General features: G+C 62.7%; 42 protein-coding genes and 5 pseudogenes. 22 read left to right on the forward strand and 25 right to left on the reverse strand.

What is annotated here, in order from left to right; genetic code table 11:
• Positions 1-434 precede the first annotated feature (434 nt).
• From HWY30_RS42740 to HWY30_RS27825, 4 genes are read left to right on the forward strand one after another with little or no spacing between them, the layout of a single operon-like run.
• A complete protein-coding gene (locus HWY30_RS42740; protein WP_176078959.1) occupies positions 435-1,106 on the forward strand; it encodes a hypothetical protein in 672 nt (223 codons plus the stop codon).
• A 19-nt stretch (positions 1,107-1,125) separates the two neighbouring features.
• Positions 1,126-1,668 (forward strand): (2Fe-2S)-binding protein, encoded by a 543-nt coding sequence (locus HWY30_RS27815; RefSeq protein ID WP_090807433.1) that lies wholly within the window; start codon positions 1,126-1,128, stop codon positions 1,666-1,668.
• Positions 1,665-2,675, forward strand: coding sequence for an FAD binding domain-containing protein (locus HWY30_RS27820; RefSeq protein ID WP_090807430.1), 1,011 nt, complete (start codon positions 1,665-1,667; stop codon positions 2,673-2,675). Before HWY30_RS27815 ends, HWY30_RS27820 begins: the two co-directional genes overlap by 4 nt.
• Positions 2,672-4,813, forward strand: a complete 2,142-nt coding sequence (locus HWY30_RS27825) for a xanthine dehydrogenase family protein molybdopterin-binding subunit (RefSeq protein ID WP_090807428.1) — start codon at positions 2,672-2,674, stop codon at positions 4,811-4,813. The genes HWY30_RS27820 and HWY30_RS27825 overlap by 4 nt, the downstream gene beginning before the upstream one ends.
• Positions 4,814-5,079: 266 nt before the next feature.
• Here HWY30_RS27825 and HWY30_RS41890 read toward each other — a convergent pair whose 3' ends face one another.
• Complete coding sequence (locus tag HWY30_RS41890; protein ID WP_244145036.1) at positions 5,080-5,829, reverse strand: amidohydrolase family protein; 750 nt, start codon at positions 5,827-5,829, stop codon at positions 5,080-5,082.
• Between the two features lie 191 nt (positions 5,830-6,020).
• On the opposite strand from HWY30_RS41890, the gene HWY30_RS27835 reads away from it, so the two are divergent.
• From HWY30_RS27835 to HWY30_RS27855, 5 genes are all read left to right on the forward strand, one after another.
• Positions 6,021-6,917 (forward strand): LysR substrate-binding domain-containing protein, encoded by an 897-nt coding sequence (locus HWY30_RS27835; RefSeq protein WP_090807426.1) that lies wholly within the window; start codon positions 6,021-6,023, stop codon positions 6,915-6,917.
• Positions 6,918-7,124: 207 nt separating this feature from the next.
• A complete protein-coding gene (locus HWY30_RS27840; protein ID WP_090807424.1) occupies positions 7,125-7,874 on the forward strand; it encodes an SDR family NAD(P)-dependent oxidoreductase in 750 nt (249 codons plus the stop codon).
• 78 nt (positions 7,875-7,952) lie between these two features.
• A complete protein-coding gene (locus HWY30_RS27845; protein WP_090807423.1) occupies positions 7,953-9,281 on the forward strand; it encodes an MFS transporter in 1,329 nt (442 codons plus the stop codon).
• 38 nt (positions 9,282-9,319) lie between these two features.
• The gene (locus HWY30_RS27850; RefSeq protein WP_090807421.1) at positions 9,320-10,165 is read left to right on the forward strand and encodes a transketolase; all 846 of its coding nucleotides are present in this window, start codon (positions 9,320-9,322) and stop codon (positions 10,163-10,165) included.
• Complete coding sequence (locus HWY30_RS27855; RefSeq protein ID WP_090807419.1) at positions 10,162-11,163, forward strand: transketolase family protein; 1,002 nt, start codon at positions 10,162-10,164, stop codon at positions 11,161-11,163. Before HWY30_RS27850 ends, HWY30_RS27855 begins: the two co-directional genes overlap by 4 nt.
• 35 nt (positions 11,164-11,198) lie before the next feature.
• Here the strand turns inward: HWY30_RS27855 and HWY30_RS27860 are convergent, their stop codons facing one another.
• Entirely contained in the window at positions 11,199-11,561 is a 363-nt protein-coding gene (locus tag HWY30_RS27860) for a hypothetical protein (protein ID WP_176078960.1), read from the reverse strand.
• Positions 11,562-11,892: 331 nt separating this feature from the next.
• Here HWY30_RS27860 and HWY30_RS27865 point away from each other — a divergent pair, with 331 nt between their 5' ends.
• Positions 11,893-12,801 (forward strand): LysR family transcriptional regulator, encoded by a 909-nt coding sequence (locus HWY30_RS27865; protein WP_090807413.1) that lies wholly within the window; start codon positions 11,893-11,895, stop codon positions 12,799-12,801.
• A 7-nt stretch (positions 12,802-12,808) separates the two neighbouring features.
• Here HWY30_RS27865 and HWY30_RS41895 read toward each other — a convergent pair whose 3' ends face one another.
• The 10 genes from HWY30_RS41895 to HWY30_RS27915 form a co-directional block, all read right to left on the reverse strand.
• On the reverse strand, positions 12,809-13,051 hold the full coding sequence (locus tag HWY30_RS41895; protein WP_244145037.1) for a sterol desaturase family protein: 243 nt from the start codon (positions 13,049-13,051) through the stop codon (positions 12,809-12,811).
• A 234-nt stretch (positions 13,052-13,285) separates the two neighbouring features.
• Entirely contained in the window at positions 13,286-14,662 is a 1,377-nt protein-coding gene (locus HWY30_RS27875) for an MFS transporter (protein ID WP_090810238.1), read from the reverse strand.
• A gap of 97 nt (positions 14,663-14,759) precedes the next feature.
• Complete coding sequence (locus HWY30_RS27880) at positions 14,760-16,508, reverse strand: GMC family oxidoreductase (RefSeq protein ID WP_090807410.1); 1,749 nt, start codon at positions 16,506-16,508, stop codon at positions 14,760-14,762.
• Positions 16,509-16,541: 33 nt separating this feature from the next.
• Positions 16,542-17,348 carry an enoyl-CoA hydratase/isomerase family protein gene (locus tag HWY30_RS27885; protein ID WP_090807408.1) on the reverse strand — a complete coding sequence of 269 codons (807 nt, stop codon included), beginning with the start codon at positions 17,346-17,348 and terminating at the stop codon, positions 16,542-16,544.
• Positions 17,349-17,354: 6 nt separating this feature from the next.
• Positions 17,355-18,911 (reverse strand): AMP-binding protein, encoded by a 1,557-nt coding sequence (locus tag HWY30_RS27890; RefSeq protein WP_090807406.1) that lies wholly within the window; start codon positions 18,909-18,911, stop codon positions 17,355-17,357.
• Positions 18,904-19,419, reverse strand: a complete 516-nt coding sequence (locus HWY30_RS27895) for a (2Fe-2S)-binding protein (protein WP_244145040.1) — start codon at positions 19,417-19,419, stop codon at positions 18,904-18,906. The genes HWY30_RS27890 and HWY30_RS27895 overlap by 8 nt, the downstream gene beginning before the upstream one ends.
• 23 nt (positions 19,420-19,442) lie before the next feature.
• Positions 19,443-20,264: an FAD binding domain-containing protein gene (locus tag HWY30_RS27900; RefSeq protein ID WP_090807402.1), complete on the reverse strand. Its 822-nt coding sequence runs from the start codon at positions 20,262-20,264 to the stop codon at positions 19,443-19,445.
• A complete protein-coding gene (locus tag HWY30_RS27905; RefSeq protein ID WP_090807400.1) occupies positions 20,261-23,290 on the reverse strand; it encodes a xanthine dehydrogenase family protein molybdopterin-binding subunit in 3,030 nt (1,009 codons plus the stop codon). Before HWY30_RS27905 ends, HWY30_RS27900 begins: the two co-directional genes overlap by 4 nt.
• Positions 23,287-23,910: a UbiX family flavin prenyltransferase gene (locus HWY30_RS27910; RefSeq protein WP_090807398.1), complete on the reverse strand. Its 624-nt coding sequence runs from the start codon at positions 23,908-23,910 to the stop codon at positions 23,287-23,289. The genes HWY30_RS27905 and HWY30_RS27910 overlap by 4 nt, the downstream gene beginning before the upstream one ends.
• On the reverse strand, positions 23,903-25,396 hold the full coding sequence (locus HWY30_RS27915; protein WP_090810236.1) for a UbiD family decarboxylase: 1,494 nt from the start codon (positions 25,394-25,396) through the stop codon (positions 23,903-23,905). The genes HWY30_RS27910 and HWY30_RS27915 overlap by 8 nt, the downstream gene beginning before the upstream one ends.
• A 290-nt stretch (positions 25,397-25,686) precedes the next feature.
• Between HWY30_RS27915 and HWY30_RS27920 the strand changes: the two genes are divergently transcribed.
• Entirely contained in the window at positions 25,687-26,628 is a 942-nt protein-coding gene (locus HWY30_RS27920; RefSeq protein ID WP_090807396.1) for a LysR family transcriptional regulator, read from the forward strand.
• Positions 26,625-27,083: an aldehyde dehydrogenase family protein gene (locus HWY30_RS27925; RefSeq protein WP_244145038.1), complete on the forward strand. Its 459-nt coding sequence runs from the start codon at positions 26,625-26,627 to the stop codon at positions 27,081-27,083. Before HWY30_RS27920 ends, HWY30_RS27925 begins: the two co-directional genes overlap by 4 nt.
• A 161-nt stretch (positions 27,084-27,244) precedes the next feature.
• On the opposite strand, the pseudogene HWY30_RS27930 reads toward HWY30_RS27925, so the two are convergent.
• A pseudogene (locus HWY30_RS27930) lies at positions 27,245-27,412 on the reverse strand (DAK2 domain-containing protein); the annotation flags it as partial.
• A 454-nt stretch (positions 27,413-27,866) separates the two neighbouring features.
• On the opposite strand from HWY30_RS27930, the gene HWY30_RS27935 reads away from it, so the two are divergent.
• The 4 genes and pseudogenes from HWY30_RS27935 (at position 27,867) to HWY30_RS27950 (ending at position 31,089) form a co-directional block, all read left to right on the forward strand.
• Positions 27,867-29,222: an MFS transporter gene (locus HWY30_RS27935; protein WP_090807392.1), complete on the forward strand. Its 1,356-nt coding sequence runs from the start codon at positions 27,867-27,869 to the stop codon at positions 29,220-29,222.
• A 30-nt stretch (positions 29,223-29,252) separates the two neighbouring features.
• Positions 29,253-29,420: pseudogene (glyA, locus tag HWY30_RS27940) on the forward strand (serine hydroxymethyltransferase); the annotation flags it as partial.
• A 70-nt stretch (positions 29,421-29,490) separates the two neighbouring features.
• Positions 29,491-30,462, forward strand: a complete 972-nt coding sequence (locus tag HWY30_RS27945; protein WP_090807390.1) for a dipeptidase — start codon at positions 29,491-29,493, stop codon at positions 30,460-30,462.
• Positions 30,463-30,555: 93 nt separating this feature from the next.
• Positions 30,556-31,089: a DUF5943 domain-containing protein gene (locus HWY30_RS27950; protein ID WP_090807388.1), complete on the forward strand. Its 534-nt coding sequence runs from the start codon at positions 30,556-30,558 to the stop codon at positions 31,087-31,089.
• A gap of 851 nt (positions 31,090-31,940) precedes the next feature.
• Here the strand turns inward: HWY30_RS27950 and HWY30_RS27955 are convergent.
• Genes HWY30_RS27955 through HWY30_RS27965 form a run of 3 tightly spaced genes read right to left on the reverse strand, consistent with a single transcriptional unit; the run spans position 31,941 to position 33,190 of the window.
• Positions 31,941-32,456: a DUF2867 domain-containing protein gene (locus HWY30_RS27955; protein ID WP_090807386.1), complete on the reverse strand. Its 516-nt coding sequence runs from the start codon at positions 32,454-32,456 to the stop codon at positions 31,941-31,943.
• A 36-nt stretch (positions 32,457-32,492) separates the two neighbouring features.
• Positions 32,493-32,624, reverse strand: a complete 132-nt coding sequence (locus HWY30_RS41105; protein ID WP_090807384.1) for an SDR family oxidoreductase — start codon at positions 32,622-32,624, stop codon at positions 32,493-32,495.
• A 41-nt stretch (positions 32,625-32,665) separates the two neighbouring features.
• The gene (locus HWY30_RS27965) at positions 32,666-33,190 is read right to left on the reverse strand and encodes a TetR/AcrR family transcriptional regulator (RefSeq protein WP_244145041.1); all 525 of its coding nucleotides are present in this window, start codon (positions 33,188-33,190) and stop codon (positions 32,666-32,668) included.
• Here HWY30_RS27965 and HWY30_RS27970 point away from each other — a divergent pair.
• The 4 genes and pseudogenes from HWY30_RS27970 to HWY30_RS42745 all read left to right on the forward strand — a co-directional run.
• Positions 33,149-33,361 (forward strand): annotated as a pseudogene (locus HWY30_RS27970) (glutathione binding-like protein); the annotation flags it as partial. The gene HWY30_RS27965 and the pseudogene HWY30_RS27970 overlap by 42 nt on opposite strands.
• 1,178 nt (positions 33,362-34,539) lie before the next feature.
• Positions 34,540-36,945 (forward strand): beta strand repeat-containing protein, encoded by a 2,406-nt coding sequence (locus tag HWY30_RS27975; protein WP_090807380.1) that lies wholly within the window; start codon positions 34,540-34,542, stop codon positions 36,943-36,945.
• A gap of 220 nt (positions 36,946-37,165) precedes the next feature.
• Positions 37,166-37,555, forward strand: a complete 390-nt coding sequence (locus tag HWY30_RS27980; protein WP_090810234.1) for a VOC family protein — start codon at positions 37,166-37,168, stop codon at positions 37,553-37,555.
• A 319-nt stretch (positions 37,556-37,874) separates the two neighbouring features.
• Positions 37,875-37,961 (forward strand): annotated as a pseudogene (locus HWY30_RS42745) (nuclear transport factor 2 family protein); the annotation flags it as partial.
• A gap of 468 nt (positions 37,962-38,429) precedes the next feature.
• Here the strand turns inward: HWY30_RS42745 and HWY30_RS27990 are convergent.
• The 6 genes from HWY30_RS27990 to HWY30_RS28015 are packed head-to-tail and all read right to left on the reverse strand — an operon-like array spanning position 38,430 to position 44,629.
• Positions 38,430-39,935 carry an amidase gene (locus HWY30_RS27990; RefSeq protein ID WP_090807378.1) on the reverse strand — a complete coding sequence of 502 codons (1,506 nt, stop codon included), beginning with the start codon at positions 39,933-39,935 and terminating at the stop codon, positions 38,430-38,432.
• Between the two features lie 28 nt (positions 39,936-39,963).
• The gene (locus tag HWY30_RS27995; protein WP_090807376.1) at positions 39,964-40,629 is read right to left on the reverse strand and encodes a GntR family transcriptional regulator; all 666 of its coding nucleotides are present in this window, start codon (positions 40,627-40,629) and stop codon (positions 39,964-39,966) included.
• Between the two features lie 47 nt (positions 40,630-40,676).
• A complete protein-coding gene (locus tag HWY30_RS28000) occupies positions 40,677-41,987 on the reverse strand; it encodes an amidase (RefSeq protein ID WP_090807374.1) in 1,311 nt (436 codons plus the stop codon).
• 2 nt (positions 41,988-41,989) lie between these two features.
• Positions 41,990-42,967 carry an ABC transporter substrate-binding protein gene (locus HWY30_RS28005; protein WP_090807372.1) on the reverse strand — a complete coding sequence of 326 codons (978 nt, stop codon included), beginning with the start codon at positions 42,965-42,967 and terminating at the stop codon, positions 41,990-41,992.
• Positions 42,964-43,776, reverse strand: coding sequence for an ABC transporter permease (locus tag HWY30_RS28010; protein WP_090807370.1), 813 nt, complete (start codon positions 43,774-43,776; stop codon positions 42,964-42,966). The genes HWY30_RS28005 and HWY30_RS28010 overlap by 4 nt, the downstream gene beginning before the upstream one ends.
• Positions 43,769-44,629, reverse strand: a complete 861-nt coding sequence (locus HWY30_RS28015) for an ABC transporter ATP-binding protein (protein ID WP_090807368.1) — start codon at positions 44,627-44,629, stop codon at positions 43,769-43,771. The genes HWY30_RS28010 and HWY30_RS28015 overlap by 8 nt, the downstream gene beginning before the upstream one ends.
• Before the next feature lie 619 nt (positions 44,630-45,248).
• Here HWY30_RS28015 and HWY30_RS43075 point away from each other — a divergent pair.
• A pseudogene (locus HWY30_RS43075) lies at positions 45,249-45,293 on the forward strand (hypothetical protein); the annotation flags it as partial.
• Positions 45,294-45,485: 192 nt separating this feature from the next.
• Here HWY30_RS43075 and HWY30_RS41905 read toward each other — a convergent pair.
• Both HWY30_RS41905 and HWY30_RS28025 read right to left on the reverse strand, forming a co-directional pair.
• Positions 45,486-46,034, reverse strand: a complete 549-nt coding sequence (locus HWY30_RS41905; RefSeq protein WP_090807366.1) for a response regulator — start codon at positions 46,032-46,034, stop codon at positions 45,486-45,488.
• A 123-nt stretch (positions 46,035-46,157) separates the two neighbouring features.
• Complete coding sequence (locus HWY30_RS28025; protein ID WP_090807364.1) at positions 46,158-46,424, reverse strand: hypothetical protein; 267 nt, start codon at positions 46,422-46,424, stop codon at positions 46,158-46,160.
• A 424-nt stretch (positions 46,425-46,848) separates the two neighbouring features.
• Here HWY30_RS28025 and HWY30_RS28030 point away from each other — a divergent pair, with 424 nt between their 5' ends.
• Positions 46,849-48,852 (forward strand): hybrid sensor histidine kinase/response regulator, encoded by a 2,004-nt coding sequence (locus HWY30_RS28030; RefSeq protein ID WP_143037217.1) that lies wholly within the window; start codon positions 46,849-46,851, stop codon positions 48,850-48,852.
• Here the strand turns inward: HWY30_RS28030 and HWY30_RS28035 are convergent.
• Positions 48,794-49,543: a response regulator gene (locus HWY30_RS28035; RefSeq protein ID WP_090807360.1), complete on the reverse strand. Its 750-nt coding sequence runs from the start codon at positions 49,541-49,543 to the stop codon at positions 48,794-48,796. The genes HWY30_RS28030 and HWY30_RS28035 overlap by 59 nt on opposite strands.
• Positions 49,544-50,204: the final 661 nt, after the last annotated feature.

Consider the following 50,204-nt stretch of genomic DNA (forward strand, 5'->3'; position numbering starts at 1 on the left):
CAACACGACCGTGCCCAGGCATATCCGGAGGAGCGCCTGCTCCTTCTCAGGTTGTCCGCGAAAGACACCTAGAAACGTTTGCTCATGCCAACGCTGCGCGCCCGGCCGCTCCATGCCGTGTACCCCGTCAATATTGTCTTTTGCAGAGCGGGCATTCTATCGCTTTTGCCGGCGACCAATGCTTCTTGCCGCTCTCTCCGTCCGCTTCCGAGGGTTGAACGGCCATTCCTGCCGCCGCGGCGACCGACACACATCCACGCTTGAAGCGGTACCAGCAAGCACCGGGTGCATGCCCAAATACCGGTTGGTCTTTTGAAACGCGCTGCTGCCATTAGGCTGTGTTGTGCGGTATGGCGGCTTTCGCGCCTTGCCTGGTCGCAACAATCTGCGTTCCGCGACGACGACTTTCCACGAACCACGTTTCGGGAGGGATCATGTCGCGTCATTCATCCAGACTGGCGATCCAGTCGCCCCCAATCCCGCGCAATGGGCTGTCCTTTTCGCTGGCTTATGCCGGCGCGGCACTCATCGCGCCTCGGTCGCGGCCTTCCGCGTGGAACCGTGTTCTGCGCCCGCTGACGCTTGCACTATGGGTGCCGCTCGCGCTCGCCGCGTGGTGCGTGCCGATGGCCCACGCGGCCGGACCACTGCCGCAGGGCGGCGCCTTCGTCCGGGGCCAGGGCGCGATGACGAGCGGCACCACTTCGCTAACGATCGACCAGTCCTCGTCCCGCGGCGTGATCGACTGGCACAGCTTCTCGATCGGCAACGGCAACACCGTCGCCTTCAACAACGGGTCGGGCGCGACGCTGAACCCTGCGCCGACACTTTTTATCTGGATCGTGCGGACCGCCATCACCTACATCGACTGCATTTCGCTGGCGCCTGGCGCCTGGGGCCTGGGACCTGGGGCCTCAATCAGCATCAGGTCGAAATCGGCTCACTTAATCCTGGCCCGCTTGCAAGTGTCGAGCGGGTGCATGCGAGCAGCTCGCCCTTGCAGTTCGAGCCGGATCGATTCTTTGGGAGACGGTGCGGAAGCAGGAGGGATATCGTCCCTTGATATCAACTCCATATGGTCTATATACAAGCAGAGTGATTGTTGAAACCGGCAAGGAATTGGGAATGGACGACGCTACTTTCGGGGAGCAATTAGCTCCAAATGGAGACGCCGGGCTGCATTGGTCAAGCCGCGTCACGGTGACGATGCGTGTGAACGGCCAGCCGCGGGCCGCTACGGTGAACCCGCGCGTCACGCTGCTCGACTGGTTGCGCGAAGACTCGGGTCTCAGCGGCGCCAAGAAGGGCTGTAATGAAGGCGCATGCGGCACCTGCACCGTGCTGGTCGACGGCAAGCGGATGAACAGCTGTCTGACGCTCGTCGTGCAATGTGACGGCTGCGAGGTCACGACTGTCGAAGGTCTGGCCGCGTCCGACGGGACGCTGCATCCGGTACAGCAGGCATTTATCGAGCACGATGCCTTTCAGTGCGGCTATTGCACGCCCGGGCAAATCGTCTCCGCGGTCGCCTGCATCGCTGAAGGGCACGCGACCGATGAGGCGAGCGTTCGCGAATGGATGAGCGGCAATCTGTGCCGCTGCTCTTGCTATCCGCAGATCGCGGCGGCCGTGCTCGATGCCGCCGGCGCGGCCGGGTACGAACGATGAAAAACTTCGAATACGCGCGTGGCGCGACCGCGCAACAGGTAGTCGCGTCGTTGGCGGCGGGCAACGTGGCGATCATCGCGGGCGGTACGGAGCTGCTCAACTGGATGCGGCTCGGCATCGCAGCGCCCGATCGCGTCATCGATGTCGGTGGACTCACAGGTCTCGTTCGTATTGTGCGCGAGCGTGACGATCTGGTGATCGGCGCGCTGACGGACCTGAACGTGATCGGTGAAGACGCGCTCGTCGGCGCCCACGCGAGCGCGCTGGCTCAAGCCTGTCTGCTCGCCGCCTCGGCGCAGGTGCGCAACCGCGCGACGCTCGGCGGCAATGTGATGCAAAAGACGCGATGCGCTTATTTTCGTTCGGAAGCGCCGTTGCCATGGGGCTGCAACAAGCGCAATCCCGGGTCGGGCTGCCCGGCGCGCAATGGCATCAACGAACGGCATGCAATTTTTGGCTGGACCGATGCATGCGTCGCGGTTCAACCGTCCGATCCGGCTGTGGCACTGGCTTGTCTGGATGCGACAGCTGAGGTCATCGGGCCGAACGGCGGTCGAATGATCAAGATGACGGAGTTCCACCTGACGCAGCAGGAAGCGGCCGGCATGGGCGGCGATGCCGCCCGGCTCGAGACGAGACTGGCTGCCGACGAAGTGATCGTCTCCTTTCACATACCCATCCGCGCGGACGCACGATCGGCCTACGTAAAAGTCCGCGAGCGCGCCAGCTACGAATATGCGCTGGTCTCGGCAGCCGCATCCGTGGAGCTCGATCGGGATCGCATTGTGTCGGCGCGCATTGCACTTGGCTCGGTGGCGCAACGTCCGTGGCGCCTTCCAGCCGCGGAGGCGTCGCTGGCCGGGCAGGCGCCGACCAAGGAAGTGGTCACGCCGATTGTCGACGCGGCAATGAGCGACGCCCGGCCGCTCGCTCACAATGGCTACAAGGTGACGATGGCGCGCAATGCCGCGGTGCGTGCGTTACTGACGGCAGCAGGGCGATCATGAGCATCGGCACGGCGGTCTCCCGCGTGGAAGGCCAGGCGAAGGTCACGGGACAGGCGAAATTCGCGGCTGACAACACGCCGCCCGGCACGCTTCATGCGGCGTTGGTCGGCGCGCCCGTCGCGTCGGGCCGGCTGATCGACGTGGATGCCACCGCGGCACTTACCTTACCGGGTGTGGTGCGGGTGCTTACCGCGCACGATATGCCGCGATTCGGTGCGGTTCAGCCGCCAGCGGCGGTGCTCGCACTGCCGTTGCAAAACGACGCGATTCGGTACGAAGGCGAGCCGGTCGCAATCGTGCTTGCGGAATCCATCGAGGCGGCGGAAGCCGGCCGCGATGCCGTGCTTGTCCGTTGCGAGCGCGACGACCCCATCCTTCCCGGCGCCGCGACGCGCGAGCCGCCGCCCGAGCCACGCATGCTCGGCGACGATCTGGAGATGGGCGACGTCGATGCGATTTTCGGAACCGCACAGGCAAGCGTGGCGGCGACGTATATTCAAGCCGCGCGTCACCACAATGCGATGGAGACATCGGGCACCGTTGCGCGATTCGAGCACGGCAAGCTCACGCTGTGGGATGCGGTTCAGGCGAGCGAGAATGTGCCGCTTGTCGTAGCCGCGGCACTCGGCATGAGGCCGGACGACATTCACGTGATCGCACCGCACACGGGCGGCGGGTTCGGCTCGAAGGGATATGTGTGGCCGCACCAGATTCTTGCCGCCGCCGCGGCACGCGTCGCGGGGCGGCCCGTGAAGCTTCATCTGCGGCGTCACGATCAGTTCGTCTGCGTCGGCTATCAGCCGTGGATGAAACAGGACATCAAGCTTGCGGCAACGGCGGACGGCCGGCTCAGCGCCATCGATCACGAAATCGTCAATTCGAGCGCGATTGCGGACACGCATCTGGAGCCCGCAAGCGAAGCAAGCAAGACGCTTTATGCGTCGCCCGCCATTCGCACCAGGCAGTGGCTGGAGCGGCGCAACATCAACGTGCCCACGCCAATGCGCGCGCCGGTGGAAGGTCCGGGGCTATGGGCGCTCGAAAGCGCGATGGACGAACTCGCCGTGGCGCTGAAGATCGACCCGCTCGATCTACGACTGGCGAACTACGCCGAGGTCGATCCGCATACGAACAAGCCTTGGTCGTCAAAAAAGCTTCGCGAGGCGTATGAGGAGGGCGCGCGGCTTTATGGCTGGCGCACGCGCGGCGAGACGCCACGACGAGACGGAGCGTGGCGCATCGGACATGGGATGGCGACGAGCTCAATGGGCAATTTCCGCTTTCCCGGCGGGGCGCGCGTGCGCCTGAGGTCCGACGGCACGGCGTTGATCGAGGCGAACACGCACGATATCGGCACCGGCACGCAGACGGTCTTTTGCCAGATCGCGGCCGAAGAGCTGGGCTTGCCGATCGAGAACGTGTCGATTGTGTGGGGCGATACCGACCTTCACCCGGCGAGTCCCGTCTATGGATCGAGCGCCACGGGCAGCACGGGAAGCGCGATCGCACTGGCTTGCCGGGAAATCAACGCGAAGCTCGATGCGCTCGGCGGGAAAGACGTTCGCGCGAGCCTGCGGCGGGCTAATCTACCGGAGATGGTCGCGGACGGTGCGTTCACGCTTCCGGGTGGCGCCAGCTTCAGCGCGGACGGCGACGGTACGCCATACGCGATGCGGACGTGGGGTGCGATCTTTGTCGAAGTAGGCGTCGATCCCGAGCTTGGCCTCGTGCGCTTGCGCCGGGCGGTGGGTGCCTATTCCGCGGGCCGGATCATCAATCCGAAAACGGCGCGAAGCCAGATGACGGGCGCGATCATCTGGGGTTGGGGCAAGGCGACGATGGAAGAGAGCGTGCAGGAGCCCAATACCGGTGGCTGGCTCGCGAAGAATCTGTCGAACGTGGCGGTCCCGGTGAATGCGGACATTCCGCTCGATATCAAGATCCACTTCGTCAGTGAGTATGATCCGCATGCAAGTGCGATCGGTACCCGCGGCATCGGAGAACTCGGCGCGACCGGCGTGGATGCCGCAGTGGCCGCAGCCGTCTACGACGCCATTGGCTTGCGTGTGCGCGACCTGCCCATTTTGCCGGGCAAGATACTGGCAGGCCTTTCGAGTCAGCACGCCGCTGCGGGATAGCACCAACTGTGCCTTGTATGACAACGCTCGCTGACATATTGCACCCGCACACCGGGAGTTACAGGTTTATTTCAGCGAGCGGATGTTCCCGCTGACCGGCGACCGGGAAGTGTTCCCACGGTTTTTCGCGATCCTGTACAGACTGTCGCGAGGCGCCTGCGAACGGCAGTTCACGAGCCAAATTGCGGCACATCGGCAAGTCGGGCATGTCCCGAAGTGCCCCCTCGGCAGATTGCTTTTCGCAGCAAGCCGGAAAAACGCTCAGTTCAGAGCCTATACACCCGCTCCGCATTGTCGTGAAATAGCGCGCGCCGCTCGTCGGACGAAAATTCTTGCGTAATTTCCTTGAATGCGTTGAATACGGCGTCATAGCTGCTAAACAGTTTGTCGACCGGGAAATTGCTCGCGAACATACAGCGGTTTGCCCCGAACGCTTCAATCGCGTGCAGCACGAACGGCCGGATGCTATCCACCGTCCATTTCCAGTCTCCCATGCCCAGTCCGGATATCTTGCAGAAAACGTTGGGAGCCGATGCGAGCGATTTCATGCCCTGCTTCCAGCCTTCGATTTCTTCCGGCATCCGGTCGACTGGCATGCCGGTGTGGTTGAGCAAGTGAGGATCGGTCAGTGAGAGCGCTTCGATGGCGATGGCCATCGAAGCCCGTTCGCTGTAGCGGGCGCACCCGCGCTGTAAGCGCGGCATGGCGATGTTTTCGGCGACGGATAGATGCGGCAGCAGCGCCAGTTCCTGATTGACCACGGCAATGGTGCCCGCGGCGACATGGCCGCCCACGGATGTGCCGATGTCCTGTCCGTCGAATTCGAGCGAGCCGCCGTCGCGGTCGAACTGGCCAGAGATGATTTTGATGAGCGTCGATTTGCCTGCGCCGTTGCCGCCCAGAAACGCGTGCACTTCGCCTGCGGCGATTGAAATATCAAAACCCTTCAATACGCTCGTGGGTCCGAAGCTTTTGACGATCGAACGCGCCGTCAGCAGAAAGGACGGATAATTCATCGCTGTCTCCTGCTCAGCTGTTGCGCTGCGCAATATATGTCTATGGTTTACCGCGGTGCTGCCGGTGCATTGACGCTGTCAGCATCAGGAAACTTCACAGCCCTGGTTACGCGGCTTGCCCACAGAATGGCAGTGCGGATGGCGTGCTAACAAGGCGGTTTCATTCAACTGCGACTGAAATAAATTTCACTATGCGCATCCCACCCGTGAAAGCCATCGTCGCTTTCGAGAGCGTGGCCCGAACCAGGAGCGTCAGCCGCGCATCCGAGGAACTTGGTCTGACCGCTTCGGCGGTGAGCCATCAGATCAGCAACCTCGAATCGATCATCGGCCAACCACTTTTCTATCGATCGGGCCGGGGTCTCGTCCTGACACCGACAGGCGAGCGCTATCTGTCGGACGTGACGGGCTCTCTTGCTGATCTGAGCCGCGCGACCGAGCGCGCATCGAGCCGCGCCGACGTCGATATCCTGCGTGTGCATTCCAGCCCCAGCTTCGGGCTCATGTGGCTGTTGCCCAGGCTCGAGTCGTTTCAGGAAGCCAATGGCGATATCCAGTTGAATCTGGCCTGCTCGTATGAAGATGTATCGTTTACCAGTGGCTACTACGACATCGACTTGCGGCATGGCTATGCGAACTGGCGCGATCTCGAGGTCAGGACACTGCGCAATGAATTCATCGCGCCGCTCGCCTCGCCGAGATATCTGGAAAGCCATCCGGTCAGAACGCCGGAAGACCTTCTGGAGCATCGTCTGATCTATTCGGAGACGCCGCTCGTCCAGTGGAAGCAGTGGTTCGGACGCACCGGCGTGTCCGCTGCGCACAAGACTTTCGATTTCTCGTTTGACCGCTCGTACATGTCCCTCGAGACGGCCGCACTTGGCCTGGGCATTGCGTTAGAAAGCCTGATGCTCGCGTCGGTACGAATCAAGGAAGGTGCGCTCGTGCCGGTATTCGCTGATTCGCACTCTGTCGAAGTGGGCGCGCATCATCTGGTCTATCCGCCCCAGAACGCGGAGCTCCCACGCGTTGCGCGGTTCATCGCCTGGATCGAGCGGGAAATCGGTCACAGGGACCGTACGGCGTAATGACTGCGCCGAATCGGCATCAGGGTATTCCGGTACGTGCATGAGCATGCGGGTTGTTTCGGCGCGTCGACACAGCGACCCGGCATGCCTCGCGGGCTGGCAGCCGGTTACCTGAAAATTTCTCAAGCATAGTTGAGCGCCACGGTGTTGATGCGAGTGACCGCGTGCCGGACACTGCGTCATCAGATCAACACCCAGGAGACAATCATGCTGCTCGACAACAAGGTCGTTATCGTCACGGGCGCGGCTTCACCGCGCGGAATCGGCAAAGCCACCGCCAAAGCACTGGCCGAGCAAGGCGCGCGAATCGTGATCCTCGACTTGCGCGAAGAAGACGCGAAACAGGCCGCTGCCGATCTCGGCGAAGCCCATCTCGGGCTCGCCTGCGACGTCACCGACAAAGACGCTTGCGTGAAGGCCGCAAAGGCGACGCTCGAACGATACGGCCGCATCGACGGCCTCATCAATAACGCCGGCATCACGCAGCCGGTGCGCACACTAGACATCACCGCCGAGGGCTTCGACGCAATCGTCGACGTCAATCTGCGCGGCACGCTCTATATGTCGCAAGCCGTATTGCCGGCGATGAAAGAGCAGAAAGGTGGCAGCATCGTATGCATGTCGTCGGTGTCGGCGCAACGAGGCGGTGGTATTTTCGGCGGCCCCCATTACAGCGCCGCGAAGGCCGGCGTACTCGGTCTCGCCCGTGCGATGGCGCGAGAGTTCGGTCCCGACAGCATTCGCATCAACTCGATCACGCCCGGTCTGATCCAGACCGACATTACCGGCGACAAACTCACCGCGGAGATGCGCGTGGACATCATCAAAGGCATTCCGCTTGGCCGGCTTGGCGATGCTGCCGATGTCGCAAACGCGTGCCTCTTTCTGGTGAGCGATCTGTCAACGTATCTCACCGGCGTCACGCTCGACGTGAACGGCGGCATGCTTATTCATTGACTGACACCGTGCGCCCGAGAGAGGGCGCTGAATTCCAGGTACCCGGGCCAACCCGGGGCCAGTGGATGGGGACAAAACATGAAATCCAAGAGTGCCGCTTCGCCCATCGAAGGCGGCGTGTTGCCCCTTGCCGACTCGCCCAGCTTCGAATCGAAGACCTACGCGAAAGTAAGCCGCCGGCTCATCCCATTCCTCATGCTGTGCTACCTTGGCGCATATCTCGATCGGGTCAACGTCGGCTTCGCGAAGCTGCAGATGCTCAACGATCTGCGCTTTAGCGAGACCGTCTACGGCATGGGCGCAGGCATCTTCTTTCTCGGCTATTTTCTGTTCGAAGTGCCGAGCAACCTCGTCCTTCACCGTGTCGGCGCGCGCAAATGGCTCGCGCGAATCATGCTCACGTGGGCGGTGATTTCCGCTAGCTTCGTGTTTGTGAAATCACCGACGGCGTTCTACGCGTTGCGATTTCTGCTGGGCGTCGCTGAAGCGGGCTTCGCACCTGGCGTAATTCTCTATCTGACCTACTGGTTTCCGGCTGCTCGCCGAGCGAAGGCGCTCTCGCTGTTTTTTATGGCGATTCCGCTGGCCGGCATAATCGGTGGCCCGTTGTCGGGCTGGATTTTGCACTCGCTGCATGGCACGCTGGATATGGCCGGCTGGAAATGGCTGTTCCTGCTCGAAGCGCTGCCCTCGCTCGTGCTCGGTATAGCGATCCTGCTGTATCTCGATGACAGCATTGTCAAGGCAAAGTGGCTCACCGAATCGGAAAAGACCCTGCTCGCACGCAATGTCGCGAGCGATAACGCGCATAAGATCGCCCACATCTCGGTCAGATCGTTCATCGGGGACCGTCGCTTGTGGCTGATGGCCGCGATCTACTTCTGCGTCGTGCTCGGGCAGTACGGTCTGACGTTCTGGCTGCCGACGATCATCCGCAAGTCCGGCGTTGCCGATCCGCTGTGGGTGGGACTGTTCACTGCGATCCCGTATCTGTGCGCCATCATCGCGCTGCCCTTGATCGGCATGAGCGCTGACCGTCGCCGCGAGCGCCGGCTGCACCTGGCGATTCCCATGCTGGTCGCCGCCGCGGGCTTCGCCGTATTGCCCACGCTCGGCAGCATCCCCGCCTCGATCGTCTGTTTGAGTATCGCGGCAGCAGGCATCCTCGCCTCGTCGTCGCAGTTCTGGTCGTTGCCGACAGCCTTGCTAGGCGGCATGTCCGCCGCAGCCGGAATTGCTGCCGTGAACTGCGTCGCCAATCTCGCCGGCTTCTTTTCTCCAGCGATCGTGGGCTGGCTGAACGACCTGACAGGTAAGTCAACAGCGGGGCTGATCTTCATCTCGACCGCTATCACGCTCGGTGCCTGCCTTGTCTTCCTGGTGCCCGCTAAAACCGTGAACCGCTGAACCTCCTTCACCCATTCCGACTGATCACAGGAGACGACATGAACAGTCCATCCAATGCCTCGACGGCATCGCTTGCCGAGCACGCTTACCGTATCCGCAGAAACGCCCTGTTGATGGGCGAAGTCCAGGGACAAGGCTACATCGGGCAGGCGCTCGACATCGCCGATGTGCTGGCCGTTGCTTACTTTGGCGCGATGCGCTATCGCCCCGAAGACCCTGAGTGGGAAGAGCGCGACCGCTTCCTGTTGTCCAACGGACATTACGCAATCGCGCTGTATGCGGCGCTGCTCGAAGCAGGCATTCTGCCGGCCGAAGAGCTAGAAACCTACGGCAGCGACGATAGCCGCTTGCCAATGTCCGGCATGGCCAGCTATACGCCTGGCATGGAGATGTCCGGTGGTTCGCTCGGCCACGGCCTGACCATCGCGGTCGGACGGTGCCTCGGACTCAAGCGCAAGCATTCTGCTTCGTTCGTGTACACGCTGTTCTCTGACGGCGAACTGGATGAAGGCGCGATCTGGGAAGGCATCATGTCGGCAAGCCACTGGAAGCTCGACAACCTGATCGCGGTGGTCGACGTGAACAACCAGCAGGCCGACGGCCCGTCCACGCAGATCATGCCGTTCGAGCCGCTCGTCGAAAAACTGGAGGCGTTCGGCTGGTTCACGCAACGCGTCGACGGCAACGATATTGCCGCCGTGGCCGCTGCGTTCGACGCGGCCCGCGCGCATCCCATTGCGCAACCGCGCATGATCATCGCTGATACACGCATGGGTTGCGGCGTGCCGTTTCTCGAAGAACGCGAGAAGAACCACTTTATCCGCGTCGATGCCCACGAATGGCAATTGGCGCTGCAGGCACTCGAAGCAGGGAGACAAGCATGAGCAACGCAACGACAAGCAAGCCGCGCCTGAAGACCTCGGCCATGATCGCCTCGATCGCCGGCGAAGGACAGATCACGCGTTCGGCGCCTTTCGGCCACGCACTGGTGGAATTGGCACGGCAGAACACGAACGTCGTCGGCATGACGGCCGACCTCGGCAAGTACACCGACCTGCACATTTTCGCCAGGGAGTTTCCCGAGCGCTACTACCAGATGGGCATGGCGGAGCAATTGCTGATGGGCGCCGCGGCCGGCCTTGCGCACGAGGGCGCGCAACCGTTCGTCACGACCTATGCGGTATTCGCTACGCGCCGCGCCTATGACTTCATGCATCAGGCCATCGCCGAGGACAACCTCGACGTCAAGATCGTCTGCGCATTGCCGGGTCTGACTACTGGCTATGGTCCGAGCCACCAGGCGGCTGAAGATATCGCGTTGATGCGCGCGATGCCGAACATGACGGTGATCGACCCGTGCGATGCGCTCGATATCGAACAGATGGTGCCGGCGATTTCCGCACATAAAGGACCGGTGTACGCGCGCCTGCTACGCGGCAACGTACCTGCTGTGCTCGACGAATACGACTACACCTTCGAACTCGGCAAAGCGAAGATGCTGCGCGACGGCGCCGACGTGCTGATCATCTCCTCCGGCATCATGACGATGCGCGCACTTGAAGCGGCGAAGGCGTTTGAAAAAGATCGGATCGACGTGGGCGTGCTGCACGTACCGACCGTCAAGCCGCTCGACACCGAGACGATTCTCCGCGAAGCGAAGCGCTCGGGTCGGCTCGTGGTGGTAGCGGAGAATCACACGGTAATTGGCGGTCTCGGCGAAGCGGTGGCGGCGGAACTGATGCGCGCGGGCGTGTCCTGTCCGTTCCGGCAGGTGGGACTGCCGGATGCGTTCCTTGCTGCCGGTGCGTTACCTACGCTCCATGACCGCTACGGAATTTCCACGTCGACGATGGTTGAGGCGATCAAGCGGTGGTTGGTCTGAGGCAAGGCACTCGCCGTCAGATGGGTGACTCGGAATCAGGGGAAATTCTCGGCTGCCGAGGTGCGAATGTCCGGTTCAGGCTCCGTCGTTGGCTCCGCACGCTCCGACACATCATTCCCCTTCGCGTGCATGCACTCCAGGTACGCGAGATCGTATCTTTGCTGCACGTTCAGTTGTGCCCGCGGCACGTGGGCGTCGCTCGCAGCGCGCGTGTCGACACCGCTCGCCAGCTGCTCCCTTGCATACTGTTTGCACTGCGCATCGTCCCGCAGAAAAACGGTGAATGGCTTGTCGCGCCCCGGCTTCACGGCTACCGCCGGCCCTATGGGCTGCGACACGCATCCGGCGGCAACCGAGCAGGCCGTCACGGCAATCTTGATTCGACAAAGAATACTCACGGCGTCCGTCCCTATCCGAGGCTATCAAGACTACGCCAAGCTCGATACGCCGAGGCTGTTGGCTTACGCACCGCTGCAATGCAAGGTTGCGACGCAAACATCCCCGTCGGCGGCTGCGAACTCGGGTGCGTTATCTGGCGACTACCGCTTTGGTGGCAGCTATGCGTCGCCGCAGTCGCCGTCGCCCGCATGATCCCCGGGTTATCCGCAGCAGAAAAACGACGGGTTAACGGCGAGCGGCCCGATGTCTTAAGGGCGACGCAAATCCCGCGCGGCGTTACGATATCTGCGTTCAACCGACAGCCGATTCCTTCCGCCCGACCACCGCCCCATGGAACTGAAGCAGATCCAGTATTTCATCGCTCTCTTCGAGGAGGGCACCGTGACCCGCGCGGCCAAGCGGCTGAACATCGCGCAGCCCGCGCTCAGCATGCAGATTTCGAAGCTCGAAGCCGAAGTGCGGCAGACACTTTTCGCGCGCGGCCCGCATGGCATGGCTCCGACCGAAGCGGCGCGGCTCATGTACCGCCTCTACACGCCGATCATGCGCGACATCAAACATGCCCGCGAGCATCTGAGCCGGCGCGATGTCATCGTGACGGGACGCGTGTCGCTCGGGATGGTGTCGTCGGAGGCGCAAAGCGTGCTGCCCGAATCGCTCGCACGGTTCGACGCCCTTTTTCCGCAAGTCGAAGTGTCCGTCGCGGACGGCTTCAGCGCGCAACTCATCGACGCCGTCGAAGCGGGCCGACTCGATGCCGCGATCATCAACAAGCCGCGCGGGCGGCTCACGCTCGACGTGGAGCCGCTGCTGGTGGAAGAAATGGTGCTGGTGACGAGCGCGGCGCACGGGCCGGATCTGCCGGAGACGATGCATCTGGTCACGCAGTCCGGTATCGAATTTGTGCTCCCCACGCGCCGCAACGGACTGCGCGGCGCGCTCGACGCCGCCTTGATGGCCGCCGACGTCGTCATTCAGCCGAAGTTCGAGATCGATCTGCTCAGCACCATCGTGCAGTTCGTCGAGCAGAGCAGCATCGCGACGATCCTGCCGCGCGTCGTGGTGCAGGCGAAGGTGGACGAAGGCCTGCTGCGGGCGCGCACGATCGATTCGCCGCCGATCGTGCGTCACATCATTCAGGTCACGCACCCGAAGCGGCCGATCGGGCCGGCCGCGCAGGCGCTCATTGCGATCATCACCGAGGAGATCCGGCGCGTGACCACTGGCGCGCGGGCTTAGTGAAAACTCAACCGCCGCTCGGGCTCATCGGCTCACGCGCGCTGCGCGACGCATCGCTGCGCGTGCCGAACAGCGTGTCGCAGATCGGGAACGTGAGGTTGAAGTTCTGCGTCGCCATAAGTTCGGGATCGTGATGCGTGACGTGCAGGCGCCGGACTGTGTTGATGAGCGGCACGCGGTCGAGAAACGGGCTGTCCGTCACATGCGAAAGCGTGTGCAGCCCTTCGTACATCAGATAGTACGCGGCCATGCAGCACATAGCGGTGCGCGGCCCATTCCGCCCAGTTGCCGAACAGAAAGAGCGGCACGACCGCGAGCCATTCCGCGAACGTCGGCGCATGAAGCTGCGCGGCGCAATAATTCGTCGCGAAACTTGTAGGATCGCGCGCGAATGTCGTCGTCATACTTCATGATGAGCGTCTCCTTTTTCTATCGGACGATGCGCGGGCGCGCTCTTCGGCGCGCCCGCCGATGCTTGCCTGCTTCAGGACGGATTGCGCGCCGCCCCGTTTTCGAGTTTGCCGAGCGTCTCGGGCACGACGAACGCGCCGATCAGGAAGATCACGCTGATCGCGCCGACGAAGATCGCGAGCGTCGACGGCAACTGGCTCGCATCCTTCGCGACGAGCGAGACGAAGGTCGGCATCATCCCGCCGATCGCGAAGCCGATATTCCATGAAAGACCCGTCCCGGTCGCGCGGATCGCAGTCGGAAAGCGCTCGTTCAGGAAGATCAGGATCGGCGCATAGCCCGCGCTGCCGAGCGCGGAGAGCAGCACCGCGTACACGCCGATCATCGTGATGTTCTGCGCGGTCGGCAGCAGCACGAAGAGCGCAGGCAGCGCGACCAGCCGGATGAGGCCGAGCCACACGAACGCGCTCTTGCGCCCGATGAACGTGCTCAGATGCCCCGCCGCAACGGAGGCGACGACCACCGCCACGCTGCAGATCATCAGGATCGCGGCGGCCGCGCCGTTCGGCACGTGGCTCACGACCTTGAGGAAGGTCGGCAGATAGCCCGACGTGAGGTAATAGCCGCTGCCGCCACCGATGGTCAGCAGCAGGTTCACGAACAGCACCTTGCGATAGTCCCGCGAGAACAGCGTGCGAACCGGCGAGCGCACCACTTCCACCTGCCCGCTCTTGACCTGCGCGGCGGCCTTGGCGGCCTTCTCGGCGGCGAGCTTCTTCCAGAGCGGCGATTCTTCCAGGCTATTGAATACGAAGAGGCCGAGCAGCGAACTCAGGATGCCGGTAAAGAACATGCAGCGCCAGCCCCAGACGTCGAAGAGATCGCCGGGAAAAAGCGACGACATCGCGAGATACGTGAGCGACGCGAGCAGTGCGCCAAGGCCCGCGCCACCGCCGCCGATCAGCCCCGAAACCGCGCCGTGATACTTCGGCGCGACGGATTCCGTGCCGATGGTATGCGTCGAAGCCACCACGCCGCCGACAAACACGCCCTGCACGAGGCGCAGCAGCATAAACAGGACCGGCGCGACGAGGCCCACCTGCGCGACCGTCGGCAGCATGCCGAAGGCCGCCGTCGAGAGGCCAACGCCAACGACCGCGACGATCATCGCCCCCTTGCGGCCATGACGGTCCGCGTAGGAGCCGAAAAGCGCGGAACCGAGCGGGCGCATCAGCAGCGTCACCGCGAACGACGCATAGACCGCCGCGAGCGAGAGCATCGCGTGCTCGGATGGGAAGAACAGACGCCCGACCACCGGCGCCACGTACAACAACACGAACAGGTCGAACAGATCGAGCGCCCAACCCATGCACGAGGCCACGACTGCGCCCATGACCTGGCGCTGATTGACGTGAAGCGCGGCGGCACCTTCTTGCGCTGCTACGGACATTTGCATCTCCTTGTATGTCACTGGGCCGTCTTTCGATCGCCCCCGTGTCGCAGGCACGTTTGTCTTTTGGCGTGCTCTTGTCGAGGTTAAAAAATCGTCAGTGCGCGGCGGCGAGCGGCGGCGCAGCGGAGTCGCTGGATGCGCCCGATGCCAAGCTCGCGCGTCGCTGCGCGACCATCGCGTGGGCGATCTTCTCGGCGATCATGATGGTCGGTATGTTGGTGTTGGCCGAAGGCAGTCTCGGCATCAGCGATGCATCGACCACGCGCAGTCCCTGCGCGCCGTGCACGCGCCCTTCGGTATCCGTGACGGCGTCGCGATCCTGCGCGCCGCCCATGCGGCATGTGCCGCTCGCATGCCACACGCCGAACACGTTCGCGCGGATGAAGTCGGCAAGCGCGCGGTCGTCGGCCAGGAGCGCGGCCATGTCCAGCCCGCGCGTGAAGAAGCGTTCGATCAGAAAACGACGCAGCGGCGCGGGCGTATCGAGCAGCGTGCCGAGCATCGAAGTCAAAAGCGCGTTGCGCTCGCCGACCTGGCTCAACGCCTTGACGCGCGGAGAAAACGCCGCTGGAAAGAAGTCGCGCGGATCGCGTCCGAGCCCCGACGCCTCGACCACGTTCGCGAGCATCCGCACGCCGGTAGCGAGCCGTTGCAGATCGCGTTCGTCGTCGAGCAGATTCAGGTCGACACGCGCAGCGGCGGCGGTATCGGCGGATACGAGCTGCACGCGGCCGCGCGAGTACGGCCGGTTGCACCACAGGAAGAAAAGGCCCAGCCGGTTGCCCAACTCGTGCCATGCCGCGCGTGTCGCGCTCGACAGATACAGGTCCGACTCGTCGCAGCCCGCGACGCCGGAGCTCATGCGCGCGGCCATCATGCTGGCGCGGCGTCGCGCGAGCGGCATGCGAAAGCGCGGTTCGAGAAAATGACAGAACGTGAGCGACGGATGATCCTGCAGATTGCGCCCGACGCCCGGCCGATCCACCGCACATGCGATGCCGAGCGCCGCGAGTTCGCGGGCATCGCCGATACCCGCGCGCATCAGCAGCGCAGGCGACTGAAGCGCGCCCGCGCTCAGCACGACTTCGCCCGCCTCGAAACGCACGCGCTCGCCGCTTTGCGCCAGCGCGATCACGCCGCGCGCCGCCGCGCCTTCCATCACGATGTGCTCGACGCGAAGGTTCGAATACACCGTGAGATTCGGGCGCTTGCGCGTGGCTTCGTCGAGATAGGCGATGGCCGTGGACACGCGCTTGTCGTCGATGTTCGAGAACGCGCCGGGGAAAAAGCCGTCGCCAAATTCGCCGTTCTGATCCTGCAATTGCGCGACGCCATTCGCGCGCAAGCCCTTGGCGAACGCATCGCAGAAGGGCGGCCAGTCTTTCGGCATGATGCGGCGAATCGGCACGGGGCCGTCGCTGCCGTGCAGTTCGCCGCCCGGAAAGTTGACGTCGCGTTCCAGCTTGCGAAAGTACGGCAGCACGTCACGCCACGCCCAGCCATCGGCGCCGTTCGCAGCCCACTCGTCGTAGTCGCGCGGCAGGCCGCGATTGGCCGATTGCACGTTGATGCTCGACCCGCCGCCCATCACGCGGCCCTGCTCGTAGACGCGCGGCGCGGCGTCCCTGGTGGCTTTCGCCTTCAGGTCCGGCCAGATGTAGGTCTCGCCACAGAAGACGGGCATCGGATAGCCGTCGAGGATGGCGGCGGGCACCGCGCCCGGCGGCGTATCGGCGCCTGCTTCGATCAGCGCGACGCGCAGCGACGGCACGGCCGACAGCCGATGCGCCAACACGCATCCCGCAGAGCCGCCGCCCACGATGACGTAATCGAAGCGTTCCATCCTCTGTCTCCTGTTCTTCTGTGACGCTGCTTATCAACTTCCGCGAAACACCGGCTTGCGCTTGCCATGGAACGCCTCGACGCCCTCGCGGAAATCGTCCGATGTGCGCAGCCGGCTATAGCAATGCCCTTCAAGTTCAATAGCAATGGAAAGCGGCGCATCTTCCGAATCGTTCAGCAGCTTCTTCGCGGTGCGCTGAGCGAGCGGTGAGAACGCGCGCAGTTCGTCGACGAGCGCATCGGTGGCGGTTTCCAGTTCCGTGTCGGCCACGCAGTCCACCGCAATGCCCCACTCGTAAGCCTGCTTCCCCGGAATGCGGCGCGAGCGCATCACGATGTCCTTCGTCCGGCCGATGCCGACCATCGCCTGAAGACGAGCCGAGCCGCCCGAGCCGGGAATCTGCCCGAGCTTTTGCTCCGGCAGCGCATAGAAGGTCGTTTCGGTGACGATGCGGAAATCGCAAGCCAGCGACAGCTCGAACCCCACGCCGAAGCAGAAGCCGCGATTGGCCGCGATCACCGGCTTCGAGCAACGGGCGGGCGCCGCGATATTCCACGCGAGCTTCGACACGTGCTCCGGCGACGCTTCCAGAAAGCCCTTGATGTCACCGCCGCTCGAAAAGTGCTCGCCCGTCGCGCGCACCACGATCACGCGCACGCGCTCGTCGTCGTCCAGCGCCTCGAAGACGAGGCGCAACTGGTCGCGCGCGCGCATCGAAATGACATTCAACGGCGGCCGATGCAGGATGATGTCGGCGCGCTCGCGTTCGGCGTCGATCTCGACCGAGAAGCCGTCGAGGTCTTGCAGCAGCGTCTGGCCGCGATGGTTCAAATCGCTCATATCGGATTACTCCTTTGTGGTCTGTGTAGGTTGAACGTTGCCGTCGGATGCGTATTCGCCCGCCGAGAGCTTGCGGCGCAGAATCTTGCCGACCGGCGACTTCGGAATATCGTCGACGAACACGTAGTCGCGCGGGCGCTTGAAGTTGACGAGGTCGGACTGGCGACACCAGGCGTCGAGCGCCTCGGCATCGACGTGTTCGCGGCGCTTGATGAACGCGACCACGCGCTGGCCCCAGCGCTCGTCCTTGACGCCCGCGACCGCGACTTCATCGACGGCCGGATGCAGCGAGAGCACCGATTCGATATCCACCGGCGAGATGTTTTCGCCGCCGCTGATGATCATGTCGTCGACGCGGCCGGTCACGTACAAATCGCCGTCGCGGTCGAAATAGCCGGTGTCGCCGGTGAAATACCAGCCCTCGCGCAGCGACTTCGCGTTCGCGTCCGGGCGGTTCCAGTAGCCTTCGAATGCTTCGTCGCCGAGCAGGTCCGCGATGATCTGGCCTTCCTCGCCGGCCTGTGCGATCTCATCGGGCGACACGGCGTCGAGCTTCACGACGCGCAGCCGCGTGTTCACGCCCGCGCGCCCGGCGCTGCCCGGCTTGCGCGTCGCGTCCTGATCGATGCTGACCGTGTAGACCTCGGACGAACCGTAGTGATTGACGAAGATCTCCGGCTCGAACGCAGCCGACAGGCGCTTGAGCAAACCATCGTTCATCGGCGCACCCGCGAAGCCTAGCTTTCTGACCGACGACGTATCGGTGCTGGCGAACGCGCTGTCCGCGAGCAGATCGTGATAAAGCGTCGGCACGAGATAGAGGCACGTGAGCGCGTACTTCGCGATGGATTCGAGCGCGAGCTTCGCGTTCCAGCGACGCAGGCAGACGAAGACGCCATCGACGAGCGCCATCGAAAGCAGCGAGCGCACGCCCATCGTGTGATAAAGCGGCATCACGCCGAGCGTGCGTTCGCCGCGCCGGTACAGGTTCTGCGCGACGTGCGCGAGCGCGCCCGCGCGTTCATGCCGATGACGGCGCGGGACACCCTTCGGCTTGCCGGTCGTGCCGGACGTGTAGAGGATCAGCGAGATATCGTCGGCGGTGGCGTGCGTCGTCTCGCCGGTGCGCGTGCGTTCCGCGAGCAGCGCGTCGAAGGCCATCGTGCGGCCGGGGGCGTCGTCCAGACCGATGCGCGGCACGTGCTGCGCGGCGGCGCTTTCCACGACGGCATCGGCGCAAACGGGTTCGTAGACGATCGCCTTCACGTCCGCATCCGTCACGCAGTACTCGACTTCCTCCGGCTTCGCGCGCCAGTTGAGCGGCACGATCACGATGCCCGAGAATTGCCCCGCCCAGTGCAGCGTCGCCATTTCCCAGCGGTTTTGCAGCACGACGAGCAACCGGTCGCCGCGTTGCAGCCCGAGTTCGCGCAGGGCATCGGCGACATTCAGAATTATGCGATGCCACTGCGCATAGGTCAGTTGCATGTCGCCATCGACGAGCGCGAGCGCGTTCGGGCTGCGCTCGACGCTTTGCAGAAACGTGCGGCCGAGATCAAGCATGTTCGGCCTCCTTCTCGCCGCGCGCCTCGACCTGACGACGCGCTGCCACATCGAGCACGGCCGCGACGATCGGCGTATAGCCGGTACAGCGGCAGATATGGCCCGAGAGCATGTCGCGCACCTGATCCTCGGTCGGATTCGGCACCCGCTGCAGATAGTCCGCACATGACATCAGAATGCCCGCCGTGCAGAAGCCACATTGCAGCGCGTGATGGCGCTGGAACGCCTGCTGCAAATCGCCGAGCGTCTGGTCGGGCGCAAGACCTTCGACTGTGTCGATGCGCCGCGCATCGGCCTGCACCGCGAGCATCAGGCACGAGCGCGCCGCGACGCCATCCACGTGCACCGTGCATGCGCCGCACACGCCATGCTCGCAGCCGACATGCGTGCCGGTCGCGCCCAGTTCGTGGCGGATGAAATCCGACAGCAGTTCGCGCGGCTCGCAATGGCCGCTGCGTTCGCGGCCATTGAGCGTCAGCGTGATGCGCCGCTGCTCCCCTTGCCGCATGATGTTGTCTGATGTGTTGCTGCTCACGTAGCCTCCTCGATCACGCGCCATCCCAGTTGCCGGACGAGATTGCGTCGATATTTCGCGCTGATGTGCGCGTCGTCCTGCGCGTTCAGTTTCCAGCTCAGGTCGTTCAATGCGCCGCGCAGGTCGTCGCCGGTCAGACGCGGCCAGCTTTCCGCCACCGGCCGGTCCGCGACGCCGCCGACCGCGATACGGATCGAATCGTCCGTCACCACCGCCGCGCACGCGACGATCGCGAAATCGCCGTGCCGCGCCGAGAACTCGGTGAACGCATAGCGTTCGCCGGGCTTCCTGAGCGGAAAGCGCACGGCTTCCACGAGTTCGTTTGGCTCGCGCGCGGTCATCAGCATTCCCTGAAAAAAGTCCTGCGCGGCGAGCGTGCGGCGCTTCTTTTTCGAGCGCAGCATCACGTCGCCGCCGAGCGCGGCCAGCACGAGCGGCAGTTCTGCGCTCGGGTCCGCATGCGCGACGGAGCCGCACACCGTCCCGCGATTGCGAATCTGAAAATGCGAGATATGCGGGAACGCCATCGCGAGCATCGGCACTTCGTCGCGCAGCGTGGGACGCCATTCGACGCTGCCTTGCGTCGCCGCCGCGCTCACGACGAGATGGCCTGCTTTGTCATCCACGCGCACGGCGTCGAGTTCGGCGGTGCGCGAGATATCGACCAGCACGCGCGGCTGCGCGAGCCGCATGTTGAGCACGGCCATCAGCGATTGACCGCCCGCCAGCACGCGCGCGTCGTCGCCGGTTTGCGCGAGGGCGTCGAGCGCGTCTTGCGTCGTCATGGCGCGCAGATAATCGAACGGCGCGGGCTTCATACGTGCCTCCTGAAGCGGGCCAAAATCCGCGCAATCCACGACTTGCGCTGCTCGACGGGCTGGCCCGCCGCCTGCCGTCCGAGCGATTCGAACAATTGCCTGAGCACGACCTTCGCCGCGCCTTCGAGCATGCGTGCGCCGACCGCCGCCACCTTGCCCGACACCTGCGCTTCATAGTCATAAGTGAGGCGCGTGCCGGTTCCCTGCGGCGTCAGTTCGACGAGACCGTTGCCGCGCGCGCTGCCGAGCGGCGAGATGCCCGCGCCCGCGAGCCGCAGCCGGTGCGGCGCGTCGATCTCCGACAAGCCGACGCGCGCCTCGAAGCGCGCCTTGATCATGCCGACGCCCACCGTCACGTCCGCGCGATACTGATTCGGCGCGGTCTCGTCGAGCGCATGGCAGCCGGGAATAACCTTCGCGAGCGCCTTCGGGTCGAGCAGCACGCCGAACACGGCTTCGGGCGTCGCGGGCAAATCGACCGTGCCGCGCGCCGTCAACGCCTTGCCGCCCGGCGTCGCGGGCTTCGCAGCCGGTGCTTCGCGCAGTTCGGGCCGCGACGGTTCGGGATCGTCGATGCCGATCAGCGCCATCACTTTGGGCGGCGTGAGCGGCAGGCGGATATCGTCGACGCCGAGGGCATCGGCCACCGCATTCGCGATGCACGGCGGCGTGCTCATGTTGTTGCCTTCGCCGAGCCCCTTCGCGCCGAGCGGCGTGAAGGGCGACGGCGTCTCCAGATGTACGATCAACGGGTCGGGCACTTCGCAGGTCGTCGGCATCAGATAGTCGGCGAGCGTGCCGGACTGGAAACTGCCGTCCGCGCCGTAGCGGAACTCTTCCATCAGCGCCGCGCCGACGCCTTGCGCGAACGCGCCGCGAATCTGGCCATCGGCGAGTGCGGGATTGAGTAGCGTGCCGGCGTCGTGCGTCGTCACATAACGGTCGATGCGCACGCGCCCCGTCACGCGGTCTACTTCCACGCCGCACATGTCGAACGCGAAGCCATACGCCGCCGACGTATTGATGCGATCCTGCTCGTCGGGCGCGTCCATGTGCGGCGGCGACCAGAAGACGCTCTCGCGCAGACCCGGCTCCTCACCTTCCGGTAACAGCGCGGGCGCCCAGTGCGGCGCATTGCTTGCGGCGCGCGCGAACGGCAACGCGCGCTCTTCGGCACCGTTCGGAAAGACGCGCGCGCCTTCGAAGCGCACGTCGCCGGGCGCGCAGCCGAACTGCTTCGCGAGAATGCGCGCGAGCTTTTCGCGCACGCGGGTCGCGGCCAGATGCACCGTGCCGGCCACCGCGCCCGCGAATCGGCTCGAATAATTGCCCGCCGCGACGGACCACGCGTCCTTGTGCGTATCGAATTCGACGTTCACGACGATGTCCTTCGGGTCGAGCCCGAGCACATCCGCGACGACTTGCGCGCACACCGTCATGTGGCCCTGGCCCGCTGGCGTCGACGCGATGGTGACGACCACGCCGCCGAGCAGATCGACGCTCACCGTCGCGCTGGCGATCGCGCCGTTCTTCGGCCCGGCTTTCTTGCGGGCGTCGGGCGGCATCACAGTCGTGATGTATCCCATGTTCGATACCGACGGCTCCACGATCGCCGCGAAGCCGATGCCATAAAGACGCCCAACTTTGCGCGCCGCGTCGCGTCGCGCGACGAGTTCGTCGTAGCCGCCTTCGGTCATCGAGCGGCGCAGCGCTTCCTGATAGTTGCCGGAGTCGAGCAGCGCGCCCGCCGTCGCGCGATACGGAAAGGCATCGGCGGGAACGAAGTTGCGGCGGTACACATCGAGCACATCGAGCCTCAGTTCGACGGCGATACGCTGAATGAGCCGCTCCAGCGCGAAGTAGACCTGCGGTCCGCCGAAGCCGCGCACGAGGCCGGTCGGCGTCTTGTTCGTGAGCACGACGCGGTTGCGCACGACGAGATTCGGAATGGCATATGCGCCCGTCAGGCAGCCGTGCATCCGGTAGAAGGTCGCGGGTTCGGGCGCGCGCACGTAGCCGCCGATATCTTCCAGTTGATCGTAGGAAAGCGCGACGATGCGGCCATCGCTTTGAACGGCCGCTTCGATGGTCGAAAGGCGCGCGGTCGCGGAAGTCGCCGCGCTCAGGTGTTCGAGCCGGTCCTCGACCCATTTCACCGGCGCGCCGGCCCGGCGCGAGGCGAGGCACATCAGCACGACATACGGAAACACCGCCTGCTTGACGCCGAAGCTGCCGCCGGAATCGCGCGGGGCCTTATGACGCAGACGGTTCGCGGGAACGTTGAGCGCCATCGCCATGACGGCGTGCAGCGAAAACGGTCCCATGAAATTGGATGTGACGTCATAGCCTTCGCCGCCCGACAGATACTCGGCGATGACCACGCCGCATTCGATCGGCGCGCACGTGTTGCGCGGATAGTGCGCGACGAGCTTCACGCGATGCGGCGCGTTTTCGAACGCGGCTTCCGGTTCGCCATAGCGGAAACGCCGGTCGCTGATCACGTTGCTGCCGACGCGCTCGTGCAGCACCGGCGCATCGCCCCGCACCGATTGTTCGATGGACGTGACCGGATCGAGCATCGCGTAGTCGACCTTGATGAGGTCGAGCGCGTCTTCCGCTAGCGCGCGGGATTCCGCCATCACCACCGCCACCGGCTCGCCGACGTAGCGCACGCGGTCCATCGCGAGCGCCCACTGCTCCATCGGCGACTTCACGCCGACGACGAAGGGTCGCGACCACGGACGCAGATCGTCGCGCGTGAGCACGGCGTGCACGCCGTGCAGCTTCGATGCGGCTTCGGTATCGATGGAAACGAGTTCCGCATGCGCGTGCGGCGAGCGCAGAATCGCTGCGTGCAGCGTGCCGGGCTTCACGGCGATATCGTCGCCGTAGCGGCCGCGTCCCGTGAGAATCGCGGGGTCTTCGAAGCGCTGCAGCGGCTGGCCGACGTGGCGCTGCGGCTTCGCGGCGTCGCTGTCGGCCACGCGCGCGTTGATATCGGCAAATCCGGTTTCGCGCTGATTCATGGCGTCACTCCGTCATCTTCGCCGCGGCTGCCGAATTCATCGGCGAGACCGCTCCAGCGGCGCGCAATCTCGCCGTGCTCGATGCCGAGCAGATCCAGAATGCGCCCGACCGTGTGATCGACGACATCGTCGATGGTCTTCGGATGCGCATAGAACGCCGGCACCGGCGGCATTACGATGGCGCCCATTTCGGTCGCGAGCGTCATGTTGCGCAGATGCGCGAGATTGAGCGGCGTCTCGCGCGCGACCAGCACGAGGCGGCGGCGCTCCTTGAGCATCACGTCGGCGGCGCGGGTCAGCAGATTGTCCGCGAAGCCGTTCGCGACACCCGCGAGCGTTTTCATCGAACACGGTGCAATCACCATGCCTTCGCTGAGGAACGAACCGCTCGCCACGGCCGCACCGATATCGCGCACGTTATGCACGACGTCCGCGAGTTGGTCGACGTCGCCGCGCGTGAGGCCGAGCTCCTGCGCCGCCGTCACTGCACCCGACGCCGACACGATCAGATGCGTCTCGTGCGTGCCGAGGCGCCGCAGCGCAGCGAGCAGCCGCACGCCGATGACCGCGCCGCTCGCGCCCGATATGCCCACGACGATGCGCTTTTTCCGCTCAGCCATGATCGCGCGCGAGGTAGGCGTCGAGCGCGCTGTTGTCGGCGGCGACGAGCGCGGTCAGATCCGCGGTGTCCTGACCCGGGATGCGCACGCGTGTGAAGACATGCGCCGGATAGACGACCGGGCGCGTCGCGTCGAGTCCCATCTTCGCGCTGATGCCTTGCAGATGCGCGGGGGCGTCGTCGGGCTGGCCGACCGTCGTCGAGGGATCGAGCGGCGAGCCTTGCGCGCCCGCGACGACGACGAGATCGCGGTCGGCCTGAAAGCGCGTCGCAATCGCCCATTCGATTTCTGCGGGATCGTGCACGTTCACGTCCGTATCCACGACGACGACCAGCTTGATGTCGTAATGCGCGCCGAACGCGCAGAGAATCACGTTCTTCGCTTCGCCTTCGCGTTTCTTGTCGAACTGCACCCACAGGTGATAGCGGCACACACCGCCTACCGACAGATGCACGTCCTTCACCGCCGGATGGCTGCGCTGAAGGTGCGCGAGGAGCGTCGCTTCGCGCGGAATCGCGCCGAGCAGCAGATGCTCCATTTCGGCCGGCACGATCGTATGAAAAATCGGGTCGCGCCGATGCGTCACCGCCGTCACTTCAATGACTTCGCGCGCTTCCTTCGCGCTGTAGTACTTTGGGAACTCGCCGAATGGGCCTTCCGGCTCGCGCACGTTCGGCAGAATGCGTCCTTCTATGACGATCTCCGCGAACGCGGGCACATGCACACCGCTCGTCACGCATTGCGCGACCGGCAGCGGCGCGCCGTGGAGCGCGCCAGCGATTTCGAGTTCGTCGTTATCGATGGGCGTGATCGCTTGCGAAGCGAGCATCGTCAGCGGATCGACGCCAATGGCGACGGCCACGTCGAGCGCATCGCCCGCTTCCTCGGCGGCGCGCTGGAACGCGTAGAGATGGCGCGGCAGCAGCAGTATCGCCATGCGATCGCGGCCATGCACCTGAATGCGGTTGATCGACACGTTCTGCACGCCGGTGCGCGGATTGCGCGCAATCACGAGACCCGCGGTGATGTACGGGCCGTTGTCATGCTCGCTATGCGTGGGAATAGGCAGAAGCGCGTGCAGATCGATTCCGCTCGTATGCACCACTTGCTGGCACGGCGCGTCCTCACGCGCAATGACTTTCGACACGAGCGGCTCGGCGGCAGCGGCGGAAAAACGTGCGAGCAAAGCGGCTTCGTCGACGCCCATTGCTTCGGCAATCCACGCCCGCTTCGACATGAATCCGCTCACGACCGGAACCGCATTGCCGCCGGGGCGCGTGAAAAACGCCGCTTGCGTGCCGTCGAGGCGTTTGGCGATAGCGGCGAGTTCGTGTTCGAGCGCAACCGGCTTGTCGATGGTCGCGAGGCGTCCCGTCTTCGCGAGATGCGCGAGCCAGTCGCGCAGCGAGAGCGAGCCCGCCTCCGAGCCTTCCGGGGCCCACGAGAATGAGGAAATGCCGTTCTTTGCGGCATCGCGTATGTTCATCAGCGTCTCCATCTGTGCTGTGCCCGGCAAAGTGAGGCCGCAGCGAGCGATGGGGTCAAGCGTAGCGATATCGCGCCATAACTTCTAATAGTGTTTTCTGATGCGCTGGATCATTCACTCTTATATCAGTGTTAGCCCCGATGACAGCGTTCTTACGGTTACGTATCAATAGATCCGTCCCGCAACCCGTACTGGCGGGCGCGGGCGGCAACGGCGCGCGGCAGGCACGCACCGTTTGACGTGATAATGCAGGTGGTGGCTATTAGCATCGCTGATGCACGAGGGGTGAGATGGACCTCAAGCAAATTCAGTACTTCATCGCGCTGTTCGAGGACGGCTCGGTTACGCGGGCGGCCAAGCGCCTGAATATCGTGCAGCCCGCGCTCAGCATGCAGATCGCGAAGCTCGAGGACGAACTGCATCAGCAACTCTTCGAGCGCGGCGCGCACGGCATGGCGCCGACCGCGGCGGGGCGGCTGATGTATCGCCTGTTTCTGCCGATCATGCGCGACCTCGCACACGCGCGGCAGCAGATCGTTCAGCGCGATGAAGTCGTGACGGGACACGTCGGCATCGGGCTGATTGCGTCCGTCACGGAGAGCGTGCTCGCGGATTCGCTCTCGCGCTTTCATGCGCTATATCCGGATGTCGAAGTCACGGTCGCCGACGGCTACAGCGCGACTTTCATCGACTGGGTGGCGGGCGGTCAGCTGGATGCCGCGATCATCAACAAGCCGCGCGCGCGTCTGTCGCTCGACTCCCGCGCGCTGCTCGACGAAGAGATGGTGCTCGCAACCAGCGCCGCGCACGGCCCCGATCTGCCGCACGCCATTGAACTCGCGCAACTGCCCGAACTGGAACTCGTGCTGCCGACCAAGCGCCACGGCCTGCGCGGCGTGCTCGACAGCGCCGCGCAGCATGAAGACGTGCTGCTCGCGCCGCGCTTCGAAATCGACGTGCTCTCGACCATCCTCAAGCTCGTCGAAAACACGCGCTTTGCGACGATCCTGCCGCGCATCGTGGTCGAGCGCGCGGCGCGGCATGGCACCTTGCGCGCGTGCCCGATTCTCGCGCCGCGCATCGTGCGGCATGTCGTCTGCGTGAGCCATCCGCGAAGGCCGTTGAGCGCGGCGGCCGAAGCGCTGATCGCGATCATCGGCGACGAGCTGCATCAAGCCTCGAATATTTCGTGTAACGAACCATCGCGTTCTTTGAAGGAACGCTCCGCATGAACGCATCACGCTGGATTGCCGGCGAATGGACCGGCACGCCTACGCTCGACAGCATCGATCCCGCCACGGGCGAGGCCATCGGCCAGTTCGCCGACGGCGGCGCGGATGAAGCCGATGCCGCCATCGCCGCCGCGCGCCATGGGTTCGATCGCACGACGTGGGCGCAGGATGCACGTCTGCGCCAGGACGTGCTGCTCGGCGCGGGCTCCGGCCATGCGTTTCTGTCGCCGACGCTCGTCGAGCATGGCGATCCGAAGGCGTTCTTCTGTCAGGACGAGATTTTCGGGCTGTTCGTCACGCTCGAAGTTTTTGAAAGCGAGCAGGAAGCACTTGAGAAGGCCAACGATACGGTCTTCGGCCTGTCGGCCAGCGTGTGGACGCACGACGGCGCGCGCGCGTTGCGCACCGCGCGGGCGCTGCGCAACGGGACAGTGTGGATCAACGATCACAACTAGCTGTTCGCGCAAGCGGAAACGGGCGGCTACCGGCAAAGCGGGCTCGGGCGTCTGCACGGTTACGACGCGCTCGCCGACTTCACCGAGATCAAGCACATCTGCATGCCGGCGGGCATCGTGGAAGGCGTGGCTCCGCTTCGTTGATGCGCCAAAGGCGCGTGCTAGCGTCCGCCGCTATGCGGCATCAACGCGGCAAGCCGGATCGCGACCGCCACCGCGCCGCCATCGGGCCAACCCACCGCACGCTCGCCGAGATAGCTCGCGCGTCCGGCGCGTGGCGCCATGCTCGCGGTTTCGTCCGCGCCCTTAGCCGTCGAGGCCGCATTCCAGCCCAGAGTAAAAAACCCCGCGATAAGCCGAAAGCAGAGTTGTCGGTCCTTCTGGCGCAGAGATGGGTCATCGCCCGCCTACGCAATCAGCGCTTCTTCAGCCTGGACGACGCGCTCGGTGACTATCTGCTCGATCTCCGGCGACCCGTGCCTCCGCTCGATCCGGCGATCGATTTCGCATTCAAATCAGTGGCTTAGGTCGAGATGGGAGATGCGGGATACGGCGGATTTTTTGCGAATCCCGGCCGACCCTCCGTCTCGCTCAAAATACCGGAAGCCGAATCAGCGCGCTGAAAACCTGGCGCTCTCGTTACAACGTAATGGCGGGAATGTTCTATGACGCCGACTTTTGGTCCCTTCTACTCTCTACCGATCCTTACTTTTTGAAGCGCGATCGATTACGCATGTGGGTGATGCTTTCACGGCACGCTCACAGCAACTACGGGAGTATCGAATGTCTAAGGCACCGTCCCCTGAAGTCGATATTAGAACACTGCGCAAAGTCATCATGGCTGCCTCGATTGGTAACTTTGTTGAATGGTTCGATTTCGCAGCGTATGGTTTCCTCGCAACTATCCTCACTAGCGAGTTTTTTCCGAGCAGCGATCCATCCGCGGGCCTCCTGAAGACTTTCGCGGTGTTTGCAGTGGCTTTCGCATTTCGTCCGGTCGGTGGCATAGTGTTTGGCGTAATTGGAGATAGGATTGGGCGCAAACGCACGCTGGCGCTGACCATCTTGATGATGGCCGGGGCGACCACACTGATCGGCCTGCTGCCGAACTACGCCGCCATCGGTGCTCTCGCGCCGTTGTTGCTAACCGTGATTCGCTGCGTGCAGGGCTTTTCGGCCGGTGGTGAGTATGCTGGCGCCTGTGCCTACGTAATGGAGCACGCGCCGCAAAACAAACGCGGCTGGTACGGCAGCTTTATTCCCGTGTCGACTTTTTCTTCATTTGCGATCGCGGCCGTCGTCGCTTATGCGCTTGATGCAACGCTTTCGGCTGATGCAATGAGCGCGTGGGGATGGCGCGTGCCGTTCCTCGCGTCCGCACCCATCGGGCTCATCGGGCTGTACCTGCGCATCAGTCTCAATGAAACACCCGCCTTCCGCGCTCTTGAAGGCGAGCACCAGGTGGCGCATGCGCCGTTGCGCGAAACGTTCCGTACGCAGGCGGGCGGCATTCTGAAGCTCGGTGCATTTATTTCAGTGACAGCATTGTCCTTCTATACCTTTACTACCTATTTCGCGACATATCTGCAGGTCGTAGGACACATGAGTCGCGCAACTTCGCTGCTGATCACCGTTGTAGCACTTTTGTTTGCTGCGGCCATTTGTCCGCTTGCCGGCCTGTATTCTGACTTCGCCGGACGCCGCATGACATTATTCACCACGTGCGCGCTGTTAATCGTAATCGTCTATCCCTCGTTCTCGCTCGCCGGCTCGGGACAATTTCTGTCAGCACTGATCGGCGTGGCAATGCTCGCGACAGGCGCGGTGTTGTCGGGCGTGGTTACGGCTGCGTTGTTGTCGGAAGTGTTCCCAACGAGGATGCGCTATACCGGGTCGGCCATTACCTATAACCTCGCCTACACGATCTTCGGGGGCACCGCGCCGTTGGTCGCTACCTGGTTGATCGGCACGACCGGAAACAATCTGTCGCCCGCTTTGTATCTGATCGCCGTATCTTTCATGGGCCTGATCGGCGGGATGATGCTTCCAGAAACTTCACGAATGTCCTTGCAAGATGTGGGCACTGACAACAACCCAGCTATAGGCGAGATGCTCGGAGCGCAGCGACCGCTCAGGTAGCCCGGATCGTTCGAAGCTTTCCCGAGACTGCCGGCCGGCACGACGCGCGGCTTTGGCGTCGGCGAATTCCGCGAGGTTGGCTGCCTGATCCTCGAAGTGTTCGACGCGCTGGGCCACCATCCGGATGGGGATGCGGCCACTGAACAGCGCGTACGCCGTGAGATTTTCGCGCTGTGCGAACGCTTTCCGATTTACTGATTCGCCGAATCGCCAAGCTTGCGCACAGCCATAGCGACCCCACACGCCAGAAGCCTATACGGAGCATCGAATGAGCAATCTGCATGAGAACAGCATCATCATCGACGGCCTGAACATTTCGAAATTCGACCGCTCGGTGTTCGAGGACATGAGGAAGGGCGGCATCACCGCGGCCAACTGTACGGTGTCGGTGTGGGAGAGCTTTACGAAGACCGTCGACAACATCTCGTTGATGAAGCAGCAGATCCGCGCAAACAGTGAGTTGCTGACGCTCGTGCGCACCACCGAAGACATCGCGCGTGCGAAGAAGGAAAACCGCACTGGGGTGATCCTGGGCTTCCAGAACGCGCATGCGTTCGAGGACAACCTCGGCTATATCGAAGCCTTCGCCGACATGGGCGTGCGCGTCGTGCAGCTTTGCTACAACACGCAGAACCTGGTCGGCACCGGTTGCTATGAGCGCGACGGTGGGCTGTCCGATTTCGGCCGCGAAGTGATTACCGAAATGAACCGCGTCGGGATCATGGTCGATCTGTCGCACGTTGGTGGCAATACGTCGTCGGAGGCCATTGCGTTCTCGAAGAAGCCGGTCTGCTATTCACATTGCCTGCCGTCGGGTCTCAAGGAGCACCCGCGCAACAAGTCCGATGAACAGCTGAAGGAAATCGCCGAGGCCGGCGGCTTCATCGGCGTGACGATGTTCGCGCCGTTCCTCAAGCGCGGAATCGATGCGACGGTCGAGGACTACATCGAAGCCATCGACTATGTCGTCAACCTGGCCGGCGAAGATACGGTGGGCATCGGCACCGATTTCACGCAGGGCTACAGCGTCGACTTCTTCGACTGGCTCACGCACGACAAGGGCCGCTATCGCCGTCTGACGAACTTCGGCAAGGTCGTGAACCCGGAAGGCATCCGCACGATCGGCGAGTTCCCGAACCTCACCGCGGCCATGCAGCGCGCAGGCTGGAGCGAGACGCGCATCCGCAAGATCATGGGCGAAAACTGGGTGCGCGTGTTCCGCGATGTCTGGGGCGCATAAGCACCGAAGCCCGATCCTCATTCATCGAAACGCGACGGGCGCCGTGACGAGCGCCTGCGCGAACCGAAACTCACCCCTCGGAGCACCCTCGCGATGCAACCGCAACTGCCGATCGACGTCGATCCGAACACTGGCGTCTGGACCTCTGACGCACTGCCGATGCTGTACGTCCCGCGCCATTTCTTCACGAACAATCACCAGGCTGTCGAAGAGGCGCTCGGGCGTGATGCCTACGCGGAGATCCTCTACAAGGCGGGTTACAAGTCGGCCTATCACTGGTGCGACAAGGAAGCAAAGCAGCACGGCATCAGTGGCATAGCCGTATTCGAGCATTACGCGAAGCGTCTTTCGCAACGAGGATGGGGCATTTTCACGATCGTCGAAGTCGATCCGGTGAGCGCGCGTGCGCGCGTCGAACTCCGTCACTCATCCTTCGTGCTGGCGCAACCGGGCAAGCACGGCAAGCTTTGCTACATGTTCGCGGGCTGGTTCGCCGGCGCTATGGACTGGGTGAACGACACTACTGAAGCCGGCGAGGGCGCTCCGCGCTCGCAGTCGAAGGAAGTGCAATGCGCAGCGGAAGGCCACGACCACTGCGTGTTCGAAGTGTCGCCAGTCGCGCAATAAACCGTTTTCTCGCAATAAGCTGACCTGAGACGCCGAGAGACGGCGCCAGAGCGTAGGCCATTGCAGTACGCGAGAACGGACATCGTGTCCCTGACGCGACGTACAAGTGCGTATTCGACGGCAAGTCGAGCGCAGATTCCACGCTTGCCCGAGCGCGGATTCCACGACTGCCCGGGCATGAATTTCACGTGAAGTCGAGCGCTGGAATGTGAGGTAACCACGCGGGTAACCCATGGCACCCTCGACGTTTTTGCGTCGGGAGTGCGAATGCCGAACAACAGGTTATCCATGCGTCAGATCAAGGAAGTCTTACGGCTCTATTAGGTCTATTAGGGGGGCCCCGGTAGGCGCGATTTCCTATCATAAGCGCCGGGGTTATGTACCATTAGCGACTCCCCCGCAAAATTGTCATAGCGTGACATATAAAATCCGCTGTGCAAGTAGGGCCGACAGGGTCACGGAACGAAATCCGGCCCCCGCAATTCGCCCCCCCTACGGAGCGGTCCGAATTCAAAGCAGATATCCGCGAACCCAAGCGAGACTTGGTGGGCCATGTCGGATTCGAACCGAGGTTGTCCATTCGGAGGCGGATTATGATCCGGATACTGCGAAAGCGGACGCTCAGGTCGTCGCTACTGAGCACGTCGCTACTGAGCACCCTGGAGACTGACCGCTTAGGCCGACAACGTGCTGGCCAATCTGACCGAGCGAATGGCCGTTGCATCTCGTTTCGGCCGTTGGTGCCGCCCTTCGATACCTCGGAATTCAAGCAGTTGATATCAACGGCGACGGCAGGCGGTGCCACCGCCTGCTCTCTGGCTGAGCCGCGCAGACGGCTCAGTGGATCGCCGTTATGCATTGGGCCATCCTAGCCGCTGCGCTCGATGAAGCGAGGCTCGTACGACAACCCGATGAAAAGGTGCGATGAGCGTAATATAGGCTCGCCCCAGCGGACGATTGTAGAAGACGAGCGTCGTCACTATGAGGCGGGATCGCCCGTGAGATGACGGCTGCACGAGGACCGACACGCGGAAATCCAGATGCGTGTCATCCTCGCCGAGAACGATCTCGTCGTCATATCGTTCGAATACGTGAAATAGGCTTATCCTGTCGCCTCCTTTCTCCTTGAGGTCAACTGCTGTCTTCAAGCCGAACGGCCGCACGAGAATGTCCCGGAATCTCAGCAGCATGCCAATCCATGCCGGCTGCCTGGCAAAGACGTGTCGTGCGAGAGCCTCTGCGTCGTGGCAGGCTCTTTCTGGCAGGTCCACCGAGAACGCGTCCGCGAAATCAGCCAGGCCGTACGACCGTCTCAGCTGCGAGGTCGGCGGCAAATCGGACTGTTCGATCTTCGGATAGCAATACATGTGCGATCACCAATGCGAGGGTCTTGGGCCGAGATATTAGAGCAACGAGATGCCGCCGTCGACCACCGACTCCGCGCCCAACATGTACCGCGAAACGTCAGTCGCCAGAAATAGCGCCGCTGTGGCGATATCGCTCGCTTCGCCCATCCGGCACACCGGCACCTGCACCTCGAAGGCCAGGAGGCGTCGTACCGACTTTTTTTCTACTGCTATGCCGGCAAAAGACCAGCAATACGATAGCTTTCAATTAACCCATCATAGACAGAGATATCCGCGCGACTTCTGGCAATGAGTTGAGCGCCAGCGACGGCTGCGAAGATGGCGCGAGCACGCCCCTCGCGCTCCTCGGCGCGGGCAATGGCCGCGGCGGATAGCACCTTGCTCAGCCATGCAACATTCACATCAGCAAAGGCTTGGACCTCTTTCGTCACCGCCTCCGACAAGTCATCAGATTCGGCGGCCATGAAGCTGCAGAGGCATATGCGATTACCACGCTCCAGTGCCTTGCGAAATGTATCCGGATAGCGGCGCAGACAGTCGATCGGATTCGCGGATTCGGCCCAAAGTGCATCCAGCGTGGCTGCCGAGTCCTCCCAATAACGCCTCGCCACCGCTGCTCCGAGATCGGACTTGCTTGCGAAGTGATGGTAGATGCTCGCGGCCTTGATGCCGACAGCCTCAGCGAGATCACCCTCAGGGGCATGCAGTACTTCAATGACGTCCTGAAAAAGCAGCCTTTTGTCGCCGGGGATGCGTTCTCGATGGCCGACATCACCGTCATTGGCGGCCTGGTCTTTGCGTCGATCGTGAAGCTGCCGGTGCCCGCAGAGTACGAAGCCCTTCTCGCCTGGTACGCGAGAGTGCGCGAACGCCCGAGCGTCAAGAGCCAGCCGGCATTTGCCTGAAATCGCAGCTGTCGTCGGCCTTCATTGATGAGCGACCAATCTTTGGTTGCAAAACTGGGGCGACCGGTACGCATGAGTTGGACGACTGGTGAACTCAGTCGCGACCGGATGGCTACGACGCCAAGGTCGCGCGGCGGATCAGTCAGCCGCTGCGGCATCACGTAATGCGTTGCCGTGCCAGCCCTTTTGGATTGGGCGGGTCTGTGGCACGATCCGATGCAGAGATCCGCCTGTTCCATTTCGTGCGAGACTATTTTTAGTGCATGACGAAGCTAAGCGTCGTCGTGAGGATAAATTAAAGCGTTTGCTGAAACAATAAAGCATTTCGTGAAAAAATTTGCATTAAAGTGGAAGCTGGATTTTGTCTTCATCTTCTGCTTAATTCCTCAACCCCTGGCGATTAAAGCAAAACACGAATCCGGGGAAAGCAGAAGATGAACGACAAAGCTCCGATCTAGTGGAGGCTGCCGTGGTCCTGCTAAACGAGAAGCTGGCTGTTATTTGCAAAGTTAAAGTTGAAGATGGTTTTTCTTTCAAGTAATGGATAACGGATTGATTCTAAAGTAGCCTTTAGCGATGACAGTTTTGTCCGATCGGCGTTTTTCCGCGCCAATGAACCGGCCCCTTGAAGAATTGGAAGAAACTTGCTCGGATTCAACAAAAAGGTGATCAGGGCGGGGCGAGGGTTACGTTGAAGTCTCCGTGTGAGGCATCTTAGCCAACAGGCTTCTGTTCGCTGCAAGAGGGCCAACGCGTACTTCAGCCCGGCCAGGGCCTCTGCGTTTCGTCAGGGCCCAAGGTCGACTTGGGCTGGCGTTCGGCGGCCCGGAACACCATTCAATGATTTAGAACGGGCGTTCGCCCGGCGATTTAGTCAGTTGCTGCCGGGCGCCAACCTAACGTTATGCGTGGCGTCTCAGAACAAAGTGACCTCTGGCCGCGTGAAATCGCTGACGAGTTTTCGGCCATTATAGGTAGTCTGTCTCGTGGAGGCTCTACGGCAGATATCCAAGGGACAACTGACGGTGAGCAGAGCACACACGTGCCGACAAGGGGCGCAAAACGCGTAGATTTAGGCGCATCCCGACAACGTCTCCCGCTATTCTTCATACACGGGTCGCGCAGTTCGCGCCCTTTCCTCGCGCGTGCCGACCATCTTGCGCTTACACGGGGGACGTATGAGCCCTGCTGCTAGATTGTCGCGTCTACGGCGCGCACCTGGAAGCTGTCGGTGGTCGCGAAACATCTCGCTGGTCATCGCGCTTGCACTGACTGAACTGTTCTCTGGGCAACAGGCCTTCGCGGCAGGACCGCTGCCGCAAGGCGGCCGCTTCATAGGCGGCTCAGGAAGCATTGCTCAGAACGGCACGAACCTGAACATCACGCAAACGGGCTCGCGGGGGATCATCGAATGGGACAGTTTCTCGATCGGACCGCACGGCACGGTTTCGATCAACAACGGCACGGGCGCGACACTCAATCGCGTGACGGGTAACGACTTCTCCGCGATCCTCGGCACGCTGAGCGGCACCGGCAGTATTTACCTTGTCAACCCGCATGGGGTTCTAATCGGGCGAAACGGCGTGGTCTCGACGGGCGGGCGCTTCGTCGCTTCGACGCTCGACATCCCCAACGACACATTTTTGAATCCGCCCGCGATCGGTGGGTCGGTCTACACGGGCAGTTCCACGGCGAACGTGATCAATCTCGGCAGACTCATCTCGTCGGGCGGGGACGTGTTCCTCATATCGGCTAACAAGGTCACGAACGCAGGGACAATCGATGCGCCAAACGGTAATGCCGAACTTGCCGTGGGGCGTCAGGTCCGTCTGCTTGACGGCACGGATCAGCAAGTTTTCGTGGACGTCGGAAGCGGCGGCACGGTGACGAACACGGGCTCGGTGCAGGCGGCTATCATCAATTTGCAGGCGGCCGACGGCAACATTTTCGCGCTCGCGGGTCATTCGGGAGCGCTGCGCGCCACCGGCACTGCGTCACGCGCCGGCCACGTGTGGCTCGTCGCGAACACCGATACCGCCACTTCAGTTATCAACACCGGTAGCGTCGACGCGCACGGGGCGCAGATCAGCGCACGCAATGCGGACGGCAGCGGCGGCGCGGTCGATATGTCCGGCAAGGAGGTCGAGGTCGGCGGCGCGGACGTTCAGGCGAAAACCTGGAACATCACAACGGGGGACTTCATCACGGACGCCTCCACCGCTCGCACGCTGAGTGCAAGCCTGAGCCACGGTGCCTCGATCAACGTGGACGCGAACGGCGGCGACGGCCTGCTAGGGGCGACCGGCGAGGGAGACATCGCTATCGACGCGAGCATTCGCTGGCACGGCGCCGCGTCGCTGACACTCGACGCGGCGCACTCGCTGACCATTGCGCCGAACGCGACCATCGCCAATCGCGGCACAGGCTCGCTGATTCTCAATGCCGACTGGCATGGATTCGACAACGGCGGCAGCGTGACCAACCTGGGCACCATCGACTGGTCGCGAAGCACGGGCATCGTCACGGCGCTCTACGACATGAACGGCAGATACACGCCCGGTACGTTGCGCAGCAATCCTTCCTGGAGTGCCGCGCCGTTTAGTGGCCTGGTGACGCAGATCACCGCCTATCAGCTAATTAACTACCTGGCAGACCTTAGTGCGGTGAACAACAACCTCGCTGGCAACTATGCGTTGGGCAACCGGGCAATCGATTTCCTGGATCCGGTGAATTTCAACGGCATCGGCACCGCCGCCACACCGTTCACCGGCCAGTTCGACGGAATGGGCCATGGCGGCGTCACGGGACTCAATATCCCCGGCGACGCCGATACCGGGCTTTTCGGCGTGATCGGCAAAACCGGCGTCGTGCGCAATTTTGATCTCACACAAAGCTCAGCGACCTCCTCCGCAGGACCGGTCGGCTTGCTCGCCGGCACCAACTATGGGCTCATTGTGCAGGTCGGCGTCTTCGGTAGCGTCCAATCCACGGGCGACACAAGCAGCGTGGCCGGAGGGATCGTCGGCGAAAATCGGGGCCGCGTTGAACAGTCATTCGCCGGGGTGAGCGTAAGCGGGGCGGGCACGGTCGGTGGTCTTGCCGGTACGAACGACGGTTGTATCGACCAGTCTGTCACGTTGGGCGCGGTGACGGGCGGTGCGCAAGCCACGATCGGCGGACTCGTCGGCGTGAACAATGGCGGGATCAACCAATCTTATGCAGAGGAAATCGTGGCGGGTGGCGTGACGGGTGGCGCAGTAGTTGGCGGCCTCGTTGGCCGCAATGCGGGCGTCATCCGCGAGTCCTATTCGGTGTCGACGCTCGCGCCTGATCCGGGTGCAACGACAGGCGGTATCGCGGGCACGAATAGCGGCCGGATCGCCGCGGACGTGTTCTGGAACAGCGAGTCGTCCGGGGCGACGGCAGGCGTCGGCTCGGGCACACCGGTGGCGAGCTCAAGCGGACTCACGGACGAACAACTGACCGAGCCGGCGAGCTTCGGCCCGACGTGGGACTTCAGCGCGAACGGTGTTTGGGTCGTCGGATTTCCCTACCCGACGCTCCGCTGGTTGAGCGGATCCTGATATCCGGGCACTTGACTACAGTTCTGTGTAAGGCTTAGTGCCAGTTTCGAGCGACTCCGCTTCGTGGACTGGTGACCATATCTCGACTGGGCGTCACCAGCAAAGCGCGCAGCCGGCGCGGTTGGCGCAAGTCGACCCGATACGGCCCTTCAAGCTGCCTGGCAGCGGTCGTTCAATCGCAGGGAAAGCGGACGTCATATATTGGCCGCAGGAGAAGCCGATGAAACGCACATGGACAATCATTGGTGTTGCTGATGTGGCCCGCAGCTTCAAGTGGTATCAGTCGCTGTTCGGACAACCGGAAACGCTGCCAGCGCATGACTACTTCGGGCAAATCGTCGACACGGATGGAACGGTCTTGCTATGCCTTCACCGGTGGGGCGCGCACGAGCATCCTCCGCTGGCTAGTCGCGACCGTGCGGAACCTGGCAACGGACTGCTTTTGTTCTTTCGTATCGATGATTTCGACGATGCGCTGCTGAGAGCCCGCGCGCTTGTCGCCGGACTCGAAGAGGAGCCCAACGTGAACCCCAACACCGGAACCAAAGAGTTTGCGCTCCGCGATCCTGACGGGTACTACGTCATGGTGAGTGCGCTCGACCCGCCCTAACACTTCCATCAGGCGGTCGCGCGGCCAATGGCTACTATCGAGCATTTGCGCCTTCGCTGCACAGGTCCGCAACTGGCCGTTCAGTGCCTCATGCAAGCGGCATATGCACGCCAAGGCAGCGCGATGCAGCGATCGACAGCAGCCGGACCCGCTCCGGCCAGTCAATCCCCTCCGAAGCAGCCGTTCAACGTTTCACGTGAGTCGCGTGCGCGGCTTGTCCGCGACTCGCCGCTCGATGAAGCGATGAAGAAGAAATCGGATTGCCATACGTGGAACCGGCGAGCGGCGTGGTGCCGCTTGTTCCTGGAGAGCGCTGCCTCACGTCTTCACGATCGAAAACGGAAGAATCACGAAATTCAAGGAATACCATGACACGGCGGCTGAAGCGGCGGCCCATCGGCGATAGAAACATTGGTCTACCTTGATTAAAGCCGAGGCAACGTTCAGCGACCGCGAGTTTGGCCATCATGTCGATTTTCTTCGGTAATTTTCTTCGGTACCACCAGCGGCGGCGTGCATCGATCCGCAACATCGTCCCCTCCCGCACGCGCCTGGATGCCTCGTGTGGGTCACCGCAACGCTTCGCTTGACGAATAACGCGCTCGGGGCATTCTCTTTCGTCAAAGGCCCGCCCCGTTGCGCCACTAGCCCGCTTTTCGCGTGGGACGGATCTGGGCGCCGGATTCGGGGCCCTGTCCCGGCGTTTCAGCGCACCGGAGAAGGCTATCCGCCTGCGCCTCCTGCATCGCACGACAGGCCTTGTAAGCATGTCTTTATGCTGAAGTCCAGTTATCGAATATCGCCAAGAGAGCTGGCAAGATCCCTCTTGGGCTCGCATCACGAATGACAGCCTGAGTTTGTCGTCAAGCCGTCACTAGGCCATCCTCGAACGATTCGACAAGATCGGCGGGGACGACACGATAGACCGCAGCTCAGGGACCGGCTCGGACAGTGCTTTAAGATCCGGCGCAGGTCGCCGCAGCGCGTCGTCCGTAGCAAATGCCGCTTCGAGCGCCTCCGAAATGTCCAGCAACCGCCCATCTCCACGCGCTGGGCCAACCAACTGCACACCAAACGGCATGCCGGCATGATCGACCCCGCACGGCAGCGACAACGCCGGATTGGTCATCAGGGAAACGAGGTAAGTCAGTCCCAGCCAGCGATAGTACGTATCGAGCGGCTTGCCATTGATCGCTTCGAGCTGCCATTGGGACCACGGAAATGGCGTGACGGACACCGTCGGCGAAACGATCACGTCATAGTGCTGCACGAGCGACTGGAAGCGTCGATACAGCGTCGTTTGCATCTTGTGCGCCCAAACGGCGTCGCCGAGCGTCATCGATGCGCCCAGCTCGAAGTTCGCGCGCGTATTGGGTCCAAGCTGCGACGGATCGCGCTCATAGATTTCCGCGAACTGCGCAACGAAGTTCTGCGCGCGCACTACGTCGAAGCATCGGTCGATGCCTCTCATGTCGATGCATACCGGTTCGCACACCGCCACGTGCCGTGCGATCTTGTCGACCTTCGCGCGGAATGTCGCGCGGGATGCGTCGTCGAGCGCGCATACCCCGAAGTCATCGGTAAAGCCGATGCGCAGCCCCGACGCATCGATCGGACGGCGCTGTGCAAGCGCGGCCGAATCGACGTCGTGAGCTAGCGGATCGCGCGCGTCGAAGCCAGCCTGCGCGGCAAGCAGCAACCGCACATCGGCGACGGTACGTGCCATCGGGCCGCTCACGGTAATCGGTGCCCACCCGAGTTCGCGCCGGTCGCCCGGCACGAGTCCCGGCGATGGCCGCAGTCCCACAATCCCGCAGACCGCGGCTGGAATGCGCAGCGATCCGCCCGTGTCCGAGCCGGTGCAGAGCGGGAGCATGCCGGTTGCGAGCGCTGCGGCCGATCCGCCCGACGACCCCCCCGCGTTCAGCAGCGGCGCAAAGGGGTTGCCCGTCGCGCCCCAGACGTCGTTGCGGGTGTTCGCACCCGCGCCCATTTCGGGCGTGTTGGTCTTGGTTGTCACGATGGCGCCCGCCGCCCGAATGCGTGCGACCATCCCGTTGTCCTCGTCCGGAACGTTTGCGCGGAAGAGCTTCGAGCCATACGTCGTGAGTACGCCGGCGGTCTCTTCCAGATCTTTCACGCCGATGGGCACGCCATGCAGCAAGCCGAGCGGCTCGCCACGCATCACCGCCGCTTCCGCGCGACGCGCTTCGTCGCGCGCGCGTTCGAAACACGTCGCCGCCATCGCGTTGACGGCAGGGTTAATCGCTTCGATGCGCGCGATGCACGCGTCAAGCAGTTCGACTGGCGAGACACTGCGATCGCCGATCAGTCGGCGCGCATCGACGGCGGAGAGAGAGACGAGAGAGTCGTGCGTCATGGGCATCAATGAGGAATCGGATAAGAGCTCAAGCCGCCGCTGGCGAAGGCAAGGCCTGCCCGACGCAGGCGATGATCGCATCGCGCGTGTTCTCGAGATGCGCGTACGTCTGCTCATGCACGGCGCGCATATCGCGGGCGCGGTAGGCGTCGAGGAGATCGGCATGCTCGCGGTTGTTGCTGTCGAGGATATCGCTTTTGACGTGCATCGAGAGGGACACGTAAGGCCGCGCGACCAGCGACAACCCTTCGACCAGTTCAGAGAGACGCGTGCCGGCGGCGCTCGCCATCAGATGCTTGTGGAACTCCTCATTGAGGATGGCCCACCTCTCGGACGACAATGTCGCGCACATTTCATCATGCACCTTTTCGGCGGAGGCGAGGTCGCCATCGGTGGCATGCGTGCAGGCGCGTTGGGACAGCATCGGCTCGAGCACCATGCGCAGTTCGTAGATTTCGCTGACGTCCGCGGCCGTGAGCGCGCGTGTGACGACGCCCTTGTTGGGGTCGATCGAGACCAGCCCTTCCGCGCGCAGGTCGCGGAACGCTTCGCGCACCGGCGTCGTACTGACGCTGAGGCGTTTGGCGATCTCTTCCTGCCGCAGCCGCGTGTTCGGTGGATACACGCCGTTGAGAATCTCGGCGCGCAACGTGCCGAGCACGTATTGCTGAATCGTACGAAAGGGCTGGCTCATGCTCGTCTCCGTGAGCGGTCGTTATCGTATGTTGCGCATTTCGTCGATCAAATGGTGACGGCGCGTCTTTCGAACTTCAGCATGCTTTCGATGCGCGCGGCAACGCGCAGCAGCTTCGCATCATCGCCGAAAGCGCCGACGATCTGGAAGCCGAGCGGCAGATTTGCATCGCTCCAGCCGGAAGGCACATTGACGGCGGGCGCCCCCATCAGGCTCCAGGGTGCGCAGAAACGGGCGTCGCCCGTATCGGCGTGTCCGTGGGGCGCTTCACCGCTGGCGGGCAAGGTCACGAGCGCGTCGCAGCCTTGCAGCAGCGCGGCAGACTGCGAGCGCACCTGCGCCTGCAACAGCAAGGCTTGCTGATAGCGCTCGAGCGGCATCGCCTGGCCTTCGGACAACAGCACGCGCATGTGTTCGCTCATCAGCGCGGGCGCGCGTGCGGCTACATCGCCGACGGCGCGATACGCCTCGACCGCGAGAATCGTCAGTGTCGCTTCGCGCATTTGCGGCAGGTCCGCGCCGTAGTCCAACTCGACGATGCGCGCGCCGCCTTCGCTCAGCGTCCGCAGCGATGCATCGAAGTTGGCGTGTTGATGCGGCGCGATGAGTTCGTCCCAGAACGGCGTGCGAACGACGCCGAGCGTGAGCGCGGAGGTGCCGCGCGGAAAGTGATCGCGCCACGCCGCTTCGCTTTCGACCGCCTGAGGAGCGCCTTCGACGAACAACGCATGCGCGACGGCGACATCGTCGACGGATCGCCCGAAGAATCCGACGTGATCGAGCGACGCAGCCAGCGGATGCACGCCTTCGCCCGGCACCGCGCGATACGACGGCTTGTAGCCGACGATGCCGCAATACGCGGCCGGGCGAATGATCGATCCGACCGTCTGCGTGCCGATGGCGAGCGGCACGATGCCCGCTGCGACGGCCGCCGCCGATCCGCTCGACGAGCCGCCCGGCGTGTGCGCACGGTTCCACGGGTTGACGGTCGCAGCCGGTCCGCGCCAGGCGAATTCGGTCGTCGCGGTCTTGCCGAAGACCGTCCCGCCGAGCGCGCGGATCATCGACACGATGCGCGCGTCGCGCTCGGGCCGATGCCCGTCGTAAGCCGGCGAGCCGTAGCCCGTGGGCATGTCGGCGGTATCGGCGAGATCCTTGACTCCGATGGGCACGCCCACGAGCGCACGCGCCACGGCGCCGCGCACGGCGTACGTATCCGGCCGATGCACGAAGGCCCGAAGCCACGGCTCCAGCGCATCGGCGCGGGCCTGCGCGTCCAGCAGCGTCGCGCGCGCGGCGGCTTCGTCGTGACGATTAGCGAGCAGTGTCGTGAGCAATGATTGATCTGATCGATTCATCGTTACTTGCTCGCGGCTGCGGCGAACGTGTTGTCGACGCCATTGGCGTAAGTGACTGCGCCGGGTTTGATGTTGCCGATCGACTCCTGCAGATCGAGCGCATTGCGGAAGGCCTGCTCGGAAATATCGGGCGTGGCCGCATAGATCTTTTGATCGATGAGACGCTGCACCGCCGAATCGACGATCTTCGGATCGAGCGATGGGAATTCGGCGCGCGCGACGCTCTTCGCCGTGTCGTGCGATTGCTGAATCAGAGCTTCGGCTTCACCGATCGACTTCACGAACGCGGCTACCATCTTCGGCTTGCTCTTGACGGTGAGAGAGAGCGTGTCGATGGTCGAGAATGCATAGCCGCCCGGATACGCCTTCGGGAACGCATACACGATGCGATAACCCTGCGCGAGCCCCGTTTCCGCTTGCGGCATATAGAGCGCGGCGGCTTCCGAGCGCCCCGCCATCACCGGCGCGAGTTCGGTGCCGATCTGCACGGTGTTCATCTTCACGTCCGCGAGCTTCTGTTCGCTGATGAGCCGTTGCAGCAGATACGTGCTCGTCGACGGCGGCAGTGCGGTCGAGACGCTTTTGCCTGCGAGATCGCCGACGCCCTTGACCGTCGAATCCTTCGGCGCGATCACCCACACCGGCACGCCGGCGACCACGTTGGCCACGTTCACGAGCGATGCGCCCTTGAGGTTGGCGAGCATGGCGGTCATCGGGTCTTGCAGCGAGAAGTCCGCATGACCGCCGATCACCGCTGCAACGCCCGCCGCGCCGCTGCCCGCAGTGACCTTCTGCACGGCAAGGCCGTTCTTCTCGAAGATGCCTTTGTCGATAGCCACATAGAGCGGCAGGTACTGGATCGACTGAAATGCCTGATAGATGACCACCGGCTCGGCGGCCTGAGCGCTCGTCGCGCCGATTCCGGATGCGACCAGACATGCGGCCGCGATACTATTGAGCAGAGCGTGTGTCTTCTTCATTTTTTCTTCCAGGAAATGATCTTCGCTTCCGCGAGTTGAACGATCCAGCTGAGAACCGAGGCCATCAAGGTCAGCACGATGATGCCGAGCCAGACGGTATTGAGATCGAAGAGCGAGCCCGCGACGAACACCGCGTGACCGAGCCCCGACTGCGATGCAATGTATTCGCCGACGACCGCGCCGATCAACGCGAAGCCGATGTTCACGCGCAGCGTCGAGAAGATCCACGGCAGCGCGCTCGGAACGATGAGCTTGGTGAAGATCATCGACGGCTTCGCCTTGAACGAATGGAAGAGATTGAGCAGGTCCTTGTCGACTTCACGCGCGGCGGCGCAGGACGAGATCATCGCGACGGCGAATGTGGAGATGCCGGCGAGCCATATCTTCGACGAGGCGTCGGAACCGAACCAGATCACGATGAGCGGTCCGAGCGCAATCTTCGGAATACTGTTGAGGATGACGGACAATCCTTCGGCGACACCCGAGACTGTCGGCAGGAACCACAGCAGCAGGCCGAGACCGATCCCGAGGCCGCTGCCGATGGCGAGACCCGCCAGCGTTTCATAGAGCGTGACCCAGGTGTCGGACACGAGCGTGCCCTGCGTCAGCCCGATGACGGCGGCCTCATAGATGCCGGACGGCGAGCCGAGCAGCTTGCCGTTGATCCAGCCCGCGCTAACGGCAAGTTGCCAGGCAACGACCAGCGCAACGACGATACCGAAGACGGCGCCCGTCGTGCCGAACTTGCGGCGCGTACGGCGTACGGCTTTCCTTGGCGTGACGTTGGTGGACAGAACGGCTTCAGTCATGGACGGCTCCTGCAAGGATGCTCGATGGAGCGACTTCATCTGCGTCGCGCGAGGTGACGTGTCCGCGCAAACCGTTCCAGACACGCGCGTGATAGCCGCGGAACTCGGGCGCCTCGCGCGCGGAGACGGCATTGCGCGGTCCGTGCGTCGTCAGTTCGATGTCGATCTGGTCTTCGATGCGTGCGGGACGCCCGCCAAGCAGGATCACCCGATCGCTCATCGCGATGGCTTCTTCGATGTCGTGCGTGACGAGCACGACACTCGTGCCGCTTTGCGCACGCAGCGCGATGATGTCGTCCTCGAGTGCGAGACGCGTTTCGTAGTCGAGCGCGGAGAAGGGTTCGTCGAGCAGCACGAGCGTCGGATCGACGAGCAGTGTGCGCGTAAGCGCAACGCGCTGTCTCATGCCGCCTGAGAGCGAATGCGGATAGGCATCAGCGACGGCGCCGAGCCCGTAGCGCGCGAGCATCTGCCGCGCACGGGCGACATCATCGGGCCGGACCTTGCGATACAACTCAATGCCGAGCAGCGCGTTTTGCAGCACTGTGCGCCACGGCATCATCAGGTCCTTCTGCAACATATAAGCGATGCGACCCGCTTCCCCATCTGCGCGTCTGCCGACCGATATCTCGCCTGACTGCGGCGTGAGCAGGCCTGAAATGAGATTGAAGAGGGTGCTCTTGCCCGCACCGCTTCGTCCGACGATGGACACGATCTCGCCATGTCCCACGGAGAAGTCGAGCCGGTCGAAGATGGTCACGGTCGAGCGATCGGGCGATTGAAATCCGTGACTGAGCTGCCGCACGCGCAGCGGTTCCGCGAACGTGTTGACTGTTGCGTTCGATCCCTTCATGTCGTTCCTCGCAAGGTCTCGTACTGGTGAAGTAGTTGCTGCAATGCATAATGCACAATCAAAAATCGGAAGCTGTCCTCGTCAAAAAAGTTTTTTCTCGGTGGACTCGCATGGGATGCGTCGGTGCGCAAACTTGGTGCCGCTGCGCCTCTGCAGTGCGCGTCGCTGTGCGAATCGGTGCATGTTGCGATGAAACTGTGCGGGGCGAGGCGTGAATTCAATGGCACATTAATCGCTTCGTGCAAGTCTCTGGAACGACGTTCATTCCGTTGGAAAGCCACTGCAAAGAGACGATTGCAAAGACAGGAAGTGTTCGATCCGTGCACGAGCGATCAGCCGATAGCCGCCCGAATCGTCAGCTTGCTCGACGGCGACAGCCTTGATGCTGTCTATCGCGACTGGCCGCGTTCGGACGCCGCACCGATGGCGCGTGTCTCGAGAAGCGCTGACACCGCGAGATCGCGAGATCGCGGCTGGGAGACTTACGTCGACGATTGCGCGAACCTGTTCTTTCGTCGCAACTGTCTCGAGGATCTGCCACCGGTCCTGACCGGCAATCGATACACAGCCCGCAGGCGGACGCCTGGACGGCGCTTACGGCGGGCTGGCAGGGCTCGAAGTGCTTCGCGCGCTGGATCCAGCGGGCATCGCGACACGGCATCCTGTCGAGGTCGTCGCGTGGACGAACGAGGAAGGCAGTCGTTTTGCGCCCGGCGCGGGGGCTCGAGTGCGTTCGTCGATCCCGCGTTGCTCGCGGGCTACCGCGAATCGCGCGACGCCGCAGGCATCCGGTTTGGAGATGCGCTGGATGAAGCGCTTGCGGCAACGCCCGTCATTGCGGTTACGTGAAGACCCGCTATCGTGGTTTGATGAAGAACAGCGCCCAGATCACCACGCTTCGGGGAAGTCGAAGGACGCGATCGGACAGCAGCTCGCCGGTGAGAAATGCGACGGGAATAACGCCTGCCCACGCGAAATGACGCCTAATGCTATCAGCAACCTTCTTGCCAGTGGCTCCGTCGCGCAGCCGGATATCGGTGACGATGAGATCGGGAATGCGGCTGTCATCGGCGAGGATGACGTCAAATCCATCCATCGATTCTGCGGCGTGCACGAACGCGCCCGCGCTCGCGGCACGTTTCAGTGGAATGGTGACGAGCAAACCGACGACATACATCATTGGCACCATCGTGGCGTGCGCAATCACCGACTCCACGCGCGCGTCGACGCTCTGGCCGCTGGGCTTGAAATAGAGCATGACCAGGTAACTGACAACGCATAGCCCGATCAGCCACGCCGCCGTGATCCCTCGGAGCCGGAATGCCATGAATATCATGAAAAGGGAAAACGTCAGGATCGGATACGCTTGCCGCCAAGCCAGGTCGCCCGGATAGATCTGCACCATTCTCAGGACCGCGCACCAGCAACTGATCGTCCAGACACTGAGCAGCTCAACGGCCCTCCGCTCGACGAAATAGCATCGTTGAGATCCAGAACTGAGGGATCTATACACGCCCGCGCCCCTCACCTAGCTGCCTCGGTAAAGCTCGACCATCTTCGCTGCTTCGCCATTTTTCTGGAAATCCTCCAGCTCGCGCATCACCTGCTCGCGTGTTTTTCCGGGGAGAACAGGATCTGCCGATGTGGCAGCCGGAACCGCGACCGCCGGAGCCTGCTGGGTGCTGCCAGCCGCTACGGACTCCTGCTGGTTGGTCGCTGATTGGGCGAAGCATCCATCTGCTGTCACTCCAGCCACCGCGACAAGACAGACGGTAACCGATTGATAAAGTTTCATGAGAGTACTCCTTCGAAGTTTAAGAGATCGGCGTGTTCACTCTCTCGCCGGCCCACAGCATTCTTCGCACGAGCCAACGCAGATTCGGCCTCCTTGCGACGATCAGCCGATCCAGGTGCACTCGATGACTGCCCTGTCAGCGTTGCTGTCATATTCATTCTTGGTCAGCCGAAACGCCATCGCAACGCACATGCGTAGGCGATGAACAACCTCTGTCGGCGAAAGATGTATGCACTGTCGATGTCCGATCCCAATCCCGATCCCGATGACGTGTCGGACATTCGCCTCCCGACGGCGGTCCTTCCTTAACGGTCCAGCTGCGGGCACGTCACGTCGCTGATACATTTGTGGCTGATGGTAGGGATGGCGACCTGCTATTCTGTTTTTATCGCACCGCGGCTACGGACGAGGGCGTTGTGCATCCGTGGCCTTCGACATCGCTTTCGCTGCAATTCGCCGCATTGCTCCGTTAGCCACGATCGGTGGAGATCTTTCCAGCCAGTGGTGCGGCGATAAAGCTCATCGATGTGGAGCACTATCCCACGGTGATTTTTCTGGTCCGGCAGGCCTTATGAAATTGTCAGGCTTCGTGGTACGCAAGTTTGCCTCGGCAGATCTCGAGCGCGCGTTCCGTACTGACTATGCGCGCCGCTACGCCGGCCAACGCAGGCTGGCTGGCGCCGCCAGCCTCCTGCTGTGGATCCTGTTTGCTCGCCGCGATTGGTGGCTGCTGAACCGGGTCGATCCCAGCATCATCTTTCACGTTGGCTATCTGCGGCTCGCCGGTGCCGTGGGTATGGCTGTGCCGATATGTTTGATGTGGGGACCGCGTGCCTTTGACGAACGCTGGGTGGTCGGATTGCTTTGCGTATGGATGCTGAGCTGCTGGTTCACCCTCTTGCAGTTGATGGAGCTTTACCCGGCGGCCTTGGCTTTCCGGGAAGTATTCCCCGAATTTTTACTTGTCCTTTTCACGATATTCACATTGCTCCGACTTCGAGCAATCACGGCAGCGTGGTTAGTCGGGCTGGGCGTTGTAAGCTTTCACCTTACCCTTTCTCTCTGGCCACGGACGGGCGCTTCCACGGTGGGCGCTGGCTGGGCGTCCCGTGGGTCTGTGTTGGCCATCATGTATTTTATGGGCGTTGTCATCTGCATTCAGTTTGAACGCGCTGCCCGCCGTGAATTTATGTTCAGGCGGACATTGCGCGCAGCAAGCGCACGCGTTCAGGCGGCGTCCTCCGCTGTCAAACGGCAGAATGAACGCATGAGAGAGCTGGTCAGAGAGAAGGAACGGTTCTTTTCATCGGCCTATCACGACATCCAGCAGCCGCTCGCCGCAATCAACCTCTTCATCCGCAGCGCGCGGACAAAGCTCGAAGCTGGTCACGCCGCAACGCATGATCTCGACGTCATCGAGGAGACGGCAGGCGACATCCTCGACATGTTCAAGAACATTCAGGACTACAGCGAACTAGGTTCGTACGTTCCAAGCCTGTCGCCTATCGATACACAAGCCGTGCTGGCCGATGTTTTTGAACAATATCTTGAACCGGCGAGATCGCAGGGCATCGAAATCAGAAGCACCATGCGCTTGCGCCGCCCGCCGCCCATTGAAAGCGACCGCTCGCTGTTCAAGCGGGTATTGTCCAACCTCGTATCGAACGCGATCAAGAACACCCGCACGGGAGGCGTCGTTATCGGGTGGGTGGAGGTCGGCGAACGGCTTCGCATCGACGTCTGGGATACGGGCGTCGGTATCTCGCCCGCACATCGGGATGCGATATTCGCCGAGTACTATCAGATTGACAACCCGGGCCGCGATCGCTCGAAAGGCTTGGGGCTCGGGCTGTCCATCGTCCAACGGGTCATTGGGATTCTGCCGGGGCACAGCTTGAGGTTCTATTCGGTCGAAGGGCGCGGGTCGCACTTTTCCCTGTACGCTCCAATTTCGATAATGACGCCGGTCATCGGGACGGAGGACCGAAAGGATGATGCATACACGTCCGTGCTCAAGGGCAAATACGTCCTGCTTTGCGACGACGAACCGACCGTTCTCGAAGGTCTGCGGCGGCTGTTTATCAGCGCGGGCGCACTCGTGGATACTGCCGGGTCAATGACGGGCTTCGAAGCGATTCTGGCCGATGAAGGCCGCGCACCCGACGTCCTCGTCACCGATATACGGCTGCGCGAAGGGCCAAACGGCATTGAGCTTGCCGAACGGATCAGGCGGCGTTTCGATTGGGCGGGCGCGCTGCCCGTTGCGTTCATCACGGGCGAGCTGATTTCCCCGCCCTCACTTCGCGATTTTTCCCAGCCTTTCGTGTTGCTGCGCAAGTCTTCCGCGCCAGAAAACACGCTCGTTGAAGTCAGCCGGTTCGTTGCCGCCCAACAGCCGGCAGACTTTTGTCATGTGCGGGATCCGTGACTGGCGGAACGCCAAGTTTGATCCCTCTATCTGCAAGCATCACGATCAGTTCCGTACGGCGCCGCAGATTGAAATGCGCGAGCAGATGACTGATGTATTTCCGTACGGTAATGTCCTCGAGCCCCATTTTCAGCGCGATGACCTTGGACGGAAGCCCGCGCACCAGCCACGCCAAGGTTTCGAACTCTCTCGGAGTCAGTCCCAGTTCAGATGCGGTGCTCATTTCTGAGTTGCCTCCCGACCGCGGGTTCCGAGATTCATCCGCGGGGGCGTCGTCTGTGTTCATGTCATGCCTGAGCGTCGCGATGCTTGACGCAGGCAGGAATACGCCGCCGGCCAGCACCGCGCTTATCGCCGCATGGAGCGCTTCAGGAGATGACGATTTGGGCACATATCCCATGGCGCGAAGTTCGATGCATCGGCCAATGGTTTCCACGCTACCGTCGGCCGAGATCACAATCACCGGTAAAGACGGGCGCGACTCCTTCAATTCGGCAAGCGCGTCGCAACCGTGACCATCGGGAAGGTCGAGATCGAGAAAAACGATGTTCAGGAATTCGCCGAGCGCATGATTCAAACCTTGTGACAACGTACTCGCGTGCAGCAACTCGATGTCCGGAAAGATCTGTCTCAGCAGAAGCGCCAGTCCGGCTCTGAACAGTTCGTGATCGTCGACGATCAGCACGCGCATTCCATCGTCTCCCAGAACCGCTTTCGAAGCGGGCCGCAATGACGCAGCGGATGATGCTACATCCGTGGCGATCTTGCATTGTGTCAGACCAATAGTACATGCAGTGTACCGATGCCCCGGACGGCGACGGCTGATCAATAGGACATTGCCTCGAATGTGGCGGTTTTTGCCCGTCGTTCGGCGATTCAAGCCTACCGGAATGACTGACAGGCCTTTGAAAACAGCGAAGACCGCGGCGACTCGATCAGACGAGCGGATCGCGGTCGAGTATGGTGATTGTTGCCACTAATTGTCGGCCATTTCTGGCCGCCGATAGTCGGATCTGTCGGACGACAAGGCAGCGGCGCCGTCGCAACGTTGTGATTAGAGCGGCCGGTGGCCCGGATCTGTCCCTTCAGGCCGGCCTTTGCAGTGTAGGAAAATCAGCTATGAGGAGGAAGTGTTCCTCTCCGCGTTGTCGGCGACTGTTTCATGTCGGGCCATGACGCGTCATTCGCCTCCCGCGTTGGAGGGACATTCAGACGTCGGATCCTGTTAAGGCTTGTTCGACGCCTGCCCTTGTGTGCCGACGCGTGAGCGCACGACGACGCATGCGGGCAGGCGTTGGACAAGCCTCGAGGGAGGAAACCGCGGAGTGGACCGATGCGGCGTGAGCTTGAGC

Source organism: Paraburkholderia tuberum STM678, from assembly GCF_902833905.1.
Lineage (GTDB): Bacteria > Pseudomonadota > Gammaproteobacteria > Burkholderiales > Burkholderiaceae > Paraburkholderia > Paraburkholderia tuberum.

Bases quoted from the DNA above. Each gene is read 5' to 3' on its own strand.
- HWY30_RS28025 (WP_090807364.1), bottom strand. From the start codon at position 46,424: ATGAAACTTTATCAATCGGTTACCGTCTGTCTTGTCGCGGTGGCTGGA.
- HWY30_RS27815 (WP_090807433.1), top strand. From the start codon at position 1,126: ATGGACGACGCTACTTTCGGGGAGCAATTAGCTCCAAATGGAGACGCC.
- HWY30_RS27850 (WP_090807421.1), top strand. From the start codon at position 9,320: ATGAACAGTCCATCCAATGCCTCGACGGCATCGCTTGCCGAGCACGCT.
- HWY30_RS27955 (WP_090807386.1), bottom strand. From the start codon at position 32,456: ATGTATTGCTATCCGAAGATCGAACAGTCCGATTTGCCGCCGACCTCG.
- HWY30_RS27875 (WP_090810238.1), bottom strand. From the start codon at position 14,662: ATGTCCGTAGCAGCGCAAGAAGGTGCCGCCGCGCTTCACGTCAATCAG.
- HWY30_RS27925 (WP_244145038.1), top strand. From the start codon at position 26,625: ATGAACGCATCACGCTGGATTGCCGGCGAATGGACCGGCACGCCTACG.
- HWY30_RS27945 (WP_090807390.1), top strand. From the start codon at position 29,491: ATGAGCAATCTGCATGAGAACAGCATCATCATCGACGGCCTGAACATT.
- HWY30_RS27825 (WP_090807428.1), top strand. From the start codon at position 2,672: ATGAGCATCGGCACGGCGGTCTCCCGCGTGGAAGGCCAGGCGAAGGTC.
- HWY30_RS27865 (WP_090807413.1), top strand. From the start codon at position 11,893: ATGGAACTGAAGCAGATCCAGTATTTCATCGCTCTCTTCGAGGAGGGC.
- HWY30_RS27980 (WP_090810234.1), top strand. From the start codon at position 37,166: ATGAAACGCACATGGACAATCATTGGTGTTGCTGATGTGGCCCGCAGC.
- HWY30_RS28010 (WP_090807370.1), bottom strand. From the start codon at position 43,776: ATGACTGAAGCCGTTCTGTCCACCAACGTCACGCCAAGGAAAGCCGTA.
- HWY30_RS27845 (WP_090807423.1), top strand. From the start codon at position 7,953: ATGAAATCCAAGAGTGCCGCTTCGCCCATCGAAGGCGGCGTGTTGCCC.
- HWY30_RS28015 (WP_090807368.1), bottom strand. From the start codon at position 44,629: ATGAAGGGATCGAACGCAACAGTCAACACGTTCGCGGAACCGCTGCGC.
- HWY30_RS27885 (WP_090807408.1), bottom strand. From the start codon at position 17,348: ATGAGCGATTTGAACCATCGCGGCCAGACGCTGCTGCAAGACCTCGAC.
- HWY30_RS27840 (WP_090807424.1), top strand. From the start codon at position 7,125: ATGCTGCTCGACAACAAGGTCGTTATCGTCACGGGCGCGGCTTCACCG.
- HWY30_RS28000 (WP_090807374.1), bottom strand. From the start codon at position 41,987: ATGAATCGATCAGATCAATCATTGCTCACGACACTGCTCGCTAATCGT.
- HWY30_RS27890 (WP_090807406.1), bottom strand. From the start codon at position 18,911: ATGCTTGATCTCGGCCGCACGTTTCTGCAAAGCGTCGAGCGCAGCCCG.
- HWY30_RS27975 (WP_090807380.1), top strand. From the start codon at position 34,540: ATGAGCCCTGCTGCTAGATTGTCGCGTCTACGGCGCGCACCTGGAAGC.
- HWY30_RS27920 (WP_090807396.1), top strand. From the start codon at position 25,687: ATGGACCTCAAGCAAATTCAGTACTTCATCGCGCTGTTCGAGGACGGC.
- HWY30_RS27855 (WP_090807419.1), top strand. From the start codon at position 10,162: ATGAGCAACGCAACGACAAGCAAGCCGCGCCTGAAGACCTCGGCCATG.
- HWY30_RS41890 (WP_244145036.1), bottom strand. From the start codon at position 5,829: ATGAATTATCCGTCCTTTCTGCTGACGGCGCGTTCGATCGTCAAAAGC.
- HWY30_RS27995 (WP_090807376.1), bottom strand. From the start codon at position 40,629: ATGAGCCAGCCCTTTCGTACGATTCAGCAATACGTGCTCGGCACGTTG.
- HWY30_RS27880 (WP_090807410.1), bottom strand. From the start codon at position 16,508: ATGGAACGCTTCGATTACGTCATCGTGGGCGGCGGCTCTGCGGGATGC.
- HWY30_RS28005 (WP_090807372.1), bottom strand. From the start codon at position 42,967: ATGAAGAAGACACACGCTCTGCTCAATAGTATCGCGGCCGCATGTCTG.
- HWY30_RS27990 (WP_090807378.1), bottom strand. From the start codon at position 39,935: ATGACGCACGACTCTCTCGTCTCTCTCTCCGCCGTCGATGCGCGCCGA.
- HWY30_RS27905 (WP_090807400.1), bottom strand. From the start codon at position 23,290: ATGAATCAGCGCGAAACCGGATTTGCCGATATCAACGCGCGCGTGGCC.
- HWY30_RS41905 (WP_090807366.1), bottom strand. From the start codon at position 46,034: ATGGTGCAGATCTATCCGGGCGACCTGGCTTGGCGGCAAGCGTATCCG.
- HWY30_RS27915 (WP_090810236.1), bottom strand. From the start codon at position 25,396: ATGAACATACGCGATGCCGCAAAGAACGGCATTTCCTCATTCTCGTGG.
- HWY30_RS27935 (WP_090807392.1), top strand. From the start codon at position 27,867: ATGTCTAAGGCACCGTCCCCTGAAGTCGATATTAGAACACTGCGCAAA.
- HWY30_RS27950 (WP_090807388.1), top strand. From the start codon at position 30,556: ATGCAACCGCAACTGCCGATCGACGTCGATCCGAACACTGGCGTCTGG.
- HWY30_RS41895 (WP_244145037.1), bottom strand. From the start codon at position 13,051: ATGGCCGCGTACTATCTGATGTACGAAGGGCTGCACACGCTTTCGCAT.
- HWY30_RS27820 (WP_090807430.1), top strand. From the start codon at position 1,665: ATGAAAAACTTCGAATACGCGCGTGGCGCGACCGCGCAACAGGTAGTC.
- HWY30_RS27835 (WP_090807426.1), top strand. From the start codon at position 6,021: ATGCGCATCCCACCCGTGAAAGCCATCGTCGCTTTCGAGAGCGTGGCC.
- HWY30_RS27910 (WP_090807398.1), bottom strand. From the start codon at position 23,910: ATGGCTGAGCGGAAAAAGCGCATCGTCGTGGGCATATCGGGCGCGAGC.
- HWY30_RS42740 (WP_176078959.1), top strand. From the start codon at position 435: ATGTCGCGTCATTCATCCAGACTGGCGATCCAGTCGCCCCCAATCCCG.
- HWY30_RS27895 (WP_244145040.1), bottom strand. From the start codon at position 19,419: ATGCGGCAAGGGGAGCAGCGGCGCATCACGCTGACGCTCAATGGCCGC.
- HWY30_RS27900 (WP_090807402.1), bottom strand. From the start codon at position 20,264: ATGAAGCCCGCGCCGTTCGATTATCTGCGCGCCATGACGACGCAAGAC.
- HWY30_RS28035 (WP_090807360.1), bottom strand. From the start codon at position 49,543: ATGCGCGTGCTGATCGTCGACGATCACGAACTGTTCAGAGCCGGACTG.